The sequence below is a fragment of the Flavobacterium sp. genome (assembly GCF_032153895.1).
GTDB lineage: Bacteria > Bacteroidota > Bacteroidia > Flavobacteriales > Flavobacteriaceae > Flavobacterium.
Genome location: NZ_JALDYN010000010.1, coordinates 1 through 57,671 on the forward strand (window position 1 = coordinate 1; position 57,671 = coordinate 57,671).

General features: G+C 39.3%; 48 protein-coding genes (1 of these 48 running past the window's edge). 12 read left to right on the forward strand and 36 right to left on the reverse strand.

The window, feature by feature from the left end:
* From RUH60_RS05530 to RUH60_RS05610, 17 genes are all read right to left on the reverse strand, one after another.
* Nucleotides 1-635, reverse strand: a 635-nt coding sequence (locus RUH60_RS05530) for a hypothetical protein (RefSeq protein WP_313806251.1), incomplete at its 3' end; no start/stop codon positions are given.
* A 73-nt stretch (nt 636-708) separates the two neighbouring features.
* Nucleotides 709-1,059 (reverse strand): cytochrome C oxidase subunit IV family protein, encoded by a 351-nt coding sequence (locus RUH60_RS05535; RefSeq protein ID WP_313806252.1) that lies wholly within the window; start codon nt 1,057-1,059, stop codon nt 709-711.
* A 19-nt stretch (nt 1,060-1,078) separates the two neighbouring features.
* Nucleotides 1,079-2,056 (reverse strand): cytochrome c oxidase subunit 3, encoded by a 978-nt coding sequence (locus tag RUH60_RS05540; protein ID WP_313806254.1) that lies wholly within the window; start codon nt 2,054-2,056, stop codon nt 1,079-1,081.
* 44 nt (nt 2,057-2,100) lie between these two features.
* Nucleotides 2,101-2,685: a heme-copper oxidase subunit III gene (locus RUH60_RS05545; RefSeq protein ID WP_313806256.1), complete on the reverse strand. Its 585-nt coding sequence runs from the start codon at nt 2,683-2,685 to the stop codon at nt 2,101-2,103.
* A 2-nt stretch (nt 2,686-2,687) separates the two neighbouring features.
* Nucleotides 2,688-3,590 (reverse strand): heme o synthase, encoded by a 903-nt coding sequence (gene cyoE, locus RUH60_RS05550; RefSeq protein WP_313806258.1) that lies wholly within the window; start codon nt 3,588-3,590, stop codon nt 2,688-2,690.
* 135 nt (nt 3,591-3,725) lie between these two features.
* Nucleotides 3,726-4,265 (reverse strand): SRPBCC family protein, encoded by a 540-nt coding sequence (locus tag RUH60_RS05555; protein ID WP_313806260.1) that lies wholly within the window; start codon nt 4,263-4,265, stop codon nt 3,726-3,728.
* Nucleotides 4,266-4,315: 50 nt separating this feature from the next.
* Nucleotides 4,316-6,436 (reverse strand): gliding motility protein RemB, encoded by a 2,121-nt coding sequence (locus RUH60_RS05560; protein ID WP_313806262.1) that lies wholly within the window; start codon nt 6,434-6,436, stop codon nt 4,316-4,318.
* Nucleotides 6,437-6,449: 13 nt separating this feature from the next.
* Nucleotides 6,450-7,193 carry a deoxyribose-phosphate aldolase gene (gene deoC, locus RUH60_RS05565; RefSeq protein WP_313806264.1) on the reverse strand — a complete coding sequence of 248 codons (744 nt, stop codon included), beginning with the start codon at nt 7,191-7,193 and terminating at the stop codon, nt 6,450-6,452.
* Between the two features lie 65 nt (nt 7,194-7,258).
* Nucleotides 7,259-7,630: a VanZ family protein gene (locus RUH60_RS05570; protein WP_313806266.1), complete on the reverse strand. Its 372-nt coding sequence runs from the start codon at nt 7,628-7,630 to the stop codon at nt 7,259-7,261.
* Nucleotides 7,620-8,000, reverse strand: a complete 381-nt coding sequence (gene gcvH, locus RUH60_RS05575; RefSeq protein ID WP_313806268.1) for a glycine cleavage system protein GcvH — start codon at nt 7,998-8,000, stop codon at nt 7,620-7,622. The genes RUH60_RS05570 and gcvH overlap by 11 nt, the downstream gene beginning before the upstream one ends.
* A 60-nt stretch (nt 8,001-8,060) precedes the next feature.
* Nucleotides 8,061-15,299, reverse strand: coding sequence for a cell surface protein SprA (sprA, locus tag RUH60_RS05580; protein ID WP_313806270.1), 7,239 nt, complete (start codon nt 15,297-15,299; stop codon nt 8,061-8,063).
* 3 nt (nt 15,300-15,302) lie between these two features.
* Complete coding sequence (gene ruvA, locus RUH60_RS05585) at nt 15,303-15,884, reverse strand: Holliday junction branch migration protein RuvA (RefSeq protein WP_313806272.1); 582 nt, start codon at nt 15,882-15,884, stop codon at nt 15,303-15,305.
* 97 nt (nt 15,885-15,981) lie between these two features.
* Nucleotides 15,982-18,279, reverse strand: coding sequence for an NADP-dependent malic enzyme (locus RUH60_RS05590; protein WP_313806274.1), 2,298 nt, complete (start codon nt 18,277-18,279; stop codon nt 15,982-15,984).
* 63 nt (nt 18,280-18,342) lie between these two features.
* Nucleotides 18,343-19,269, reverse strand: coding sequence for a tRNA epoxyqueuosine(34) reductase QueG (queG, locus tag RUH60_RS05595; protein ID WP_313806276.1), 927 nt, complete (start codon nt 19,267-19,269; stop codon nt 18,343-18,345).
* Between the two features lie 2 nt (nt 19,270-19,271).
* Nucleotides 19,272-20,294 carry a Holliday junction branch migration DNA helicase RuvB gene (gene ruvB, locus RUH60_RS05600; protein ID WP_313806278.1) on the reverse strand — a complete coding sequence of 341 codons (1,023 nt, stop codon included), beginning with the start codon at nt 20,292-20,294 and terminating at the stop codon, nt 19,272-19,274.
* A 62-nt stretch (nt 20,295-20,356) separates the two neighbouring features.
* Entirely contained in the window at nt 20,357-20,662 is a 306-nt protein-coding gene (locus RUH60_RS05605) for a GNAT family N-acetyltransferase (RefSeq protein WP_313806280.1), read from the reverse strand.
* Nucleotides 20,655-20,933 carry a (4Fe-4S)-binding protein gene (locus RUH60_RS05610; protein ID WP_313806282.1) on the reverse strand — a complete coding sequence of 93 codons (279 nt, stop codon included), beginning with the start codon at nt 20,931-20,933 and terminating at the stop codon, nt 20,655-20,657. The genes RUH60_RS05605 and RUH60_RS05610 overlap by 8 nt, the downstream gene beginning before the upstream one ends.
* Before the next feature lie 42 nt (nt 20,934-20,975).
* Here RUH60_RS05610 and RUH60_RS05615 point away from each other — a divergent pair, with 42 nt between their 5' ends.
* The 3 genes from RUH60_RS05615 to RUH60_RS05625 all read left to right on the forward strand — a co-directional run bounded on the left by RUH60_RS05615 (nt 20,976) and on the right by RUH60_RS05625 (nt 24,917).
* Nucleotides 20,976-22,385 (forward strand): APC family permease, encoded by a 1,410-nt coding sequence (locus tag RUH60_RS05615; RefSeq protein WP_313806284.1) that lies wholly within the window; start codon nt 20,976-20,978, stop codon nt 22,383-22,385.
* Between the two features lie 444 nt (nt 22,386-22,829).
* Nucleotides 22,830-24,008 (forward strand): acyl-CoA dehydrogenase family protein, encoded by a 1,179-nt coding sequence (locus RUH60_RS05620; protein WP_313806286.1) that lies wholly within the window; start codon nt 22,830-22,832, stop codon nt 24,006-24,008.
* A gap of 123 nt (nt 24,009-24,131) precedes the next feature.
* Nucleotides 24,132-24,917: a DUF3050 domain-containing protein gene (locus RUH60_RS05625; protein WP_313806287.1), complete on the forward strand. Its 786-nt coding sequence runs from the start codon at nt 24,132-24,134 to the stop codon at nt 24,915-24,917.
* Between the two features lie 92 nt (nt 24,918-25,009).
* On the opposite strand, the gene RUH60_RS05630 is transcribed toward RUH60_RS05625, so the two are convergent.
* The 12 genes from RUH60_RS05630 to trmB all read right to left on the reverse strand — a co-directional run bounded on the left by RUH60_RS05630 (nt 25,010) and on the right by trmB (nt 39,539).
* Nucleotides 25,010-26,407 carry a T9SS type A sorting domain-containing protein gene (locus RUH60_RS05630; protein ID WP_313806289.1) on the reverse strand — a complete coding sequence of 466 codons (1,398 nt, stop codon included), beginning with the start codon at nt 26,405-26,407 and terminating at the stop codon, nt 25,010-25,012.
* Nucleotides 26,408-26,455: 48 nt separating this feature from the next.
* On the reverse strand, nt 26,456-27,856 hold the full coding sequence (locus RUH60_RS05635) for a T9SS type A sorting domain-containing protein (protein ID WP_313806291.1): 1,401 nt from the start codon (nt 27,854-27,856) through the stop codon (nt 26,456-26,458).
* 48 nt (nt 27,857-27,904) lie between these two features.
* Nucleotides 27,905-29,308 (reverse strand): T9SS type A sorting domain-containing protein, encoded by a 1,404-nt coding sequence (locus RUH60_RS05640; protein WP_313806292.1) that lies wholly within the window; start codon nt 29,306-29,308, stop codon nt 27,905-27,907.
* 52 nt (nt 29,309-29,360) lie between these two features.
* Nucleotides 29,361-34,367: a T9SS type A sorting domain-containing protein gene (locus RUH60_RS05645; RefSeq protein ID WP_313806294.1), complete on the reverse strand. Its 5,007-nt coding sequence runs from the start codon at nt 34,365-34,367 to the stop codon at nt 29,361-29,363.
* The gene (locus RUH60_RS05650) at nt 34,364-34,498 is read right to left on the reverse strand and encodes a hypothetical protein (protein WP_313806296.1); all 135 of its coding nucleotides are present in this window, start codon (nt 34,496-34,498) and stop codon (nt 34,364-34,366) included. Before RUH60_RS05650 ends, RUH60_RS05645 begins: the two co-directional genes overlap by 4 nt.
* Before the next feature lie 332 nt (nt 34,499-34,830).
* Entirely contained in the window at nt 34,831-35,163 is a 333-nt protein-coding gene (locus tag RUH60_RS05655) for a 2Fe-2S iron-sulfur cluster-binding protein (protein ID WP_313806298.1), read from the reverse strand.
* 1 nt (nt 35,164) lies between these two features.
* Entirely contained in the window at nt 35,165-36,217 is a 1,053-nt protein-coding gene (locus RUH60_RS05660) for an NAD(P)/FAD-dependent oxidoreductase (protein ID WP_313806300.1), read from the reverse strand.
* 177 nt (nt 36,218-36,394) lie between these two features.
* Complete coding sequence (locus RUH60_RS05665; protein WP_313806302.1) at nt 36,395-36,634, reverse strand: NifU family protein; 240 nt, start codon at nt 36,632-36,634, stop codon at nt 36,395-36,397.
* 9 nt (nt 36,635-36,643) lie between these two features.
* Complete coding sequence (locus tag RUH60_RS05670) at nt 36,644-37,771, reverse strand: Mrp/NBP35 family ATP-binding protein (RefSeq protein WP_313806304.1); 1,128 nt, start codon at nt 37,769-37,771, stop codon at nt 36,644-36,646.
* A gap of 126 nt (nt 37,772-37,897) precedes the next feature.
* The gene (locus RUH60_RS05675) at nt 37,898-38,230 is read right to left on the reverse strand and encodes an MGMT family protein (RefSeq protein WP_313806305.1); all 333 of its coding nucleotides are present in this window, start codon (nt 38,228-38,230) and stop codon (nt 37,898-37,900) included.
* A 1-nt stretch (nt 38,231) separates the two neighbouring features.
* Nucleotides 38,232-38,864: a LysE family transporter gene (locus RUH60_RS05680; RefSeq protein ID WP_313806307.1), complete on the reverse strand. Its 633-nt coding sequence runs from the start codon at nt 38,862-38,864 to the stop codon at nt 38,232-38,234.
* Nucleotides 38,865-39,539, reverse strand: coding sequence for a tRNA (guanosine(46)-N7)-methyltransferase TrmB (gene trmB / locus RUH60_RS05685; protein ID WP_313806309.1), 675 nt, complete (start codon nt 39,537-39,539; stop codon nt 38,865-38,867).
* 156 nt (nt 39,540-39,695) lie between these two features.
* Between trmB and RUH60_RS05690 the strand changes: the two genes are divergently transcribed.
* Nucleotides 39,696-40,751 (forward strand): glycosyltransferase, encoded by a 1,056-nt coding sequence (locus RUH60_RS05690; protein WP_313806311.1) that lies wholly within the window; start codon nt 39,696-39,698, stop codon nt 40,749-40,751.
* Here RUH60_RS05690 and RUH60_RS05695 read toward each other — a convergent pair whose 3' ends face one another.
* Together RUH60_RS05695 and RUH60_RS05700 are read right to left on the reverse strand one after the other, a co-directional pair.
* Nucleotides 40,752-41,795, reverse strand: a complete 1,044-nt coding sequence (locus tag RUH60_RS05695) for a sensor histidine kinase (RefSeq protein WP_313806313.1) — start codon at nt 41,793-41,795, stop codon at nt 40,752-40,754. It lies immediately after the preceding gene.
* Nucleotides 41,796-42,479 (reverse strand): response regulator transcription factor, encoded by a 684-nt coding sequence (locus RUH60_RS05700; RefSeq protein WP_313806315.1) that lies wholly within the window; start codon nt 42,477-42,479, stop codon nt 41,796-41,798.
* A 199-nt stretch (nt 42,480-42,678) separates the two neighbouring features.
* Between RUH60_RS05700 and RUH60_RS05705 the strand changes: the two genes are divergently transcribed.
* From RUH60_RS05705 to RUH60_RS05725, 5 genes are all read left to right on the forward strand, one after another.
* Nucleotides 42,679-45,447 carry a TonB-dependent receptor gene (locus tag RUH60_RS05705; protein WP_313806317.1) on the forward strand — a complete coding sequence of 923 codons (2,769 nt, stop codon included), beginning with the start codon at nt 42,679-42,681 and terminating at the stop codon, nt 45,445-45,447.
* Between the two features lie 140 nt (nt 45,448-45,587).
* The gene (locus RUH60_RS05710) at nt 45,588-46,745 is read left to right on the forward strand and encodes a hypothetical protein (protein WP_313806319.1); all 1,158 of its coding nucleotides are present in this window, start codon (nt 45,588-45,590) and stop codon (nt 46,743-46,745) included.
* 99 nt (nt 46,746-46,844) lie between these two features.
* Nucleotides 46,845-47,186, forward strand: a complete 342-nt coding sequence (locus RUH60_RS05715; protein ID WP_313806321.1) for a T9SS type A sorting domain-containing protein — start codon at nt 46,845-46,847, stop codon at nt 47,184-47,186.
* Between the two features lie 109 nt (nt 47,187-47,295).
* Nucleotides 47,296-49,200, forward strand: a complete 1,905-nt coding sequence (locus RUH60_RS05720; RefSeq protein WP_313806322.1) for a T9SS type A sorting domain-containing protein — start codon at nt 47,296-47,298, stop codon at nt 49,198-49,200.
* A gap of 68 nt (nt 49,201-49,268) precedes the next feature.
* Nucleotides 49,269-50,249 carry an acyl transferase gene (locus tag RUH60_RS05725; protein ID WP_313806324.1) on the forward strand — a complete coding sequence of 327 codons (981 nt, stop codon included), beginning with the start codon at nt 49,269-49,271 and terminating at the stop codon, nt 50,247-50,249.
* Here the strand turns inward: RUH60_RS05725 and tyrS are convergent.
* The gene (tyrS, locus tag RUH60_RS05730) at nt 50,242-51,537 is read right to left on the reverse strand and encodes a tyrosine--tRNA ligase (RefSeq protein ID WP_313806326.1); all 1,296 of its coding nucleotides are present in this window, start codon (nt 51,535-51,537) and stop codon (nt 50,242-50,244) included. The genes RUH60_RS05725 and tyrS overlap by 8 nt on opposite strands.
* A gap of 118 nt (nt 51,538-51,655) precedes the next feature.
* On the opposite strand from tyrS, the gene RUH60_RS05735 reads away from it, so the two are divergent.
* Entirely contained in the window at nt 51,656-52,657 is a 1,002-nt protein-coding gene (locus tag RUH60_RS05735; RefSeq protein WP_313806328.1) for an NAD-dependent epimerase/dehydratase family protein, read from the forward strand.
* On the opposite strand, the gene RUH60_RS05740 is transcribed toward RUH60_RS05735, so the two are convergent.
* Genes RUH60_RS05740 through RUH60_RS05750 form a run of 3 tightly spaced genes read right to left on the reverse strand, consistent with a single transcriptional unit; the run spans nt 52,623 to nt 55,076 of the window.
* Nucleotides 52,623-53,051, reverse strand: coding sequence for a DUF4296 domain-containing protein (locus RUH60_RS05740; protein WP_313806330.1), 429 nt, complete (start codon nt 53,049-53,051; stop codon nt 52,623-52,625). The two genes, RUH60_RS05735 and RUH60_RS05740, sit on opposite strands and share 35 nt — an antisense overlap.
* Complete coding sequence (locus RUH60_RS05745) at nt 53,014-54,351, reverse strand: dihydroorotase (RefSeq protein WP_313806332.1); 1,338 nt, start codon at nt 54,349-54,351, stop codon at nt 53,014-53,016. The genes RUH60_RS05740 and RUH60_RS05745 overlap by 38 nt, the downstream gene beginning before the upstream one ends.
* Before the next feature lie 5 nt (nt 54,352-54,356).
* Nucleotides 54,357-55,076 (reverse strand): polyprenol monophosphomannose synthase, encoded by a 720-nt coding sequence (locus tag RUH60_RS05750; protein WP_313806334.1) that lies wholly within the window; start codon nt 55,074-55,076, stop codon nt 54,357-54,359.
* 103 nt (nt 55,077-55,179) lie between these two features.
* On the opposite strand from RUH60_RS05750, the gene RUH60_RS05755 reads away from it, so the two are divergent.
* On the forward strand, nt 55,180-55,845 hold the full coding sequence (locus RUH60_RS05755; RefSeq protein WP_313806335.1) for a DUF4271 domain-containing protein: 666 nt from the start codon (nt 55,180-55,182) through the stop codon (nt 55,843-55,845).
* 19 nt (nt 55,846-55,864) lie between these two features.
* Nucleotides 55,865-56,623, forward strand: a complete 759-nt coding sequence (locus RUH60_RS05760; protein ID WP_313806336.1) for a uroporphyrinogen-III synthase — start codon at nt 55,865-55,867, stop codon at nt 56,621-56,623.
* A gap of 120 nt (nt 56,624-56,743) precedes the next feature.
* On the opposite strand, the gene pckA is transcribed toward RUH60_RS05760, so the two are convergent.
* On the reverse strand, nt 56,744-57,671 hold the 3' portion of the coding sequence (gene pckA / locus RUH60_RS05765) for a phosphoenolpyruvate carboxykinase (ATP) (protein ID WP_313806337.1). The gene runs 686 nt beyond the window's last position; only the last 928 of its 1,614 coding nucleotides appear in the window; its start codon lies off the right edge, out of view; the stop codon is at nt 56,744-56,746.

A 57,671-nucleotide genomic window follows, 5' to 3' on the forward strand; every position in this document is an offset into this window, starting at 1 on the left:
TTGTTTCGTTTAAGAGCCAAACGGTATTCGGCTAAAATTACTTTCACATCATCTGCCATTTCGTTGTGCAAATCGGCTGCTGATATGGTATTATATCCTTCTTTGTACTCTTGTTCTCCTTTTTTGTTTTTGCCTTTTCGCCCACGAAGATTTCTGTCTTTGTCGATGATAAATACATTGGTTGTCGCCACTTTATCATTTAACTGACCCACCAATTTTAACTGTGAATAGTAGGTTTTAATTTCTTCAGGCTTAGCAAACACAAAATGCCAAGTCGACATATCGGAGATTCTTGCCAATTCTGATTCAATTGTTTTAGCAGTAGCTTCCATTCCTATCGGCAACACCATTACGACCTGAAAATCTTGAAAGCCTTTGTTTTTATCGTAAATCTTTTGTTGTAGGTTAAACTGATTGCTTTTTTCAACCACAAAATCTTCACCCGGAAAACCTAATACTGTGATTTTTTCTTGAAGTTTTACTTCTTTCCCTTCCAGACTTTTCCAGGAAGGCAGCTCAGGAATGTTTGGCGTAACAACCGGTAATTTCACAAAACTGTTAACTCCGGAAGCAAAAAAAAGATACGCACAAATCGGCAATGCGAAAAGAACGGTTAAAACCAAATACTTTTTCATGATACAATCTTTATTCGAGTACAAAAATAAAAAAAGGTACGCAAAGCGTACCTTTTAATTCGTTAATATGCTATTAAAATATCCACTTGTAGTGTGATGTATTGAAAACTTCATATACATAATCAGCCTCCACTAACAAAATGAATACTAAATAAAGAATTAGAAATACCAGCGGCCCAACAATAGCCCATCTCAAACTGCTTTTTTCACCTTCTAAGTGCATAAAAGCCCACATAATGTAGTACGCCTTAACAACCGTTAAAATGATGAAAATCCAGTTCAATAAATTCATTGACAAAAGATTTGTCATGTATAAAGAATGAGGTTTAACAATACCTAAAGCTACCTCTACAATTGTAACCAAAGATAAGAAAGCAAATACGCCCCAGATTCTTTTTGTATTAGATTCGTGTGAATGTCCCATGATAAAAATCTTTTGTAAATTATACTAAATAGAAGAATGTAAATACAAACACCCATACTAAATCTACGAAGTGCCAGTACAATCCAACTTTTTCAACCATTTCATAACTTCTTCTTTTCTCGTACGTCCCAACAATTACATTCAAGAAAATGATAATGTTGATGATAATACCAGAGAATACGTGGAATCCGTGGAAACCTGTAATAAAGAAGAAGAAATTAGCAAACAATTTATGTCCGTATTCGTTGTGAATCAAGTTTGCTCCTTCAACCACCAAAGTCGCTTCTTTCAAACGCTCTAATGACTGCTCTCTATTCAAAACAGTTTTCTTTTTATCTTTAGTAATGTACTCTGTTCTTACTAAAATATCAGGATTGGCTTTGAAACCTTCCACTACTTCTTCTACAGAATATGTAGACAAAGTAGACTCGCTCATAAACCAAGTTCCGTCGTTACGCTCTAACTGCTCTCTTTCTTTTGGCAAGTGTTTTGCAAAATCAGCCAAGGCAACACGTTTTCCTTCACGATCCACAAACTGAAGAATAGAACCTCCTTTTGTTTCAACCGCTCCGTGAGAACCCTGGATGAAGTTTTTCCACTCCCAAGCCTGAGATCCAACGAAAATGATACCACCTAAAATGGTTAGCGCCATATAAACGGCCACTTTTTGTTTTTGTAATTTATGCCCCGCATCTACCGCCAATACCATAGTTACAGACGAGAAGATAAGGATGAACGTCATCAAAGCAACGTAATACATTGGCGCATCAACACCGTGTAAGAACGGGAAGTGGGTAAACACTTCGTCGGCGATTGGCCAAGTTTCGATGAATTTAAATCTTGAAAAACCATACGCAGCAATGAATCCGGAAAAAGTCAAGGCATCTGATACGATGAAAAACCACATCATCATTTTACCGTAACTTGCTCCCATTGGCTCATTTCCGCCATCCCAAGTTTTTCCATTAGTAGCTGTTGTATTAACTGTCGCTCCCATTGTTTAGTTATTTGTTAAAAAGTTCCCAAATTTACATTTTTTTTCTATTTGTAGAAATAGAAAAATAAAAACAAATATACCCACAAAAAATCAAGAAAGTGCCAAAACATCGCACCTAGCTCTATACCAAGGGTTTGAGTGGAATTGTATTTTTGTTTAAAATGATTATAAATTATGATTAAAAGCGCAATTGTCCCTCCAACCAAATGCGCAATATGCATGATTACGAAAGCATACAAGAAAGAAACGGTGATAGTTCCCGTGCTTCCTGTCGGCACAAATCCGTTGGCAAAAAGTTCATTGAACCCTTTGAATTGACATACAATAAAAACGATTGCAAGCGCCAATGTTATTAAAAGAAACAAAGTTGTTTTGCTTCTATCGTCTTTTCTAATTGACAATTTGGCCAAATGGAATGTAACACTGCTCACCAAAAGAACAACAGTACTGACAACAAAGGCATTTGGTACAATTAAATCACTAACCCAATCCGGACGCGATTTACTGATTACAAAAGCACTAGTTAATCCGGCAAAAACCATCACAATACTAATCATGGCGAACCATAACAGCATTTTATACGATTTCGCTTTTCTCTCTTTCTCTTCCTGAACCGATAACATTTCCATAATTATTGTAAAAATTTATCAACGACATATACTAATTGCAACAACGAAATGTAGGCAACACTCACCAACATCAATTTCTTAGCTGCTTTTTCATCCATTTCTTTATAGAGCTTAACTGCGAAAAACAACATCCAAAGCCCAAGTCCTAACACAAAAATAGCGGCAATCCAACTCAAGCGCAAAGCTCCTGTAAAACCGGTCAAAGGCAATAACGATGCAATAATCAACCAAACGGTATACAATATGGTCTGCAAAGCGGTTTTCTTATCTTGTTTCCCTGTCGGAAGCATAAAAAAACCAGCCTTCTCATAATCTTTATACAAAAACCAGCCAATCGCCCAAAAATGCGGGAATTGCCAGAAAAACTGAATCAAGAAAAGCGTACCCGCCTCAATTCCGAAATTATTTGTGGCAGCAACCCATCCTAACATAAATGGAATCGCTCCCGGAAATGCACCAACAAAAACCGATAACGGCGTCATGGTTTTCAAAGGTGTATAAACACTGGTATATAAAAAGATGGAAATCGCGCCAAACATCGCTGTTTTCGGATTAATCGCATACAGAATAGCCAATCCGATTACAGTTAAAACCACTCCTAAAACAAAGGCATTTTGTTTGGAAATTCTACCGGAAGGTAACGGACGATTTTTGGTTCGATCCATTAAAGCATCTAAATCTTTTTCGATGATTTGATTGAATACATTGGACGCACCAACCATACAATAACCACCAACGCCAAGCAAGATAAAAACCGACCAGCTAAACGGGTGCGCTTCAGAAAATCCCAGCAAATACCCGACAATGGAAGAAAACACCACACTAACCGCCAATCCGGCTTTTGTGATTTCTTTAAAATCCAAAAAAAGGTTGTGTATTGAAAAGGATTTACCCGAAGTATCCAATTTGGTGTATTTTAATCTTAAATGCCTGCAAATATACTTCAAAAAAAAAGATTTATTCCAAACGAGTTGTTCAAAATAAACCTTTATACCGAAGTTTAACAAAAAAGGCCAACTTTAACAGCTGGCCTTCTTCATTTATTGTTCCAATACTTTTTTCAAATCCTCTAAACCGGTTTGCAAAGCACCACCCAATTCCTTTTCCATATCGTAAGCCAACAACATTAGATTCGAAGGATAATCCATATGTCCTTTGAAACCCCATTTCACTTTAGTATGTGTAGAATCAACAGCTTCCGTAACGAAATAAGCATCATCTTCAGCTTCAAAAGGTTCTTTAAAGCGCAATTTGATATCAATGCGTTCGTTATCAACAATATTTACAATCTCTTGCTCTCCTTTTCCAACTTGTGGATTTTCACTGTCCCAAGCGGCGATAAAACCAACCTGACCATCAGTTCCTTTATAATCTTTTTTGGAATTCGGATCCATTTTATTCCAAACGCTGAAATTGTCTTGGTTTTTCAAATGTTTTACATAACTGAAAACTTCTGCTTCCGGTTTGTTGATTGTCACTTCTTTTTCGACAGCATAATCTTTTGCTACAAATAAACCTGCAATTAGAAATAAGGCGATAACACCCACAACAAATAATAAAATTCCTTTTAAAATTTTCATACTTTATAATTTTATGGTTGATTAAAGTTACAAAAAATCTTATAAATCAATTAAAAATCGTAATACCAGTTAAACAAATCGGAACGCAACCCTATTGAAAACCAAGTTGTATCGGATTTAAAAGTCGTTGCCGTATCAGCCGACGGACTAAAGTTTCGGTAGATAAAATTCCCAAATACTTTCAGGTTCATCGTTGGGTTTACCGTATAGCCTAACTGCAAATCAGCCATCATGATGTTGGTTTTATTTCCTTGTCCGATGGTCACACCCGTATCTGCATAACGCTCATCTTCATAATCACGGTAAATATTGCCTCCGTAGTTGGTTCCGGCGCCAGCATTTTCATAATCAAAACCTTTGATACCATACACCAATTTCGCATCTCCGAACCAACGATTTTTATAATAACGTGCAATCGCCACTACTTCTCTGAAATTTCCGCCCCACAAGTGCCCCATACTTTGGTTGTTGTGACCGTAATTCGTTAAAATATTGCTGTGTGAATACACATACGGACGTACATGGTTGTACTCCATTTGAAGCATCAGATTCTTTACCGAAAAAGCATCATAATATTTTGCTCCCAACTGGTAACCGAATTTGTTTTTCCAACTTTGCTGACCGCCTTTCATATCGCCTAGAGAGAATTCATCCAACAAAAACTGACCGTACAAATTGACTTTGCTGTTCCATTTGTATTTAGACGTTAATCCTAAAGTAGCATTTCCGCTACGGGATGACGATGAAAACTCAACCGAACGATAGAAAATGATTGGGTTTACAAAATTCAAATCGAAACCTCTATCGTTGGTGTTCGTCCAGATTACCGATTCGAAGAAGCCCATATTCCAACGTTTGGTCACATTCCAGCTCAGATAGTGGTTCGCCATGTATTTGGTCGCGTAAGTTCTATCAACGGTTACTTCCGGACGTACATCTTTCAGCCACATATACGTGTTGGTGTATTTAATTTTCCAAAAAGTCGTATTGATTTTGAAGAATGGATATGGACTCGCCGCGTCACTAGTCAATAAAGATCTATAACCATCTCCCAAGAAGTTTCTTCCGTAACCCAACTGCAGGTTAATCATGTCATTCGGAACATAGGTAATATTCGCTTCCGCAGACGGAAAATCAAAAGCATCGGTTTTAAATTCTTTGGCAATTCCAATCCCCGGAATAATTGCCGGATTTCCTCCAGCCGGAGCCATCGAAATCGCATAATTGTTGAAATAATCCGCAAAACGACCTTGGCTTTCAAAAATCGAAGTTGAAAAATACAATTCTTTGCCTAAACCTCCTTGAATCTGAATTCCGCGCGTGTTAACGAAAGTATAATCTGCTTGTTTACTTTCGGTATCTTTCCCCATGCGCAAATCGAAAATCGGGTTCATGGTAAACCAATATTTTTCGCCTTGTATGGCAACTAAATTTTCATTCCAAAGCTTTCTTCCCCACCACGAATCTGTCGTTCTTAAATTCTTTTCGTAATCGCCTTTTAAATCGTAATACTTGGTTACTTCTGCATACGAATACGGTTTGGAAGCCGTGTGATTATTGGTTCCGACCATATTCATTGCCGCATCAAACTTCCCGTAATTGTTGTGAGTAAACGGCAAATTCAAATAGCTCTTAAACTGCGGATTGTCGAATTTTTTATAGGTTATCCCATCAAACTCTTTGTGTTCAGCGTTGGGATCAATTGTATTGTTTTTGGTTTGTTTTTCTGCTTCTAATTGGGCTACTTTTTCAGCTTCCGTTAAATAGGGCGTTGGCTTCACTAAAGGAATCGCTATTTTAATCGTATATTTTGCATACGTCGGTTTTCCTGAAAATTGAGCCGGTTGCACTTTTGGTAATTGGGCAAATACTCTTTCGGTTTCTTCTTTTAACTCTGGATAAGCCGCATCGGTATACAAAACTTTGAACGTTCCTAACGTATCGACTTCGAAAAGCGAAATCACAGTTCCTTTGTAATTCTTATCCGCAACCGATTGTGGCACTTTAAAATTGGAATACACAAAATTTTGCAGCGTATTGTAAAAACACGCTTCCTGTTCTAAACCAGCCGTTTGACATTCCTGAAAAACCGGAAATTGTTCTTTTGAAGTCTGCGCATACATCAGTTGAAATCCCAAAACCACAAAAGCTATTTTAAAAAAAGTATTCATCTAAAAGAAAAAATTAATAAGCATTATTTGAAATTTGCCCCGAAACTATGGCTTTGGCCGATGATGTCCCAATGCGTTTCACACCTAATTGAATCATCTGAACAGCTTCTTCATACGTTCGCACGCCACCAGCTGCTTTTACTGGCAACGGACAAGAATTTTCCAACATCAATTTAACTGCGGGAAATGTAGCACCATTGGGTAAATTATCTTTTGTCTGATAAAAACCGGTTGACGATTTTACGAAAACCGAATCATAGCAGTCTTCTTTAAAATTCGCCACAACCACATTTTTAATCAAAGCCGTCAATTGTACAATTTGATGGTCGTTCAACGCCGCTACTTCAATAATCCATTTTACGATTTTATGATGTAGTAAACCGAGTTTCGTACATTCTAAAACCTGTTGTTTCACCAAATCAAGCTCTCCGCTTTTGAAAGCTTCGTAGTCGATAACAAAATCTAAATCATCGGCTCCATCGCGAATGGCTTTTTTGGCTTCAGAAAGCTTATCTACGACTGAACCATTACCTTCCGGAAAATCAATTACGGTTCCAACAGTAACTTTCGATTGTTGCGCAAGAATCATTTCCTTTGCAAGAGCGACCATATTCTGACGAATCATGATGAGTTTGAATTTCTCATCAATCGCTTCCTGAATAAAACCTTTGACTACTTCCAAATTTTCCGCTTTAGTTAAACCGGCTTGTTTAGGTTTCTTCAAATAGGTTGAATCTAAATACTGTCTGATTTCCATGCGATAAAAATAAAAAAATCCCACAAAGCGTGGGATAATTATTGTTCTTTTTTACGGTTTCTTACTTACTTTGTTCGAATTGTAACGATTCTCAATACAAATATTGCTACAATACTTCCGGAAAGATTTGCCAAAACATCCAGCAAATCGGCTTTTCGGGTTGTGGTGAAAAAATCTTGCATCAGTTCAACCAAACCTCCGTAAACCAAAGTCATCACAAAAACTGAAATTGCTTTTTGACCGAAACTTTTCAAAGGAAAACGTTTGCTTAAAAAAACAAACCACAAAATACTGAATACGAAATAAAATAGTCCGTGTACCATTTTGTCTTTCCCCGGAATCGAAACACTCGGAATGGATGATGTACTTACCAAACAGACAATCGCAATTGCCAAAGTCCAGAAGGAAGCCGCAAAAAAATAGTTTTTAGGCTCCAATCAACGCTTTGTAATCGTCTGCTGACAACAATGATGCTACTTCTGATTCGTCAGAAATTCTCACTTTTACCATCCAGCCTTTTCCGTAAGCATCTGAATTTACGGCTTCCGGAGTTACTTCTAACTCTTCGTTGAATTCAATGATTTCTCCTGACAAAGGCAAGAACAAATCCGAAACTGTTTTCACCGCTTCAACTGTTCCGAAAACCTCATCTTTAGCTAAAGTTTGATCTAAAGTTTCCACTTCAACGTAAACAATATCTCCTAATTCTTTCTGAGCAAAATCAGTAATTCCTACTGTTGCAATATCGCCGTCAAGGCTAACCCATTCATGGTCTTTTGTGTACTTTAAATTCGCTGGTATATTCATTGTGTTATAATTTATTTCGCAAATGTACTTTATTCGGTGTAACTAAAAAAGCATTATGAATTAATTTCCAAAGTTGTATCGCAACGTGAATCCGGAACGAATATTAGTTATCGGATACGACGTAGAAATCACCGCTTTAGTAAAGGTATGATCGTAATAGAAAATCGCGGTCAAATTCTTGCTGAACGAATAATCTGCTGTAAATTTAATCGACCATAAATTCTGTCCGCCACCTAATTGGTTGTTGTTGTAATCCAAATAGCGAACAATAGTTTTGCTATCGCGGAAGGACAAATCGGCTTTCAGATTCAGGTCACTTTTTATAACTCCGGTTGGGTTGTCCGCCAAAGTGGAATTGAATGTCAAGTCTTTCACACGGTATCCTAATCCGACAATATATTCGTTTCCTCTTACTTCGGTTAACAAGTTGTTGTCGAAACTTAAGGATAACGCTCGATCGCGTTTCATTTCCGCTAAAATTTTTAAGGAATTCTTCATTTCAAAATCCACACGAATCAACGGATTGAACTGTTCCACCAAGTTTACATTAGAAATTAAGGTTTTGGCCTGGTAATTTCCACCAGCATCAAAATTATCAATTTCACCCGTGTATTGGAAGTTGGAACGGAACGAATTCAAAGTATACGATGAACGATAGCCGTGTTGTAACGAGAAACGTTTGAATTTATCTTTAAACCACTGAAAACGCATCAGCCCAGTATATTTAATTACCCAGTTTGGAAGTGGAATATCTCGGAAAGCACCCGTTTTAACTGATGAAGCATCTGAACCGGTATAAGCCGCCAAGAACGCTGGCAATAGTACTTGCTGGCTGTTTTTTCCATATCCGATTGGATAACCTTCTGCATCAACGTTGGCTGGGTTGTTCAAGTCGATACCGCGACTTGTAGCTAAACGGTTGGCGATCACCAAACGGTTTTCACGGAAATCATTAAACGCTTCCGACATTTTTTCATCACTTTGCCCGAAAGCGGTTTTAATCATGATAGTCGAAATCGAATAGTTCCCGAAATCGTATGGCGAACGGGAATTGTACATTCCGTCGGTAACATCGTATTGTTCCGAATAATTTTCAGACATTGTTCTGTTGGCGGTCAAATCGATTTTCAAATCCGGAACGATTTCCATCTGAGCGGTTACATCCAAAATCTTATTCTTAACCTGCGTGAAATTCTGATTGAATTGTGGATAATTCGTTAACCAACCATTTTTAGCTGCTTCATAACGCACATCTTCCTGACTACCCACGATAAATCCGAATGTAGGCTTAGTCGTTCCCAAGAAACCAACTCTTGGTAAATAACCCGGTAAAACCGTACCGTTGTTTTCGGTATAATTCACCTGAATGTTTTTAATACTTGTCGCAATTCCAATTAAACGTTGTGACAACAAGCTTCGGTCTGTAGTTTGTGTCGCTGTCGGTTTAGCCGCAATTTTTTGTCCTGGTTTTGGAGCAGGAGTTTTGGCCGCCGGTTTATTTTTAATCGTTTTTTTCGCTGTCAGTCCGATGTATTTGTAGAACGTATCCATCGTTAAATTTGCATTCAACTTGTGCGAATTAGCATTTTGAATCGTATTTCCTAACTGGTAAATAGTACCTGCTTCCTCAATGGTCGCCATCGCATCGGTGGAACGCTGCCAGTTGTAATCACTCGTATAACTATAAGTCGACTTGATAAAACTCAACGCCGGAATTTTATTAATCGGCAAGTCATAATTCACGACAATTTGCTGGTTGTGCTGGTTGGCTTCTCCGATGTTAAAATAATCGTCCCAAATCGTCAATTCGTCAATTGGTTGATTATTTTCATCGAAATAATTGCGGACAATATTGTTGGTCGCCACATTATAGTTGAAACGAAGCGATTTTGTCAAGTTGTAATTGATGCCATATTGATAATTGAAGAAATAATTTCTACGGTACAATGGTGACAACCCAATACCTTCCACATCCACCTGACGGAACTTCTGACGGTTATACTGACGCAAAATCGTTGACGAAAAAGAGATATTCGTTGGCAGATAATTGAAATTGAAATCTTGTAGTAACTTCCAGTAACTGCTCTTGCTTAAAAATTTATTTTTCTTAAGCGGTTCAATAGATTTCGGTTTGAAGGTAAAAGCGTAATCTACGGAGCTTCGCGCCTGTTGATCTACTAAGTCTTCAATTTCAAAATCATGGTGTTGCATTTCGTTAAACGAGTACGAAAGCGTTAAGTTTTCAGGATCGTAAACACGCTGTTTTTGTTCCGGTGCGCGTTCTTTTTTTACTCCAATAAAGTTGATACTGGTGCGTTTAGTATAATCTATTGCACGATTTTCAATATTGTCTTTCTCCGCCTGATCTTGAGTAATATCTAAAATCTGTTGCAATTCAATATCCTGATAATACGGATCGAATTTTGGCGTAATTACTTCTTCCCCAACCGCATAATTGAACGGCACATTGATGCCCCATTTCTTCGGAAGTAATTTTCCTAAATTAATATTGGTTACAATATCATACTGAAACACATCTTCACGACTTCTTTCATTTGGTCCTTGCTCCAGTGAACCAAAACCGATAGTTGATTTTCTGGTTGTCGCGGAAACATTGGCAAAGTCAGCGAAATTAGTATCCATATTGGCTACAGCTGCCCAACCACCTTTGTTGTCCATCTCAGACATACGCAATTCATTGAACCAAACTTCTCCTCGAATCGGCTCCGTCGAATTTTTATTACGAACTCCAACCATAAGTGTTCGTACCAAACCAAAGTTCGGATTCCCTTTAATCCCTAAAGTCAATTTATTAGCCGACGATCCTAAAAACGCCTCATTAGCATATTGAATACCATCGTTAATATCACTGTCTGGCGGCAAAGTATTTTGCAATGCCATAATTTTCAACTTAGTCAAAAGTTCTAGAGGTAACTCAATCTCATTTTCTGATGGCCAAATATCTTCAGAGCTTCGGGCAGAAAAATCAGTAACTTTTAACGGAATTTCGACTTCATAAAAGTTTTCTGTAAAATCGTTACCGAATCGTAAAAACGCAACCATCTCATCATTTTCCAAACGGTCTCCAACTGCATCAGCCTCTAGTGCTTCTGCATGCAAAAACATACGCATTTTTTTAAACTGGCGCATATCTACGCTAACGTTTTTAAAGGCTGCTCGGGAATCTTTAGCTTCTAAACCTCCTAAATCCGGCAGTGTTGCATCCTTTTTATACACACGAAGCGATAATGCCTGTTCGTTTTGGTCAATTATCGAGTTGTTATTGTTTAATTGTTCGCGTTGCACTCCAGGCGGCGTCACATACGGGATAGGTGAACGGCTTGCATTCTCCTGTATACTTAAGGATGTAATATCAAAACCAGTATTGTCATCAGTTACATCAGCATCGGTGTAATCCAGAGAACTTAAATAACGTCTCCATTCGCCACGCACTAAATCTAAAGCTCCAAAACGCAAGGTAACTTCGTCTTGAAATCCGGTCAAGAACATACGCATGAAACGGATGGAACGGAAATCGGAAATCGCACCTTCCACATTAGCAGATGAGGCTTCCAAAATTGGCACTTTGTACAATACCCATTTTACTTTAGTGGAACCGTTTGAAATCGACACGTTATCATTCACTCGGATATCGGCTACATAATTCTGGCCAACTACCGGATTGGGTTCAATCGGAATTTCAAATTTGTAATACGCATCAATCGTGTTCATGGTGTTGTCACGATTGATATCTTCTACATCCGGAAAAGTGGTTGATCCTCTATTAGTATCTGAAAGCCCTACTGGTGAGTTTCCTTCTGTTCCATTGTAGTTTCTATATCGTTGCAATACATCACCTGTAGCAGTGAGATAATATACATAATTATCAGCAGCTGGGTCATTAAAACCAGCGTAGGCAGGGTGTTTAACTGCTTCTTCAGTATCATTCAACCCGTTAAATCCTAAATCTTGAACTGCTCGATTCCCTTCGTTGGCATCAAATGCGTAAATTAACGATTGTGAAGCCGGAATTTTACCCCAGTTGGAGGTATAAGTCGGAACCGTTGAACCTGCCTCAGGCATACCATTTTCGTAGAACTTACGTCCGTCTTTCAAAACATCTTCAGACATTTCTCCTAAGTTCAGGACTAATTTACCGGTATTATTAATTGGAGTAGAGTCTCCAGGATTTTGTCCGTAAAATGGATCCATCAACCAAAACTGCACATACTCCACATTGGATTGCTCAAAGTTAGTTGAAGTAATGGAACGCATAATTCCTCCCCAGTTGGTTTGCGGACTGGCAAAACTCCCAGATGCGGCAAAATTCGGGTCAAAATTGTAAGGTCCTCGCTCTTGTGGATAATACGTTAAATCCAACGTACTTACCACTGTTGATTGTCCTTGAACAATATCGGTGTTGGGATATAATTCTTCGCTATAAATTCTTCGCACTCGGTTGGTTCGCAAATCAGCTTCTGAAATACCGTCAGGCCGTTGAGAATCTACGTAAAAAATTGGATCAATAGTATACCAGGATAGTTTCGAACGTCTGTAGCCATAAGACAAATCGTCTTCGGCAATTTCTCCGCCAAAGCCTCTTGGAGTACTCGCCAAAGCCCAAGCTTGCGGCGTTCGCATATCGATGGTTGTTTGTGAGCCTTCGAAATCATCAATATAAACGGTTGCTTCACCGTTAAACTGATCTGCTTTGGAAGCTCCAGGCATTAAGTAAGCAAACTCACCTCGAACAGATAAATTGGAAGGCACATCAGTATCCAGATTTGGTAGCTTGTTCACTAATCTTGTAAATAAAGGTACCTCGGTTGAAAAGTTCCCGTTAACCCCGAAAATCGTATTATTTACGGATTCTTGTCCGTAATTTGATTTTTGTGTAAACGGACGTTCCGACATTCGCAATAAAGTACCTCCAATTAAGAATTTTTCATTGAATTTATGTTCCACATTCACCCCAAAGAAACGACGGGTTTGCTGTCCGAATACGGCATTGTTTTCCAAAGAAACTTCAATTGGTGTACTAGAGTTTTGTAACGATGGATCTAAAATTTGAACACGGCCTCGTTGGTAATCTACTGTATAATCAACACCTTCAATTAAAACGCGACCTCCGGCAGTTACGACAACCGAACCTTGCGGTACATTAAACGCTCCGATAGAAATTCCATCTCCACCGGTAGATTTAAAACGTCCCTTGAACTGGAACTTATTTTTATCGCTTTCCTGTAAAGCCAAAGCCTGTGTTTTCGCATACAAGCTGCGGTATACATATTTTTTCTGATTCTGGTTATAATCGGCCAAACTGTTTGGATCACCGTCATAGTTTTCGGCTGGATTGGCTGGATTACGTAATTTGTTAAATAAATGATTTCCGAAGGGCTCAACAGTAGTAAAAATGATTCTCCCGTTTTGCGTATCAACGGTCATACCCGGAACGAAATCAAAAAATCCGTCACCGCCATCTTGTGGATCGTTGGTATAATTCAATCGGTCTAAATTCAAGACTTTTAGCAATGGGGTTTCAGCAACATCAGCTGGTAATTGCAACGGAATGCTCCCTGAAGCATCCTGATATGGACGAATATAGTTTAACGGCGAAGGATCCGTGTACATGATGTTCATGCGGAAATCTTCCTGAGAAAGCTGAAACGCACCTGGAATCTGATAAATGTTCTTCATCATCAAATTCCAAACCGGTTCCTGAATATTGTTCAGGCTGCTTTTTAACATCTTCAGCACCAAACTTTGCGTGTTAGGCAATCCTCCGTTAACCTGAGTAGCTTCCACACCGTCTGTTCCGAATTCTCCCACCTGATAAATCTCATCTCCGATGGTATACTGATACGCTACAGCTAATACTTCGTCATTCGCTAAACGTTGCGTTAAGGACACATATCCCAATTGCGGATGGTAAGTAAACTCGTTTGGAGATAGTTTTCGGGCATTCTCCAATTTAGCATAATCTCTACCTTCTGTTACTGTTAGTGGGGCATTAAATCCGTTTCCGGCTGTTGCCACATCGCGAATTCCTGAATTCAACAATCCACCAGTTCCAATCATAGAAGGGTCTAACAAGTTGTTTGCATTGTTTGACGGCGTATTAAAAGCTGTCCCGTTAAAGAAACCAGCAATACCTTGGTCGTGAACTCCTACTGTTTGCAGTGTAATATCAGCTCCTGCACTGTTTGTTAATTGACCTTCCCCTAAATCTTGAAGCGCAATAATGTTGCGCAGGTTATTTTCAGTGGTATTGATACGATTTTGCTTATTGGTTACCCAAACTTCGATGCGTGTAATCTGTACACGACTGTTGATTAACGGGTAATTGCGCAACGATTCGTCGTACTTGTTTCGGAAATATTGCGAAAGGAAAAAGTGTCGGTCAGCATCATAATCCAAAGCAAAGAAATCAAACTCCTGAATAGTTCCTCCACCTTGTGCTGTAACGGTTTTGGTTTGTGATTTCTGTTCCGAAAAAACTCCGGTAATCGTTGTTTTTCCAAACTGAAACTGTGCCTTAACCCCAAACAAACTCTGAGCTCCGCGAATTAACGAACTGTTTAAAGGTAAACTTACGTTACCTACTTCAATTTTACGGATGATGTCGTCTTCGGTTGGAGTGTATTCTAACTTGATAAGATTCTGGAAAGCAAAAGTGGATTGGGTGTCGTAATTCGCATTAACTGTTAAACGAGTTCCCACTTTTCCTTGCAAACTCATACTGATACGCTGATCGAAATCGAACGTCAAAGTTCTTCGGTTTCTGGGTGAAAAAGACGGATTGTCCTGTTTGGTGTAACGGATTCCCAAATCCATTTCTACAGATCCTTGTGGCTTGACATCAATCGTATTACTTCCGAAAATGCTCTCAAAGAAACCAGAGTTCACATAATATCTTGGTAATAAGTCTTTTTTGGCTTCTTCCGCACCTTCTTTTTTACCGTCCATCGCGCTCAATTTCTGTTGAAAATAGTCGCGCATCGATTCTCTTAACACCAATTCTTCGTATTCTTCAGGTGTTAAAATAATTGGATAATTGATATTGAATCCGTCGAAGGTTTTGGTATAAATGTAGCGATTCGAAGCCGGATCATACGTATATGCTTCCACTATACTTTTAGGATTGGCTAATTCAATTTGCCCTAAATCGACTCCGGTTTTTACCGAATCCTGGACTTCTTCATCTACCTGAGCCTGAGCTGATATCGTAAAAAACAACAACACCAAAGCAAAACCCAGTTTTGTTGCAGAAAATAGTTCTTTAAAGTATTGCGTTCCCAAGGACTATAAATTTTTTAAAGCTTGTTTAATAATGGTTTCCACAGTGGCATCCGGATTGTCTTTCACAATTTTATCAACCACTTTTTCGGCTGATTTACGAACAAATCCTAAAACTTCCAATGCAGATAACGCTTCATCTTTGTTTGTATTGCTTTGGGGCATGGAAACATCTTCCAAATTGTAAATTTTCAGCACTTTATCTTTCAAATCTAAAATAATGCGCTGAGCGGTTTTAGCTCCGATTCCTTTGATGGATTGTACGGTACCAACATCTCCGGAAGCTATCGCCTGAATAATTTGCTGAGGCGCTATTGATGACAACATTGTTCGCGCCGTACTGGCTCCAACTCCGGAAACCGACAACAGCAATTTGAACAATTCGCGCTCTGCTTTTTCAACAAAACCAAATAGTGTATGCGCATCTTCCTTTATTTGAAGAAACGTAAACAATTTTAAATTTTCACCTTCCGGCAACAAAGAAAATGTATGTAAAGAAATATTGATTTGATACCCAATGCCGTTGCAGTCGATGACTACTTCGGTTGGTGTTTTTTCTACCAATCTTCCTTGAATGTGTGCTATCATACGTACAATTTGGTCAATCAAAAATAAGAAAAATCTTTTACGCTGATTATCAGAACCGATATAGTTCTAAAATATCTGGTAAAAGATTCCTTATTTACTATTTTTTATCGGCTTGTTGTTTCAGCCTTTTCTCTTTTTCTTGCGCATCCACAACCGCTACGGCGGCCATGTTTACCATTTCTTCCACACTGGCACCTAACTGAAAAATATGCACCGGTTTGTCCATTCCCAACATGATTGGTCCGATAGACATAACTTTATTCAATTCTTTCAGCATTTTATAGGTAATGTTTGCCGCATCCAAATTCGGAAACACTAAGGTATTTACTTTACGGTTGGCTAATTTTGAAAACGGAAACTTGCTCGCCAACAATTCCTGATTTAAAGCAAAATCGGTTTGAATTTCTCCATCTACAATTAAATCCGGATAATTTTCATGTAAAAACGATACTGCTTTTCTGATTTTAGTTGCGCTTTCATCTGAAGACGAACCAAAATTGGAAAACGAAACCATAGCTATAACCGGTTCCATACCGAACATGCGTACTGTTTTAGCAGTCATCAAAGCGATTTTTGCCAAATCATCCGCTGTAGGATTTGGGTTGATAGCCGTATCAGCCAAGAAAATCGGTCCGCGCTTGGTCATCATCATATTGGTGGTTGCAATACGATCAACACCTTGCTGTTTTGGAATCAACTCTAACATCGGTTTCACAACAGCAGGATAACTTCTGGAATAACCGGTTACCAAAGCATCGGCTTCTCCTTCGTTGACCATCATAGCCGCAAAATAATTTCTTTCACGCATCCATTTTTGAGCGTCTAAAAGTGAGGTTCCTCTTCTTCTGCGAGATTCCCAATAGGCGTTTGCGAAACGGTTTCTGCGTTCTTCTTCAATTTTTGTTTTAGGGTCGATAATGGCTACGTCGTCTTCAAAACCGATTTCTTCTTTCAGTTCCAAAATGGTTTCCATATCGCCTAATAAAATAGGTTCCCCAATTCCTTCTTCTTTGACAATCTGAGCAGCTTTCAACACATCTAAGTGATCAGCTTCTGCGAAAATGATACGCTTCGGATCCGTTTTAGCACGATTGTGAAGCAAACGCACCATTTTATTGTCCGAGCCCATTCGCTCCATTAATTCTTCACGGTATTTGTCCCAATCGGTAATTGGCGCTGTAGCCACACCAGATTCCATCGCAGCTTTTGCAACGGCTGGCGGCACTTCTGCAATCAATCTCGGGTCAAACGGTTTTGGAATGATATAATCGCGGCCAAACGCTAATTTGGTCTCTCCATATGCAATATTTACTTGTTCCGGCACGGATTCTTTAGCCAAATTTGCTAAAGCTACAACCGCGGCCTTCTTCATTTCTTCGTTGATTTTTGTTGCACGAACATCTAACGCACCGCGAAAAATGAACGGAAACCCTAATACATTGTTCACTTGATTAGGATGATCCGAACGACCGGTCGCCATAATGATATCTTTTCGGGTAGCAATCGCTAAATCGTAATTGATTTCCGGACGCGGATTCGCCATCGCAAACACAATTGGATTAGCGGCCATTCCTATTAGCATATCCGGCGTAACGATATCTCCTGAGGAAAGTCCGATGAAAACATCGGCACCTAACATGGCATCGGCTAACGAATCGTACTGTTTGTCTGTTGCGAACTGACGTTGCATTTCGGAAATATTCGGATCATCTTTACGTAAAGCTCCTTTACTGTTGAACATTACGATATTTTCTGCTTTTACCCCAAACGAAACGTACAATTTTGCACAGGCGATAGCAGCTGAACCAGCTCCGGATACTACAACCTTTACTTCGCTCATCTTCTTCTCCGCCAATTCAACGGCATTCAATAAAGCTGCAGCTGAAATGATGGCTGTTCCGTGTTGGTCGTCGTGCATTACCGGGATGTTCAATTCTTCGATTAAACGTCTTTCGATTTCGAAAGATTCCGGTGCTTTGATATCTTCTAAGTTGATACCTCCAAAAGTTGGCGCAATATTTTTTACGGTTTCGATGAATTTATCGACGTCTTTGGTATCTACCTCGATGTCAAAAACATCGATGTCAGCGAAAATATTGAACAAAAGTCCTTTTCCTTCCATTACCGGTTTGGAAGCTTCTGGACCGATATCGCCTAATCCTAAAACGGCTGTACCGTTAGAGATTACGGCAACTAAATTTCCTTTGGCAGTATATTTATAAACGTTTTCTACGTCTTTTTCAATTTCTAAACAAGGCTCGGCAACTCCCGGAGAATAGGCTAAGGCTAAATCTCTTTGGGTAGCATATTTTTTAGTGGGAACTACCTGAATTTTACCCGGCGTGGGCTTGGCATGGTATAATAAGGCTTCTCTTCTTTTACTGTCTTTATGCATGGTTTGTTTGTTTACTAACTCACAAAGATAAAAGAGTGAACAGAATAATTGAAATTTTTAGCCTTAATCTTTCAGAAAGTTGATATTTCGTGATAATCCTGTCAATTTGGTTCGTTTGACCGCAGAATTTTTGAAGATTTTACGAAAAGTTTCCTCTGTGATTTCTTTCCAGTCTTTTTTGGTAAAGGAAAGCAATTCCGGATTCGGATTGAAAAGCGGCTCATTATGTGGTTTGGAAAAACGATTCCACGGACAAACATCCTGACAGACGTCGCATCCGAACATCCAATCATCGAATTTACCTTTCATTTCCTGCGGAAGATTGTCTTTGAGTTCAATGGTGAAATAGGAAATGCATTTGCTGCCGTCTACGACATAAGGTGCTACGATAGCTTCTGTTGGGCAAGCGTCCAGACAGGCGGTACAACTTCCGCAATGGTCAGTTGTTACACCGTCATATTCTAAATCCAAATCGACAATCAATTCGGCAATAAAAAAGAAAGAACCAACTTGTTTGGACAACAGATTCGCATTTTTACCAATCCAGCCCAAACCACTTTTGGCCGCCCAGGCTTTGTCTAAAACCGGTGCCGAATCTACAAAAGCACGACCCGAAACTTCACCGATTTCAGCTTGAATGAAATGCAATAAATCTTTGAGTTTATCTTTGATAACAAAGTGATAATCCTCTCCGTAAGCGTATTTGGAGATTTTATAGCTTTCGGGATTTTGAATTTCGGAAGGATAATAATTGAGCAGTAGAGAAATCACGCTTTTGGCATCATCAACTAGCAACGTTGGATTCAAGCGTTTGTCGAAATGATTTTCCATGTAGTGCATTTCGCCCTGCATGTTGTTGTTGAGCCAACGCTCCAGACGCGGCGCTTCTTCTTCCAAAAAACCGGCTTTGGAAATTCCACAAGACAAAAAACCGAGGCGTTGGGCTTCGGCTTTTATCATTTGGGTGTATTTTTCCTTATTCTGAATCATTCTTAAAACAATTCTCCTTGGTTCAATCCGCGAATTTTACCGAGATGTTTGTATGCTTTTTCGGTTACTTCTCTTCCTCTTGGTGTTCGAATGATGAAACCTTCTTGAATTAAAAACGGTTCGTATACTTCTTCGATGGTTTCGCCACTTTCAGAAACAGCAGTCGCCAAAGTAGTCAAACCTACCGGTCCGCCTTTGAATTTATCGATAATGGTCGTTAGGATTTTGTTGTCCATTTCATCCAAACCGTTAGCATCAACATGCAAGGCTTTTAAGGCGAATTTGGAGATTTCAATATCAATTTTCCCGTTCCCTTTGATTTGGGCAAAATCGCGAACACGACGCAATAACGCATTAGCAATACGTGGTGTTCCTCGGCTTCTTCCTGCAATTTCGATAGCAGCTTCCATGGAAATCGGAACGTTTAATATTGAGGCGCTGCGCTGTACAATTGTAGTTAACAATTCCGTATTATAATATTGTAAGCGAGATTGGATGCCGAAGCGGGCGCGCATTGGCGCGGTTAAAAGTCCGGAACGAGTTGTAGCGCCGACTAATGTGAACGGATTCAGATTGATTTGAACGGTTCTGGCATTCGGACCGCTTTCAATCATGATGTCAATCTTGAAATCTTCCATGGCGGAATACAGATATTCTTCCACGATTGGGCTCAAGCGGTGAATTTCATCTATAAATAAGACATCGCGCTCGTCCAAATTCGTAAGTAAGCCTGCCAAATCGCCAGGTTTATCCAAAACCGGTCCGGAAGTGATTTTGATTCCCACACCCAACTCATTCGCTAAAATATTAGCCAAAGTCGTTTTTCCTAATCCCGGCGGTCCGTGAAATAGCGTATGGTCTAAAGCATCGCCGCGCATATTCGCCGCTTCAACAAACACTTTCAGGTTTTCTAACACCTGATCCTGCCCGGTAAAATCGTCAAAACTTAACGGTCGTAAGGCTTTTTCGATATCGACTTCCTGCGGTGTGAAACGCTCTTTATTGGGATTCAGATTTTCATTCATAGGACAAAGATAACAAGAAGTGTTCAGTTCGCAGTATACAGTTTACAGTTTATCTTATCCAATTAAACGTGATAACCCGGCGCCAAAATTTCAGTCCATTCCGGATGGCGTTTCAGGTAAGCAGCTACAAAAGGGCATAGTGGCGCCAGCTTGTATTCCTTTTCTTTTATCCAATTTAAAACTCTTGACACCAATTCGGAACCGACACCTTTACCACCCAATTCGGGAGGTACTTCGGTGTGCGTTAGAAATACGATATTATCATTGTTTTTAATAAACTCGATAAAGGCAATATGGTTTTCGACTTCGAGTTCAAAACGTCGCTTGTCTTCATTTAAGATTAGAACCGTATTTTGTAAACTATGCATCTTGGTCTTTGTTATAATAAAATGATAAGGCGCCCGAAGGACATTCTTTGATTTGCGACATGATTTCTTCGGAACTGCCACCACGGGCTTCTATCCAGGGTTTTACTTTCGGACGAAATACTTCTGGTAATCCGCGTACGCAATTTCCGGAATGTTCGCACAAATGTTGCTTCCAAACTATGGTAATTTCTCCGTTGGTGTATTCTTTCTGATTTTCCATAAGCGTAAGAAATTTGTTGTTTCTGAAAGTTACGAATTTTTTAAAAATCATAAGGCGGTTTTTATATCTTTAGCAAGATTTAACATAAATTTTATGCAAAACGACGATCAGCATTTAAAACGCGAATTAGGATTATTAGACGGCACCATGCTTGTTGTAGGCTCAATGATTGGCTCCGGAATTTTTATTGTGAGTGCCGATATTGCCCGACAAGTGGGCTCTACCGCCTGGTTATTAATCATTTGGCTGCTTTCTGGGATTATTACCATTATTGCCGCAGTAAGTTACGGGGAACTGAGTGCTATGTTTCCGAAAGCCGGCGGACAATATGTGTATTTAAAAGAAGCTTACAATAAACTCATTGCATTTTTGTACGGCTGGAGCTTTTTCGGAGTCATTCAAACCGGAACTATTGCAGCTGTTGGGGTTGCATTTTCCAAATTTACCGCCTACCTGATTCCGGCTGTTAGTGATGAAAATATCTTATATGAAATAGGAAGTTTCAAACTGAATGCGGCTCAACTGCTTTCAATTGTCACTATCATTTTGCTTACTTATATTAACAGTCGCGGGGTAAAAAACGGTAAAGTCCTGCAAACCATACTGACGATTATCAAAATCGCTTCTTTAGTCGGATTAATTGTTTTCGGATTAACATTAGGTGCTAAAGCCGAAATCTGGAATGCGAACTGGTCTGCAGTTTGGGAAACTAAAAAGTTTATAACCGATTCGAACTCCTGGCTCCCGATTTCAGGAACCGCCTTAATTACCGGAATTTCTGCCGCCATGGTAGGTTCTTTGTTTTCGAGTGATGCCTGGAACGGTGTAACATTTATCGCCGGAGAAATCAAAAACCCGGAACGCAACGTAGGGCTAAGTCTGTTTCTAGGGACTTTTATTGTAACCCTGATTTATGTATTGGCTAATGTGATGTATGTGGCTGTGATTCCGTTAGAAGAGATTGCCACGGCGAAATCAGACAGGGTGGCGGTTGTTGCGGCTAATTATATCTTCGGAAACATCGGCACGTTAATAATTGCCATTATGATTATGATTTCAACTTTTGCCTGTAACAATGGTTTAATTATGGCGGGAGCTCGTGTCTATTACACCATGGCAAAAGACGGTTTGTTCTTTAAAAAAGCAGCTCATCTGAATGAATTCAGTGTACCTGCATGGGCACTATGGGCGCAATGCGTTTGGGCTTCGGCTTTATGTTTAACCGGTAAATACGGCGATTTACTGGATTTTGTAGTAATCATTGTGTTGATTTTCTATATTCTGACGATTTACGGTATTTTCATCCTTCGTAAAAAGCAACCGGACGCGAACAGGCCTTATAAAGCTTTTGGGTATCCGTTTTTACCGTTGTTTTATATTGTTGTTGCTTCTGCCATCAGTATTTCTTTATTAGTAACAAAATTTTCTACTTGCGGATGGGGTGTTTTGATTATGCTGGCGGGGATTCCGGTGTATTATTTGACTAAGTCTAAAGAACAATAAACTATTTTATCAGTAAGCCCAACTATACTTCGTTGGGCTTTTTTATGGCTATGGCCGAACTTCAAACTCAGCTCATTTAGTTAGCAATATATACTTGATGATTTTTAATACAGCCTATCCATAACTTTTATAGGACTTATATACGGCTTTGGTACGGCTTTGATACGGCTTTGATACGCTATATATACCTTTTTAATAGCAGTTTGATTTTGTTTATAGAAAAATGAATAACAATTTTAAGCTGTAAACACTCTAATAACTAATATTCCCAACAAAATTTCATTCCAGGTGTAAACGTCTTGTGCATCTGAACTATTCAAACACGATAATTTCTCCTTATCCATTTTAAACTCCAAACGTGTTAAAATCAGTAAAAATATAACTCTGCGTAATTGATTAGTTAAATATCTTTACCTACCTTTGTGAACCAAAAAAACAACTATAATGAAACCAGATTTATTCCAATCGCCTGATTACTACCTGTTAGACGATTTACTGACAGACGAACATAAATTAGTCCGTGACGCTGCGCGTGCATGGGTAAAAAAAGAAGTTTCCCCAATTATTGAAGAGTACGCTCAAAAAGCAGAATTTCCGAAACAAATCGTAAAAGGTTTGGGTGAAATTGGTGGTTTTGGACCTTATATTCCAGTGGAATACGGTGGTGCCGGTTTAGATCAAATCTCTTACGGATTAATCATGCAGGAAATCGAGCGTGGTGATTCTGGTGTACGTTCTACCTCATCGGTACAATCTTCTTTGGTAATGTACCCGATCTGGAAATACGGAAACGAAGAACAACGCATGAAATACTTACCCAAATTAGCTACCGGAGAATGGATTGGCTGTTTTGGATTAACAGAGCCGGATTATGGTTCTAACCCAGGTGGTATGGTAACCAACTTCAAAGACATGGGCGACCATTATTTGTTGAACGGTGCCAAAATGTGGATTTCGAATGCGCCATTTGCAGACATCGCTGTTGTTTGGGCTAAAGATGAAACCGGAAGAATTCACGGATTAATCGTGGAAAGAGGCATGGAAGGGTTCTCAACTCCTGAAACGCACAACAAATGGTCGTTAAGAGCATCGGCTACCGGAGAATTAATTTTTGACAACGTAAAAGTTCCGAAAGAAAACCTATTGCCGAACAAATCTGGATTGGGAGCACCACTAGGATGCTTGGATTCGGCACGTTACGGAATTGCTTGGGGTGCTATCGGAGCAGCAATGGATTGTTACGATACGGCTTTGAGATATTCTAAAGAAAGAATCCAGTTCGACAAACCGATTGGAGCAACGCAGTTACAACAAAAGAAATTAGCCGAAATGATTACCGAAATCACCAAAGCGCAGTTATTGACTTGGAGATTGGGTGTTTTAAGAAACGAAGGAAGAGCAACATCAGCTCAAATTTCTATGGCAAAACGTAACAACGTGAACATGGCGGTTGAAATCGCTCGTGAAGCAAGACAAATGTTAGGCGGAATGGGAATTACCGGAGAATATTCAATCATGCGTCATATGATGAACTTAGAATCGGTTATTACTTATGAAGGAACACACGATATCCACTTGTTAATCACAGGTATGGATGTTACCGGATTTGCCGCTTTCAAATAAGAAGAAATCTTAAATTTCGATAAAATCAATGTTAAAAGCTTCTCTAAAACGGGAAGCTTTTTTATTTTTGTCTGACGAAAACCATACACCGTATCTTTTTCGTATATACACTAAATTGTCCCCATGAATACTGAAACCATCAACAAATCGATTCAGGCGCATAAAACGCAATTACTGAATCACCCTTTATACACTCAAATCCAGAACATAGACGATTTACGCCACTTTTTGGAAGGCCACGTTTATGCGGTTTGGGATTTCATGTCGCTTTTGAAAGCGTTGCAGATGAAACTAACGTGTACCACTACCCCGTGGTTTGCTTCGGCGAATCCGGAAATGCGGTATTTGATTAACGAAATTGTACTGGCTGAAGAATCTGACATCACTTTAGACGGCAGAAGACAAAGCCATTTTGAAATGTATTTGGAAGCGATGGAAGCCTGCGGTGCCAATACGGAAAATGTAATCGTATTTTTGGACAGCGTAATTGCGATGCAAAACATCTTCGTTTCAATCCGAATCAGTGATTTACACCCGAAGATTAAAGACTTTTTAGATTTTACCTTCCGAGTGATTGAACAAGGTAAACCGCACGAAATTGCCGCTACTTTTACGTTTGGTCGTGAAGATTTGATTCCGGACATGTTTACCGAAATCCTTAAAAATTTCAAAGCCAATTTCCCGGAAGTGGATTTGTCAAAACTGATTTACTATTTTGAACGTCATATCGAGTTAGATGCTGACGATCACGGTCCGATGGCCATGCAGATGATTACCGAATTATGCGGTGATGATGCTCAGAAATGGAAAGAAGTGGAAACCGTTTCTATTCAAGCGCTGGAAAAACGCATCGGTTTGTGGGATGCGATTGAAGAACATATTAACGAGAAGCATTTGGCTACAACGTAAAAGAAAATTTTAAAAATAAAACACTACGTAATTTTTCCGTAAGCATTATGGTTTTAAAAAAGGCAGATTTTACCTGCCTTTTTTAATATTATTTATTTGACAAGTAACTTTTGTTGCCATAGCAAATTGCCTTCTTTTCTTACTACGACCGTATAGATTCCAATCGGATATTCTTTTACTGAAAGCGAACTGCTTCCTGAAAAAGCATCTAAAACACTGCGGTGTACCAGCCTGCCTGTTACATCGTATAGTTCGACTGTTGCGTTGGCGGCTTCTGAAGTATATTGAAATGTAACCACATCGTTTGCTGGATTGGGATACATCGTGAAAAGCTTTTCTTTGTTGAAATCGTTAGTTGCCAAAGGCGTTACACAAATGCCTAAAGTTTGTTGTGGAGAAGTATAGTAAGTCGTATCGTAACTTGTCCCGTTACCAAATTCTCCATAATAGTTAGTTCCCCAATACCAAATAGTACCATCGGTTTTGGTAGCCATGTTCGTGCCAAAGTTTCTGTCATGTACCGTCGCCCAATTGGTATCTGTACCAATTTGTGTGGGGGTTGGACGATTAACAGAAGTACCATCCCCCAATTGCCCGTTGGTATTAACACCCCAAACCCACAAGGTACCGTCTGCTTTTACACCAGCGGCAGTTCCATCTCCGGCAGAAAAACTCTTCCAGATATCGGTGGAGATTTGTATTGGAATATTGCTCACCGATGGCGAGCTCGCAACACCCAAATAACCTCCCCCCCAAGACCATAGCGTACCGTCCTGCTTTTGAGCCAGTATCTTTTGTCCTCCTACACTCATTTTTGCCCAATCGGTATCGGTTCCTACTTGTGTAGGCGTGGAAACTGACGTTGTACTGGATCCCGAAACTATAATCGATGATGGGTTAGCCCCCCATCCCCAAATCGTCCCATTGGCTTTTATAGCGAAAGCTGTTCTGTTTGTTCCTGTTGCGATATCCACCCAATCGGTAGCCGTACCCACCTGAATAGGCGACAGCTGTTGTGGTGTGGCGGGCGCATTACCTGTTTGATACGTATCATTTTCCCCCCAAGCCCAAATGGTACCATCTGCTTTTAATGCAATGGTAAAAAAATAAGAGGGTGCCACTTTAACCCAATTGGTAGCTGTGGTAATCTGTTGAAAACTACTAAACTGCTGTGTAGTGGAGTTAACTCCCAGAGAGCCTAATTGATTATTCCCACAACCCCACAAAGTCCCGTTATTTTTAATAGCAAAGGTATTTACAACGCCATTGAAAACTTTATTCCAGTCGTTTGCCGCACCCAATTGAACCGGATTAGGCTCGGTTTCATTTGCAGTCATTAACTGACCTCCTTGACCATATCCCCAGCCCCACAAGGTTCCGTCTGCTTTTTTGGCAGTGGTATGACCACCTCCAAAGGTTACGCTCTCATAACACTGGGCGGTGACTGCTATTGAAAAGGTTAATAAAAAAATGCTAAGTATTTTTTTCATAAGACTGTAGCTTGGGGCAAAAAGTCGTATCATTTAATTCTTATCTAATTAATCCACTATAAGTTTTCCGCTCCAAAGCGTGCCCGTTTGCTGCTTTACCAAAACCATATAAATACCTGACGGATACTCCTTTACCGAAAGCGAGCTGCTTCCTGAAAAAGCATCTAAAACACTACTGTGTACCAGCCTGCCTGTTACATCGTATAGTTCGACTGCTGCGCTTGCGGCTTCTGAAGTATATTGAAATGTAACCACATCGTTTGCAGGATTGGGATACATGGTAAAAAGCTTTTCTTTGTTGAAATCGCTATTTGACAGTGGCGTTACACAAATACCTAAGGTTTGTGTTGGTGTCATGTATACATTCATATCGTAACTTATACCGTTACCAAACTCGCCGTAATAATTCAGTCCCCAGTACCAGATACTGCCATCGGTTTTGGTAGCCATGTTGGTTCCAAAATCTCTGTCATGTACGGTAGCCCAATTGGTATCCGTACCGATTTGTGTGGGAATTAAACGATTAGTCGACGTACCATCTCCCAATTGTCCGTTGGTATTAACACCCCAAACCCATAGCGTACCGTCTGCTTTTACTCCGGCAGAAGTTCCTGATCCGGCAGAAAAACTTTTCCAAACATCGGTGGAGATTTGTTGTGGAATGTTGGTTACCGATGGGCTCCCTCCAACTCCTAAGGCATCTCCACCACCCCAAGACCATAAGGTACCATCTTGTTTTTGAGCCAAGATATGCCCCACACCTACACTCATTTTTACCCAATCGGTAGCCGTTCCTACTTGGGTAGGCGTGGATACCGACACTGTACTGGATCCAGAGACTATAATCGATGAATCGTTTATTCCCCAGCCCCAAATCGTACCATTGGTTTTTATAGCAAAAGCTGTTCTGTCTGTTCCTGTGGCAATATCCACCCAATCGGTAGCTGTACCCACCTGAATAGGCGACAACTGTTGCGCAGTTGCGGGAGTATTCCCTAATTGATAATAATCATTTTGTCCCCAAGCCCAAATGGTGCCATCTGCCTTTAGAGCAATCGCAAAATGATAAGAGGGTGCCACTTTTACCCAATTGGTAGCCGTGGTAATCTGTTGGAAACTGGTAAAATACTGAGTAGTAGAATTAACACCTAAAGCTCCGTGCGTATTATTACCACACCCCCATAAAGTTCCGTTGTTTTTTATGGCGAAGGTGTTGATAGCACCATTGTAAACTTTATTCCAGTCGTTTGCCATACCCAATTGAATAGGATTGGGCTCGGTTTCATTTGGTGAAGACAACTCTCCATAGGAACCAAACCCCCAGCCCCACAAAGTCCCGTCTGCTTTTTTAGCGGTGGTATGCGCTCCTCCAAAGGTTACACTCTCATAACATTGGGCGGTGACTGCTATTGAAAAGGTTAATAAAAAAATGCTAAGTATTTTTTTCATAAGACTGTAGCTTGGGGCAAAAAGTCGTATCATTTAATTCTTATCTAATTACTCCACTATAAGTTTACCGCTCCAAAGCGTACCCGTTTGCTGTTTTACCAAAACCATATAAATACCTGACGGATACTCTTTTACCGAAAGCGAGCTGCCTCCTGAAAAAGCATCTAAAACACTGCGGTGTACCAGCCTGCCTGTTACATCGTATAGTTCGACTGTTGCGTTGGCGGCTTCTGAAGTATATTGAAATGTAACCACATCGTTTGCTGGATTGGGATACATCGTGAAAAGCTTTTCTTTGTTGAAATCGTTAGTTGATAGTGGCGTTACACAAATGCCTAGGGTTTGTGTTGGTGAGTAGTAAAAGTTTAAATCGTAACTTGTACCATTACCAAATTCTCCATAATAATTTCTTCCCCAATACCAAATACTCCCATCGGTTTTGGTAGCCATGTTGGTCCCAAAACTTCTGTCGTGCACAGTAGCCCAATTGGTATCCGTACCAATTTGTGTGGGAACTAAACGATTGGTAGAAGTACCCTCTCCCAATTGCCCGTTAGTATTAACTCCCCAAACCCACAGGGTGCCGTCTGCTTTTACACCGGAAGAAGTTCCTGATCCGGCAGAAAAACTCCTCCAGATATCGGTAGAGATTTGCTGCGGGATATTGGTAACTGAAGGCGTTCCTCCAACGCCTAAACAATCCCCTCCTCCCCAAGACCATAAAGTACCATCTTGTTTTTGAGCCAAGATATGTCCTCCTCCAACGCTCATTTTTACCCAATCGGTAGCCGTTCCTACTTGGGTAGGTGTAGATACTGAAGTTGGGCTCGAACCGGAAACTATAATCGATGTTGAGTTTGCTCCCCAGCCCCAAATCGTTCCATCTGCTTTTATGGCGAATGCGGTTCTGTTAGTTCCTGCTGCGATATCTACCCAATCCGTAGCTGTACCTACTTGTATCGGAGAAAGTTGTTGCGCTGTTGCCGGTGCATTTCCTGTTTGGTAAAAATCGTTTTGTCCCCAAGCCCAAATAGTCCCATCTGTCTTTAGAGCAATAGTAAAAAAATGAGAGGGCGCCACTTTAACCCAATTGGTAGCCGCGGTAATCTGCTGAAAACTGGTGAAATACTGTGTTGTAGAATTAACGCCCAAAGAACCTAATTCATTACTGCCACATCCCCATAGAGTCCCGTTGTTTTTGATAGCAAACGTGTTGATAGCCCCATTGTAAACTTTGTTCCAGTCGTTTGCCGCTCCCAATTGAACCGGATTAGGCTCGGTTTCATTTATTGAAGACAACTCTCCCCAGGCACCAAAGCCCCAGCCCCATAGCGTTCCGTCAGCTTTTTTGGCGGTGGTATGTCCCCCTCCAAAGGTTACACTCTCATAACACTGGGCAGTAATCGTAATGGAAAAAGCCAAGGATAAAATGCTGAGTATATTTTTTTTCATAAGCTAATAATTTAAAAAACAGGCAGGTTTTCCCTGCCTGTTTAAAGTTATTTTATTTGATAATTAACTTTTGCTGCCATAACACATTTCCTTCTTTTCGTACTACGACCATATACATACCGGCCGGATAGGAATCGATAGTTAACGTAACCGCTGTAGCTGATGAAGATACTGCTTTTTTAGCGATGCTTCTTCCCGTTAAATCAAAAATTTCAACGGTGGCTCCTGTTAATTGTGAGGCGTGTGCGACCGTAACCTGCGTAGCTGCAGGGTTTGGATACATGCTGAAATCACTCATTCCTCCCAAAAGAGCACCTCCATTTTTTTCCCCTTCATTACTATACGATTCTGGACATGCCGGTACTGTAACCGGGAAATCATAAATACAGTTTATATAGCCCTCTTCTGTAAGAATTGTACCTTGCAAGAACCATGTTAAAATACCTCCGTTAAACGGACTTTGCGGTATCACCGTAACTGGTACTATATTCTGTCCGGGCTGCAAGGTAAATGATGACGGTAATAACAATACCTGATTGGTATCCTCACTCAGAGTAACCTGATACGGCATGGCTAAGTCACTATAAATTACAAGCGTAAACGTAAAGGAACAATACAACGTATGATTAGGTTGTATGTCTTTTACATCAATGTATTTTATTTTACATTTCTCACAGTCTTTTCTGGTATACTCCAAAGTTCCGGACTCTAAAGAACATTTTCCGGTATTAATGGTTAAGGTATACGAAGCGCTTTGCGTTAAAGTATAATCGTCTGTAAAAGACTGTGAACCAGCAGCGTCTGATTGCCCATCGACATTCCAACTCCACTCCTCTAAAGGCAAGCTTGGCCCTATTAAATAATTAGATGTTGTTGAACAGTCTGAATAACAGCCTGTTGGAAAAATCCAGATGTAATTTTCAGGGTTTTTAGGCACATCGATTTGAGCCGATACACTACAACCGCCTACACTAGCCGTTACTTCATAAGGCCCTCCGTCATAAACCGTGATTGATGAACCTGTTTGTCCGTTGCTCCAATTGTAGCTTACATTAATACCATTGGAAGCTGTTGCGGTAAGATTTACATGATAATAGGGTTCGCATCCAATTTCTGCCTGGATATCTACCTGCTGAATTGCTTCATTGACCGTAATGTTTTGGGAAGCACTATTTTGACAGCCTTGCGCAGAAGTGACCACTACTGTTACCATGTAGGTATTTGGAGACAAGCCGCTAAACACCGCTTCCGTAAGATTATTAAACTGCGGATACGAACTACCATTTATATACCATTGAATGGCTGTAGCATTGGTATTTACTTTCATTACTACCGCTTCATTTTCACAAAAAATGGTATTCCCTATCAATTTAACCGTAGGCAAAACCTTAAACACCGGTTTTATTTGGGTAGGGGAATTGTACACACATCCATTACTGCTTTCAACTTTTACCCAGTAAAAATCGGAAGTGGTAACTGTTAATTGAGGGCTATTTGGTGCCCCAACTACAGGTTGGTTCCCTTTCATCCAAGTATAAGTCGCTACTGAACAATTATCATTGTTCGGAACATAGGTTAAAGTAACCGACTGTCCTTGACATACCGTCGCATTGCTTGGTGTTGCTACGATATCACCAAAGAAACACTCTTCAGGAATAGTAACGGGAACATCCAGAATACGACTACATCCGTACGGATTCGTCACTGTAACCGTTACATTGTAAGGGATAACTGATGGGCTAAATACCCTCGCAGGAGATAATAAAGTATTTGTAGCCCCATCACCAAAATTCCATTCTACTGTTGACCCAGGAGGAGGGGAAGGATTCAAAGCAAACGAAACAGGGGTATCGTGACATTGAACCTGTGTACCTTCATTAACAATTATATCCATAAAAGGGTCAATACCCTGTAATGGAACCGTATACTGCTTACTACAAACTATAGTAGGGGTTCCAGGATAAGTACCCTCAATTTCCAGCTTAAAAATGTAGTTACCCACCGGCAAGTTTTGCATTTCAAACACACTTAAACTTGGGTCGTAGGTTACCGGCCCTGTAAACGCTGGTGCATTCGAAAGTTTGTAATAAAAACGAATTTGTTGATTCCCTACCAGTGCAAAGAAATTACTGTTATCTATAAAATTAACATTAAACGTATTATTGTTGTCGTCACATTCTACCACATAAGAGAAGTCTGGCTCATACGGTATGACGACGTCTGTTATATTGGTTATGTACCCTGTACCACCTTGCGCGCAAGGATAGGTTACTTTGTGTATGATTTTATAATTACCCGGTTCTCCTGTTAACACCATACCGTTAATAGAATAATTAGCTGCTCCAGGGCCCACAACCAACCACTCTTGATTTAATGGGCTACCGGATGCTGTACCCTGAAACGTAATCTGACCGCAAGCACTTAAGTACGAGGTATTGGAAATTGTTGCTGCAATAGCACATTCTTCTGTACTAGGACATATTTGTGCAATAACAATAGGGTTGGACTCTCTTACACAGCCATTAGGATTTGTAGCCCTAAACGTATAGGTACCAAATCCCATACTTGGTGTAACGTATAAAATAGCCCCTATTTGTGCAGGATATAAGGCTACTCCATTTTTATACCACTCGAAACTTACCCCCGTAGTGTTAGACGACACGGTAATGGACGCATTAATTTCGGCGGCGTTACAAAATGCATTTGCCGAACTCGTTAAGGTGGCTATAGCCGGCGGATTCGGCAATACCGTTACGGTAACCGAAGCGGTATTGGTTTGACCACAACCATTGGCATTGGCGATAAATGCCGTTACTACCTGTCCTATATTAGTGGTTGAATTGTTATTGAATGTAGTGGAATGTGTAAAAACACCCGGTGCTGTCGTGAAAGTTCCAGATCCGAGATTCCAGGTTACTACATCTGTAGGTCCTAATGGAACCCCATTGGCTGATGAAACCGTAAACGTTACAGGATACAAACTTCCTGCACACACCGGATTGTTTGAAGCGGCAATGGCAATCTCAGCTTTTGGATATAAGGTGATTTGCTTCACGAACTGTGGCGCCGGAGCTAATGTACATTTACCAATAGTTACCACTAAATCTACTGTAGTTATCGTTGTAACATTATTCCAAGTAACGTCTACAGAATTGGTTCCTTGCCCGTTTGAAATACTTCCCAAGGTTGGGTTTGAAATACTCCAGGTGTAAGTGTCTCCATCTGTATGCAAAGTGGAAGTTCCTGTTTGCACTGCCTGATAACTTGCTAACGAATTGGCACAAACAGCCGAAAAATTCGATGAAATTGCCGCATTGACAGAAAGTTGGTTTACCGTAATGGTTTTAGGCTTGGAATAACACGAAATTGGATTTATTGTTTTCTGATACACCTTTATTGTAGCCGGGAATGTACCGTTAAATGTAATGTTAACCTGATTTCCTGTATCTGGCCCTGAAATCGTTCCGTTGGTTACTTCCCAATAATAATCGCTGGAAGGATTAGGGCTTAGTACTTCGTAGGTATAGGGAGAGTTCGGACAAACCTCCAAATCACCAAGCACTCCTGCAGGGGAGAATGGTCTTGGTATAACCGTGATAATCTTTTGCTTTGGCACACAGTAACCATTTCTTTGCGCCGTTAATATATAAATTCCCGCCTGAGTAAAATGATAGGTGAAATCTGTAAGCATATCTGCAGAATGAACATACGCACCTGTTGTAGTGGTTAAAGTCCAATTTACAGGAATCGCCGCACTATTGGTATATGTTGCTTGCTCAAATTGACAAACATGATCCGGTCCTTCAATTTCGATTGGTTCTGAAACATAAATTTGTAATTCTGCTTCTCCACCACAATGCAAGAGCGTGTTCATATAAGTCGCTCTTAAAACCAACAATCCTGTTGTAAGAGGATTAATAACCACTTCATTTCGTTGGTCGGTTAGGATAACCTCCGCCAAAGAATTCCCTACATTCCCGACAATTTCCCACTGAATGTCTGTTGTTGGCCATTGTGGCAGCTTATATCTTCCCTGCTCTTTTAAACACAACTCTTGAGGTCCTTGAATGGTTCCGTGGGTTTGTATAACTGGCACCTTAATGGTAGTAGGCGAGCCACAATCTAAATCACATCCTGTTGGGTCAAAAGTAACGTATCCGAATCCGGACTGATCTACAGCATCCCATAAAACTTCAACATTACCATGGCTTTGTGACAAAACCTGACCTCCCTGTACCGACCAATTGAATTCATGACACATCTCTGCAGCCTCAGCGGGCAAAGAATAAATAGCCGATTGTCCTTCGCAGATAACAGTTGGACATGAAATTTCAAATCCTGTATGCTTGACAAAAAAATCCAACTGATAAACACTTGAACAATTACATTCGTTGGTTACTGTTAAAATAGCACTATACTCCCCATCTTCTGTAAAAACCTGAGAAGGCTGAAAGGCGGCTGAATAGGTTACATTATTTGTCGAGATATTTTTAAATTCCCAATGGTAACTTACAATGCTTGTACCATTATTAGTTGTCGATAAATTAATGAAATTAACCGCTTGGTCTTTACAGAGTACAATTTCTTGGTATGGCAAATACTGTCCTAACGGAGCAATTTCAAACAAGGCCGTTGGTGTAAGAATTTTTTCTATGCACAACGTTTTTGTAATTATTGTAGAACCCGTTGTTATTGTAAATGTAAGCGAGCCAGTTCCTACAGCTCCCCAATTTACATTACATGAAGAACCAGTAGCATTTGCAACAACACCTCCACCAGCGCTCCAGGTAGTGGTAGCGCCTGCAGGCAAATTTGTTAACGTGTAATTTACCGAACTTAATTCGCAAAAACGAATACATTCTGACTCTTCTATATCCTCAATAAAAAGTCTTTTTTTGTCATCATACCCGTAGGTTTGACAACCGACTTCTTGATCCCAGTTAATAGCAAGCCCATTACTTACTTGTGAATATCCTTTTATACCACTCAAGAGTAAAAAGGAAAACAGAATTAAAACGAAAAGATTCTTTTGTTTAATTCTTTGTAGCTTTTCTATCATAAAAAATGTTCTTCTTTAAAATTAAACGTATCTGTTTCTTTTTCAACATTTTCTCCAGAAATTGGAATTTTCTCCTGCGACCATAGTAACGACGCGTGACCGAGAAAAAATAGCAACTGTAGTTTTTTCATAAATCAATATTTTTTTGTTAATAGATTTGAAACATAGCTATGTTTTGTAAAAATATTCTACTTTTTTATTTGTTTTGTAATAAAAACCTTGTTTTTTTGCAACAATTATTCAATATTTTGTTGTTTTTTCCTACATTGTCTTTTTTGGGTATTTTATAAAAAACTAGTTATAGATGAACTAATAATCTTACTCCTCTTTTTAAAAAACAAAAAATCCGAATGAGCATTAAAATTCTCATTCGGATTTATAGCATACAATTTTCCAGCTTCACATAACCAATAAGTGTAATATCGTCAAACAAAAAGTCCCGATGATTATCGGGACTTTTCTTTTATTGTTCTGGTGCAATTTCAATTTCCAAACCTTCCAACGCTTCCGTGATGTGAATTTGGCAACCTAATCGGGAATTCTCTTTTACGTGATAGGCCTCCCAAAGCATCGCTTCTTCTTCCGGATTGGGTTCTATCGGAACCACATCGTTTAAAACATAACACTGACAAGAAGCACACATGGCCATCCCACCGCAAATCCCAATAGTACCTTCTTCCGCTAATTCATAGGAACGGATAACTTCCATGACGTTCATGTTCATGTCGGTAGGTGCCTGAACTTCGTGGCGTACGCCGTTACGGTCGGTGATGTATATGGTAACGTCTTGTGACATATTAATCAATTGCTTTTACAACTGCTTTCTCCGCTTCTTTTCTTGTACCGTCGAAACCGTCAACGCCGGAAACTGTTGTATATTTCAATACGTATTTTTTCCCGGGATTCAATTTGTTGTATACCGATTGACACATTAAAGTTGCCTCGTGGAAACCACACAAAATCAGTTTTAATTTACCCGGATAAGTATTTACATCACCAATCGCATAAATCCCTTCGATATTCGTTTGATAATCCAGTGCATTGTTTACTACGATGGCATTTTTCTCAATTTCCAAGCCCCAGTGTGCAATTGGACCTAATTTTGGGGTTAATCCGAAAAGCGGAATCAGATAGTCGGTTTTGATGTTGCGGTGTGCGCCGTTTTCGTCGATATCGATGGATTCTAAATGTTCAGCTCCGTTTAAACCTACTACTTCGGCTGGCGTAATCAAATGAATTTTTCCAGCGTGTTTCAATTCCTGTACTTTTTCAACGGAATCCAAAGCACCACGGAACTCGTTTCTTCTGTGAATCAAAGTAACTTCCGAAGCAACATCTGCTAAGAAAATACTCCAATCTAAGGCTGAATCGCCTCCACCCGCAATAACAATTTTCTTGTCGCGGAACAATTCCGGATCTTTTACGAAATATTCCACACCTTTGTCTTCGTAGAATTCCAAATCTTCGATGATGGGTTTGCGCGGTTCAAAACTTCCTAAGCCTCCTGCGATTGCTACTGCTTTAGCTTTATGCTCTGTTCCTTTATTGGTCGTTACAATGAACGTACCGTCTTCTAATTTTTCGATTTTTTCGGCTACTTCGCCTAAAGTAAAACCGGGTTGGAATTGTTTGATTTGCTCCATTAAGTTGGTTACCAAATCACCCGCCAATACCGATGGGAATCCCGGAATATCGAAAATGGGTTTTTTAGGATACAATTCCGTTAACTGTCCTCCGGGTTGTGGCAGACCGTCTATAATGTGGCATTTTAATTTTAAAAGTCCGGCTTCAAAAACGGCAAAAAGCCCCGTAGGACCAGCACCGATGATGAGTATATCTGTTTCAATCATTTTTTTAAAGTTGCTGAGTAACTAAGTAACTGAGCTACAAAGTTAGTTCGTTATACATGCACCAAACATGATAATTGGTCAGGTTTGCGTGAGTGATGGGAGCGGCATCCTTTTATGGCGCGAAGCAGAATAAAAGATATAGCGTACAGCCCGACCCTTGTGGTCACGCCCAACTACTTAGGCTACGTTTACCACCGTTTCGATTTGTGGCGCATACTTTTTAATCGTAGTCTCCACACCTGCCTTCAAAGTCATTTGGTTGATTTTACAAGAAGTGCAAGCACCTTCCAAACGTACTTTTACATGTTTGCCTTCTTCGATATCCACCAAAGTGATGTCGCCGCCGTCGGAATTTAAGAACGGACGGATTTCTTCTAAGGCTTTTTCGATGTTGTTTTTCAATTCTTCCGTATTCATAACGCTGAATTATTTTTTCACGGCAGAACAACCTGCCATAGTGGTTATTTTAATTGCTTCGGTTGGTGGAAGGTTGTCGTTGCGACGAACGGTTTCTTCCACTACGCTTCTTGCTAATTCTTCAAATGCTACCTGAACCGGTGTAGCGGTTTGTAACGCTGCCGGACGACCGTAATCGCCAGCTTCACGAATGCTTTGTACAATTGGAACTTCACCCAAGAATGGTACATCTAAATCTTCTGCAAGGTTTTTGGCACCTTCTTTTCCGAAGATGTAATATTTGTTGTTTGGCAATTCTTCCGGTGTGAAATACGCCATGTTTTCGATGATTCCCAAAACCGGCACGTTGATGCTTTCGTTTTGGAACATCGCTACTCCTTTTTTAGCATCGGCAAGCGCAACGGCTTGTGGCGTACTTACGACAACAGCTCCCGTGATGGGTAACGATTGCATGATCGACAAGTGAATATCTCCGGTTCCCGGTGGCAAGTCTAATAACATAAAGTCTAGTTCACCCCAATCGGCATCGAAAATCATTTGGTTTAAGGCTTTGGCTGCCATAGGGCCTCTCCAAATTACCGCTTGATCCGGGCTGGTGAAGAATCCGATCGATAAGATTTCTACTCCGTAGCCAGTAATCGGTTTCATTTTGGATTTTCCGTCTACCTCAACAGAGATTGGCTTTGAACCTTCTACATCGAACATGATTGGCATGGACGGCCCGTAAATATCGGCATCCAAAACACCTACTTTAAAGCCCATATTGGCTAACGTTACTGCTAAATTGGCTGTAATGGTAGATTTTCCAACTCCGCCTTTTCCAGAAGAAACGGCGATGATATTGCTGATGCCCGGAATGGATTTTCCTTTGATTTGTGGTTTTTCGGGAGCCTCAACTTTGATGTTTACTTTTACTTTAGCTTTGTCGTATACCTTATCGTGAATCACTTTGATAATATCAACTTCTGCTCTTTTTTTGATGTGTAGTGCCGGTGTGGTTAACAACAAATCGACTACTACCTCGTCGCCGAAAGTGATTACGTTTTGAACCGCTCCGCTTTCGACCATATTTTTTCCTTCACCTGCAATGGAAATGGTTTCCAACGCGCTAAGGATTTCTTTTCTATCTAATTTCATGGTATTGTAAAATGCTTAAATCTTTCGGAATCAATTCTTTATTAAGACTGATTCTCGATTGCAAAGATAACTTGAAAAGTTGAATTGTAAGGCGGAAAAAAGGTAAAGTTTTGTGAAAAATAATCTTTAAAACTGGACTTCCGGTTGCCAAAAATGCTTTTCAAAATCGACAATTTGATTGTTCTTGACTTTCACACCTTCACTTTCGAGCAACTGCTGCATTAAATTGGTTCCGTCGAAATGGTGTTTTCCGGTTAAAACGCCGCTACGATTGACTACCCGATGCGCCGGAATATCCTCTTTTAAATGAGAGGCATTCATCGCCCAACCAACCATTCTAGCCGAACGTGCTGCACCTAAAGCTTTAGCGATTGCGCCATACGAAGTGACTTTTCCATACGGAATTTGTCGGGCAACATCGTAAACCCTTTCGAAGAAATTGTCGTTGGACTGACTCATATTAGCCTTTCAGAATTCGGATGAAAGTGATTACCGAAATAACCGCTGTTACCGTTCCGATGATGTAGTTACCGTTGGTCATTAAAAAAGAAGGTTTGTCTGTTTCTTTTTTCTTGAAGAAAAGGATGTACAGGTAAAACATCAGAAAAGAACCAACCATCGTTCCGATTACAAACAGTAAAATATACGACTGATTAAAGAAAAACCATCCTTTTCGCGAAAACCAAACGCTCAGAAAAACGTAATACGGTATCGGAAGTAAATTTAAAAACGACAACAGCATTCCTAAAAAGAAACGACTGGTTTTACTTTTCATTTTCAGTTCTTCGTCTTTGGCTTTTTTCTTCTTTTTTCCTGCCCAGAAAAAATATCCGGTTAGTCCGATAAAAATGAACAAGCCTACTTCCTGCAATAAAATTACCACATCCGGATTTCGGTCGATGAATTTGGCAAACAGCACCGAAATATAGGTCTGAAATAAAACGGTAACACTAGCACCTAAGGCAAAGACTAACGCTCGGTTTCGTCCGTCTACCGCACTTACTTTAGCTGCCGTCATATTGAGCAAACCCGGAGGCGCCACTCCTAAAGAAGCAGCTGTAAATCCTAATATGAGCGGCAAAAAGTAATTCATTTATTTAATTTTAAACTGAATGTAAGTTATGGCTTTATTTTGTTCCAAATACTGACTTTCGTAAAAAGTTTGAATGGCCGTAACCACTTCTGGTGAACCTTCGTTTTTATACACGTTATGATTGGCATAAATCACTTCATGTCCTTGCCCGTGCAATAAGCCTAACGTATAACCGTGCATGAATTCGCTGTCGGTTTTCAGGTTCATGATGCCGTTATGCTTCAATATTTTTTTATAGCGCTGTAAAAATTCCGAATTGGTCAAACGGTGTTTCGTACGCTTGTATTTGATTTGCGGATCGGGAAATGTAATCCAAATTTCATCGACTTCGCCTTCAGCAAAGCAATTTTCAATCAGTTCGATTTGGGTACGCAAAAACGCCACATTGTTCATTCCGTCTTCGACTGCTGTTTTAGCACCGCGCCAAAATCGGGCTCCTTTGATATCGACACCGATAAAATTTTTCTCGGGATAGCGTTCGGCCAAACCAACGGAATATTCTCCTTTACCGCAGCCTAACTCCAAAACCAACGGATGATTGTTCTTAAAAACTTCTTTATTCCACTTGCCTTTCAACGGAAATTCATCACCAATTACTTCTTCTCGCGTTGGCTGAAATACGTTTTGAAAGGTCGCGTTTTCGTTAAATCTTTTTAATTTATTTTTACTTCCCACAACTTAATTTAAATTTTTGGTAAAATTAAGGAAATATATACCAATAAAAATAACGTTACTTTGCACTTATTATTAATGCGCCAAATATATAAATTTAACCGAAACAAATTGGTTATGAAATAGTTAAGAAGATTTACAGACGATTATCTGCAAAAAATGCCAAAAAAAAGAATTCTAGTTGCACCGTTAAATTGGGGTTTGGGTCACGCCACCCGCTGTATTCCTATCATTGAAGCGCTCGAAAATCATAGTTTTGAACCCGTAATCGCTTCGGACGGTGTTGCTCTTGCGTTGTTAAAAAAAGAATTTCCACACTTGGAAGCCTTAGAACTGCCTTCTTATAAAATTGAATACGCGCAAAATGGTGAAAATTTTAAATGGAAACTGTTCAAACAAATCCCGAACATGTTCAGTGCAGTTCAAAACGAGCGCAAAAGAACCTTGCAATGGGTAAATGAACTGAAGTTGGACGGTATCATTTCCGATAATCGATTGGGGATTCATTCTTCGAAAATTCCATCGGTTTTTATCACGCATCAACTGAATGTACTGACCGGAAACACTTCTTGGCTGACGACAAAAATCCACCATTATTTCATTAAAAAATACAACATTTGCTGGATTCCTGACACTTCCGAAAAACCAAATCTTTCCGGAAAATTAGGACATCTGAAAAACAGCAGTCTGAATTTAAAATACATTGGTCCGTTAAGCCGAATCAAAAAAAAGAAAACCGCAACTCTTTATGATTTAATGGTTTTGCTCTCCGGTCCGGAACCGCAGCGTACTTTATTGGAAACCAAATTAAAAGAAGAATTAAAAAATTACGACGGCAACATTTTGTTTGTTCGCGGTGTGGTAGAATCGGAACAAAAAATCACACAACGTTTCAATATGACGTGTTGTAATTTCATGAATACCGAAGAATTGGAGCTGGCTTTCAACCAAAGCAAAGTAGTTTTGTCGCGCTCTGGTTACACCACCATCATGGATTTGGCCAAACTGGAGAAAAAAGCGTTCTTCATCCCAACACCAGGACAATACGAACAGGAATATCTCGCCAAAAAACTAAAGAAAAAAGGATTGGTTCCGAGTTGTAAACAAGACGATTTTAAAATCGAACGCCTTTTGGAAATTGATTTGTACCGAGGCTTGCAAGATGTTGGTAAAAACGATGTGAGCTGGAAAGAACTGTTTACCGTTTTCCAATAATTATTTGGATTTTTCGAGTGTAAAGGAAAATTCAGAACCGTATCCGTATTTACTTTCGATGTAAATTTTCTGATGATGGGCTTCTATGATGTGTTTTACGATTGACAAGCCTAAACCAGAACCACCTTCCGAACGTGCACCACTTTTATCTACGCGGAAAAAACGTTCAAACAAACGCGGAATGTATTGCTGCTGAATTCCTTCGCCGTTGTCGGTTACGCGAATGATGACTTTATTATTCACCAAATCTTCGATACTGACTTCGGTTGTTCCGTTTTCTTTTCCGTATTTAATGGAATTCATTACCAAATTGGTCAAAACCTGCTGGATTTTTTCTTCATCGCCCAAAACCATAACCGGCTTGGTGTATTTCATGTCGAACATGAGCATGATGTTTTTCTGATCGGCTTTCATTTCGAGTAAATCGAAGACATTCTGCACAACATCAACGATATTAAATTCGGAAAATTCGAGGTTCAAATCACCCACTTCCAATTTGGTAATCATGTCCAAATCTTTTACGATGTGGATTAGTCTTTCGACACCTTTTTCGGCTCGTTCCAGATATTTTTTGCGGATGGTTTTGTCGTTCATCGCGCCATCCAACAAAGTGGAAAGATAACCCTGAACAGTAAATAACGGGGTTTTTAACTCGTGGGAAACGTTTCCAAGAAATTCTCTTCGGTATTCTTCACGTACTTTTAAAGTTTCGATTTCGATTTTCTTTTCGCGGGCAAACTTCTGAACATCTTGTGTTAAGGTTGCCATATCGGTGGTAATCGGTTGATTTCGCAAAGTGGTCGAATCGAGAAGGGATACGTCGTCGTAGATTTTTTTTACTCGTTTGTAAATGAATTTCTCCACGCGAAACTGAAGCATAAAAAAAGAAAAGGAAAGGGTTGCCAACGCGAACAACCCTATGAATTGGTAATTGATTTCGAAAAATAAATACAATAAAATCGCCAATAAGCCGGTGACAAAAAGTGTTATATAAAACGACGATTTGATAGCAAATTTATACGACTTCTTAAAATTGATACTCATTTACAGTTCCAGCTTATAGCCTACTCCTTTTATGGTTTTAAATAAATCGTCTCCGATTTTTTCTCTTAATTTACGGATGTGAACATCGATGGTTCTTCCGCCCACAACTACTTCGTTACCCCAAACTTTATCTAAAATTTCTTCACGTTTGAATACTTTTCCAGGTTTTGAAGCTAATAAGTAGAACAATTCAAACTCTTTACGCGGTAAAACGATTTCGGTACCCGCATTGATGATTTTGTATTCTTCGCGGTTAATTTCAATATCCCCGATTTTAAGAACGTCACTTTTCTGTTCGTCTTCTTTTAAGCGGCGTAACAATGCCTTAACCTTACTTACCAGTACTTTTGGCTTGATAGGCTTAGCAATGTAATCGTCTGCACCGGCATCAAAACCTGCAACTTGTGAATAATCTTCGCTTCGTGCCGTTAAAAAAGTAATGATTACGTTAGCCAGTTCGGGCATTTTTCGGATGTTTTCGCAGGCTTCCATTCCGTCCATTTCCGGCATCATCACATCCATAATAATCAAATGGGGAAGTTCCTTCTTTGCTTTGGTAATCGCTTCTTTACCATTACTTGCGGTTACGATTTGGTAACCTTCCTGAGACAGATTGTATCCTACAATTTCCAGAATATCCGCCTCGTCATCAACCAATAAAATCTTAATGTCTTTCTTTTTCATAAATGTGACACTATTGTGTGTTTTCGGGATGTAAAGGTAAAGATAATATAAAACGCTATACGTTGTACATAGCGTGTTAACGATTATTTAATGTCTTAACGATTTGGTAATACATTCTGAACAAAACCATAACAGGCGAATAACATCCGATTAACTTGGCGAGAGTTCCTTTGCACCAAAATTAAAATAACACACACTAATGAAATTTAAATTTTTATTTGTCGCACTTTTTACCACTTTATTAGGTTTTGCCCAAAAAGGTACCGTTACCGGCGTAATTACCGATAAAGACATGAACAACGAAGTTCTTCCTTTTGCTACAGTAATGATTAAAGGAACCACAAATGGAATGAATACGGATGACAACGGAAGCTACTCCTTATCTGTATCTGAAGGAAGTCATGTATTGGTAATTTCTTTCTTAGGCTACGAAAGCGTTGAAGTTCCTTTTACCATCGCAGCTAACGAAACCAAAACCATCAACCAGGCTCTAGGTTCTAAGGGCGTTGAAATTGAAGATGTTATCATTAAAATAGAACAAAACCGAGAAAAAGAAACCGCTTTATTGGCTGAACAAAAGAAAGCGGTGGAAATCAAGCAAGCCATCGGAGCCCAGGAACTTTCCAGAAAAGGCATCAGTGATGTGGAAGAAGGTTTAACCAAAATCACCGGAATCACCAAAGCCGAATCTAAAGGTTTATTTGTACGTGGATTAGAAGATAGATACAACAACTTATTGATTAACGATTTACAGGCTCCATCGAACAGTCCATTTAAAAAAATCATTCCGTTGGATTTATTTCCTACTGATATTGTTGGTGTTTTAGAAGTTTATAAAACATTTAATCCTAATATTCCTGGAGATTTTGCCGGAGCAACCATTAATGTAGAAACCAGCGAACCAAAAGCGTCTCAAACAAAATTTAGCGTTGGTTTTGGTTATGTGACCAATAACAATGGTGGTGATTTCTTAATTTCCGAAACAGCTAACAGCACGCAAGGTTTTTTTGGTATTCAGAAAAAATACAGAGAATTACCTTCAGCTTACGGTTCTGTTGGAGCGTACAAATTAACTTCTGCAGAATACAAAGAAAGCTACAAAGACAATTCCTGGAATGTTGACAATGTTAGCGCGCCTATCAACAACAGCCTTAGTTTTAGTCATACAGACAAATTCAATCTTAAAAAAGGTTCATTCTCTTATTTATTATCTTTAAACGGAGAAAACAAATACCAAGTTAGAAAAGGTATTGAGCGTAACTTCACGGAAGGTCTCGGAGAATACAACAACGATTTATACTCACAAAGTTTCAGCTATCAAACAAGTACTTCTGCTTTAGTTGCCTTAAAATACAAATCAGACCGTTTTCAGGTAGCTACCAATTCAATCTACATCAGAACAACTGACAACTTAATTAAAGATCAGTTTGGTGTTTTTTCGAATCAGAAAATTAATCCGAATCGTTTGGTTAGAACCAATCAATTTGAACAAACCGATTATTTCAACAATCAGTTGTTGCTTAATTACAAACTGACTTCCGACGACAAGCACAGTTTAAAAGGCGGAATCTCTTATGTGAAAACTTTATACGAACTACCGGATAGAAAATTCTTAGACGGAAACGTGAACCCTGACGGAACTTTTCAAAATTCTTACGGAGGAAACACGTTAAACCGCCAGCATTTTAATATCAAAGGAAATTATTATATCAGTGGTTTATTAGAGTACAAACTTAACTTTGGAAAAGAAGTAAACAACAAAACGAATAATTTAACTTTAGGATTCAACTCATACAGAAACAGTATCACTTCTAACTATAGATTCTTCTCAACCAGAGCTTTAAACGGAAGTTACACCGTAACTACTTCTCTGAACGACATTAACGAGCAAATTTTATCCGATATTGAAAGCGGACTGGTATTCGAAAGAGAAGAATCAACCGGAGATTACAAAGTAAAATTGAATCAGTTTGTAAATGCGGGTTATGGAAATGTTTTCTTTAACTTATCAGAGAAAATGGAAATTAACGGTGGAGTTCGTTTTGAAACTTCAGACAGAACCATAAAATACCGCGACATTTCTGACTCATTCACCAATCCGTACCGAAAAATTACGGAAACCAAGAATTACATCCTGCCATCGGTTAATACAAAATACACCTTAACAGATAAAGCTAACTTACGATTCGCAGCATCACAAACCATTACCAGACCTGTCTTGATGGAAGTTTTACCGGTTCAGTTTGTAAACCCTGACGGAACGGTTGAAAGAGGAAACAGCAGTCTTGAAGACACGAAAAACATCAATGTCGATTTGAAGTATGAATTTTTTACAGACAAAAAAGACATGATTGCCATAGGTCTTTACGGAAAAAACATTCAGGATCCTATCGAAAGAATCTTTGTACCGAGTGCAACACAAATTACCACTTTCCAAAATTCAAAATCTGCTAATTTATATGGTGCCGAAGCGGAATTCATCTTCAACATGGCCCATTTATCGGAAAGTCTTGAAAATTTCTCTGTAGGTGTAAACGGTTCGTTCATGAAAACAGAAGTTGATCTTACTGAGACAAACAAACAATTCGAAAAAAGAGACAGCCGTGAGTTGCAAGGAGCTTCAAACTGGGTTTTAAACGCAGATGCCAAATACGAATTCGACTTAGGGAAAAATGTTAAAAACACTGTTTCGTTAGTATACGGAGTAAAAGGAAAAAACATCTATGCGGTTGGAACAGCCGGATTAGACAACATCTACGAATTGCCATTCCATAAACTAGATTTTGTTTACACCAGTAAATTAACCGAAAACATTAGCGCAAAATTCTCAGCTGACAACATTTTAAACCCATACCAGCGTTTTGAATTGGGCGATGAAAGCAAAGTACAAATCTCGGAATCCTCTTTAATTTTAAAAGAATACAAAAAAGGAGTTGGTCTAAGTTTGAGTTTAAGTTATACCTTCTAATACAAATCCTGCTTCGGCAGGATTTTTTGTTTACAGAAATTTTACATTACTAAAAATTCTTAAAAATTTGGTAATAGTACGCTAACCCTAACCTTATTAAGCACTTATACATTTGTCATAACAAAATAAAAAACTACACAATGAAAAAATTAGTATTAAGCTTAGCTGTTTTAAGTTTATTATTTACAGGATGTTCAGAAGACGATGAAACAATTACTCCTGTAACACCTGCAACCGGAGAAATCTCAGGAGATGTTACTGCCAGCAAAAACTACGCTTTCGGTAATTATACTTTATCAGGAATTGTACGCATTAAATCGGGTGCTACTGTTACTTTTGATGCGGGATCAACAATCACGGCTAACAATGCAAACGGTGTAGATGCTTTAGTAGTAGAAAATGGTGGTAAATTAATCATCAACGGAACTGCTGCTGAACCTGTAGTATTTACAGAAGCTTCTATGACACCAGGTTCTTGGGGTGGAATCATTATGTATGGTGATGCACCTATTGTAGGAGCAAGTGGCGTTACAACTGCAACTTCAGAAGATGGTTTATTTTTACCTTACGGAGGTACAAATTCTGCACACAACGGAGGTTCTTTAAAATATGTACGAGTGGAGTACGCTGGTAAAAAAATCACTGACGGAACAAGCGAAATGAACGGTTTCTCTTTCTACTCAGTGGGTTCTGGAACAGTTTTACAAAACTTAGTTTCTTATAAAGGTGCTGATGATGGTTTCGAATTTTACGGAGGTACTGTAAATGCAACCAACCTAATCGCTTACGGAAACTATGACGATTCTTTCGACTGGCAAGACGGATGGAGAGGTGAAATGAACTCCAACTGGTATGCTTACCAAACCGGAACTGGTAACTTTGGTATGGAAATCGAAGCAAAATCAGTTAACAACGCTTTCGGACCAAAAGTAAGCAACATTACTTTAAAAAGAGCTGTTGGAACATTAACTGAAAACGGTGCTGCTGAGTATGATGCCATCCAATTCAAAAAACAAGGTAATGGAGAATATATCAATGTTTTAATTGAAGGATACGATAACGCTAGCGCTGTAGCAGTAAGAATTCAGGATGCTGCTACTAATACCGATCAGGTAACAGGTAACAAAATCAAATTAACTGGTGTTAAAATTATGGGTACAACTCCTCAATATGGCGCAGGTGCTGATTTCACAATTGCCTTCCCTACAGGACAGTACACAACTAACACTACAGCAACAGGAGCCTCATTATCAGCAGGAGCTTGGACTACTGTAAACGGTGTAAACTTATTACAATAATTCCTAAAATTGTCACAAAAAAGGCGCTCCGACAAGAGCGTCTTTTTTTTGGCACATATTTTGAAAATTATTTACTATATTTACACAATAATTAACCGTATGAAGAAAAATTACGTTTATAGTATCCTTATCGCACTTTTCTTATTCACACTTGACGCTAGCGCTCAAGAGGGTAAGAGTTCTTCTTATGGGAAAATCCAGGAAAACACCATTGAAGGGTTAAGCATTTATCCGAACCCGGTTTCCGGAGAACGTATTTTCATTACTACCAAAGCAAACACCGAAAAAGAAGTAGAGATTTTCGACGTTTTAGGCAAGCGTGTTTTACAGGCAACCTTAAGCGCCAAAGAATTATTTATCGGAAACATTTCTCCTGGTGTTTACATCATTAAAATCAAAGAAGGCGAAGCTGCTGCTACCAGAAAATTAATTATCAGATAGTTATACGTTCTTCGTAATTCCTCTCTTAACCATAATTTTACATTAAAAGTTTTACAAATTCGTAAATACTCTATATCTTTGTTGTCCAATTTTTTAAAATCATTTCAATATGAAGAAAATTTACTTATTATTGTTTACCCTAGCTTTTTCTTCCTTAAGTTTCGGTCAGACAGAAATATTCAATGATGGCTTAAATTATGATTTTGCCACCGCACCACTTCTAACCAGCAACGGATGGAATCAAGTAGGAGGCGTTGCTACCAATCCTATCTCTGTTGGAAACAACAATGGGCTTGTTTATGCCGGATACAACGATGGCGCTTCAAGTTACACAGGACAGACGTCAGGAAATGCTGCAGAAGTAGTAAACAATGGTCAAGATGTTATCAAAAATTTTACTGCTGTAACAACTGGTAGTTTGTATTACACTTTATTAGTAAACGTTACTGACGCTGCTACACCAGAAGGTTATTTTACTCACCTAAACAACGGTAGTACCTTCACAGCAAGAGTTTTCGTAAGAGCATCTGCAACAACCGGAAAAATCAACTTTGGAGTTTCAAATAGCTCAACTGGGGTTTACAGTCCGGTTGATTACAACCCAAACACAACATACTTATTGGTTATAAAAGAAGAGATTGGCGCTTCAGCCCCTGTAAAATTATGGGTTTTTGAAGGAGGTAATATGCCGGCTACGGAAGCAACAGTTCCAGCTGTAGTTACCACTTCAGGTTCAGGTGTAACTCAAGTTAACGGAATAAGTCTTAGACAATACAACGACAGCCAAGTAACCATTGTAGATGGTCTATACATTAGCGATACTTGGTTTGGAACAACACCTTGTGATCTAGTATTAGGCACTGAAGTTGCCACTTGTGATGCTGTAACTTTAGCAATTGACACATACAGTGTAACCATTCCATATACAGGCGGTGCAACAGGAACCTACAATTTATCAGCTAATGCAGGTACTGTCGGTGGAGATAACCCAACAACAACTGCAGCCGGAAACATCACAATTACAAATATTCCTGAAGGCACAAGTGTTACATTAACCATTACAGGAGCATGCGGATTGTCTAAATCGATTGCTGCATCTGAATGTAAACCAGAAAACACATTACCATATAACGAACCATTCAACTATACGCCTGCAACGGCTTTAGGCACAACGCAAATGTGGAGTACTCTTAACACAGGAGATGATATTGTAGCCGCATCTGGAAACTTGACATATCCTGGCATTACTTCTACAGGAAACTCAATTACTTTTGCTGGTCAAGGAGCTGATGCTAGAACTCCTTTAGCACCAGTGAATTCTGGAACAATTTACGCTTCCTTCATAGCAAACGTAACAGATGTTTCTACAGTTGTAAACGATTTGACTGATGTGACTTATTTCGCATTATTTGATGCAAGTTCATCATCATTCACAAATGCTCGTGTATGGCACAGAAGAAACGGAACACAGTCGCAATTCGGTATCGGAACTACAGCCTTATCTTCAAGCGTTGTATGGTCTTCAAACCTACACACTCCTGGAACTCCAATATACTTAGTTTTAGGATATGATTTTGCAACAGGACTTGTTACTTTAACCGAAAATCCAACGATTGGAGGAACAGCTTCACCTTCTGTATCTGTAACAATCGGTTCATTAATTGGCACTATCGGAGGTTTCGCACTTCGTCAGGACTCAGCAAACACAACTCCTAACATCATCATCGACGAGTTAAGAATTGACACAACACCTAACTTTACTTTAGGAACTTCAACTTTCAACAACATTTCAGGATTGAACGTTTACCCTAACCCGGCTAACGATTTCTTACACATCACTACAGCGGCTAACGGGGTTAAAAACGTAGCAATTTATGATGTAGTTGGAAAAGAAGTGTTAAATACAACAACTGCAAACGAAACTATCAACGTTTCTTCTTTAAACGCAGGTATTTACATGGTTAAAATTACTGAAGAAGGAAAAACGGCTACTAGAAAACTAGTAATCAAGTAATCCATTCTTACTTTATAAAGAAAGCACCGGCGAAAGTTGGTGCTTTTTTATTTGTACCTTTGTCGCCTATGTTTGCTACTTCAGATTTATTTCACATCGGCTCCAAAAAAGAATTTGAGAAACTCACGCTCAAAGTGTTTCGCTATCAATACGACAACAATTTGGTGTACCGCAACTTTTGTGAATTGCTGAAGAAAGACAAAACCAATGTAAAATCCTTAACGGAGATTCCGTTTTTACCGATACAGTTTTTCAAATCGCACGATGTAATCAGTTCAACCGAACCAATTCAAATTGCTTTCACCAGTAGTGGCACAACCGGCATGACCACAAGTCGCCATTTAGTAACCGATTTAGAATATTACGAAGACAGTTTTCGTTTGGCTTTTTCGCAGTTTTACGGCAATATTGAAGATTATGTGGTTTTGGCCTTACTCCCATCGTATTTGGAACGCGAAGGCTCTTCTTTGATTTATATGGTGAAAGATTTAATCGAAGGCTCCAACCAACCGGAAAGCGGCTTTTACTTGCACAATTACGACGAATTAATTCAAAAACTAACCAATTTAGACAATTCCGGACAAAATGTTTTACTGATTGGTGTTACTTATGCTTTATTGGATTTGATCGAAAAGCAAAATTTCCAACTGAAAAACACCATCATCATGGAAACCGGCGGTATGAAAGGCAAGCGTAAAGAAATGATTCGCGAAGAATTACATGACGTGCTTTGCAAAGGTTTCGGGGTTTCTAAAATCCATTCAGAATATGGCATGACCGAACTTTTATCGCAAGCGTATTCCTTAGGTGACGGCATTTTCGAATGTCCGCCCTGGATGGAAATTCTAATCCGCGATACAGAAGACGCGCTAAGCTATGTTTCCGAAGGCAAAACCGGCGGCATCAACGTAATTGATTTAGCGAATTTGAATTCCTGTTCGTTCATCGCTACGCAGGATTTGGGCAAAAAATATCCCAACCATTCTTTCGAAGTGCTGGGACGTTTTGATAATTCTGATATTCGCGGTTGTAACCTGATGGTTATTTAACCTTGATTACGTAGTAATTTTTCTTTCCTTTCTGCAACAATAAAAACTGATTGTTAATCAAATCAGATTTGGTGATTTTATACTCTTCTCCAACTTTCTCTTTGTTTAAAGAAACGGCATTTTGTTTCAATTCACGACGCGCATCACTGTTAGAAGCCAAGAAATTTGTTTTAGCCGACAATGCTGCAATCATATCCAAACCTTCCTCTAAATCACTCATTGCAAGTTCAGCTTGCGGAACGCCTTCAAACACTTCCAAAAAAGTTTTGTCGTCCAGTTTTTTTAATTCGTCCATCGATGGGCTGAAAAACGCTGCCGAAGCTTCAATCGCTTTTTCCAACTCTTCTTTCCCGTGAACAAACGTAGTAACTTCTTCAGCCAAACGCTTCTGCAACACTCTTAAATGCGGTGCTTCATTGTGTTCTGCAATTGTTTTTTCAATTTCTTCCGAAGGTAAAAACGTAAAGATTTTGATGTATTTCTCAGCATCAACATCCGAAGTGTTCAACCAAAACTGATAGAATTTATAAACCGAAGTTTTATCCGAAGTCAACCAAACGTTTCCTCCTTCCGATTTTCCGAATTTAGAACCGTCCGCTTTGGTAATCAACGGACAAGTCATCGCATAGGCTTTAGCGCCTTCGCCACCAATTCTGCGGATTAATTCGGTACCAGTCGTAATATTCCCCCATTGATCCGAACCACCCATCTGCAATAAACAGTTGTGCGTTTTGTACAAATGGTAAAAATCGTAACCTTGAATAAGTTGATAAGTAAACTCAGTAAAAGACATTCCTTCGCCAATTTCACCGTTTAAACGCTTCTTCACCGAATCTTTGGCCATCATGTAATTCACCGTGATTCTTTTCCCAACATCACGTGCGAAATTGATAAAAGAGAAATCTTTCATCCAATCGTAGTTGTTCACCAAAACCGGTGCATTGGTATCGTTTGCATTAAAATCTAAAAAGCGCGATAAAACACCTTTGATGCCTTCTACATTCTTATTCAAAGTAAACTCATCCAACAAATTACGTTCATCTGACTTTCCGGAAGGATCACCAATCATACCTGTTGCACCGCCAACCAAAGCTACTGGTTTGTGCCCGAAATTTTTCAGATGCACCAATAAAATAATCGGCACCAAACTACCAATATGTAATGAATCAGAAGTGGGATCAAATCCTATATAAGTCGCTGTAGATTCTTTAGTAAGTTGCTCTTCCGTTCCCGGCATCATGTCGTGAACCAATCCCCTCCAGCGTAATTCTTCAACAATATTCTTCATTTCTTGTAAAATTTACGCAAAGATAAAATTTATTGTCGATTCGCGGATTTGGTTATTCGGTTATTTGAGTACTTCTTTCACAATTTGTCAATCCTAATTAAATCAGTAAATTCGCTACATGATATTAGTCACTGGCGGAACCGGCATGGTAGGAGCCCATTTACTCCTGCACTTACTTCAGCAAAATGAAGCGGTTCGGGCTATTTATCGGTCTGAAAAATCGCTTTTAAAAACGAAGAATCTTTTTCAGTTGGAAAATTGTTTGGATTTATTCGATAAGATTGATTGGATTCAAGCCGACATCAACGACATTCCGGCTCTAGAAAAAGCTTTTACCAATGTTACCGAAGTGTACCACTGCGCCGCTTTAATTTCTTTTGATCCGAAAGACGAAGACCAACTCCGCAAAGTAAATATCGAAGGAACTGCCAACATGGTAAATTGTGCTTTAGATTTTGGCGTGGAGAAATTCTGTTACGTCAGTTCGATTGCCGCATTAGGCGATACCAAAAACGGAGAAAAAATCATCACCGAAGCAACTGAATGGAATCCGGAGAAAAACCACGGCGATTATGCCCTAACCAAATTTGGCGCCGAAATGGAAGTGTGGCGCGCTTCCCAGGAAGGCTTGAATGTGGTGGTGGTGAATCCGGGCGTAATTTTCGGAAAAGGATTTAAATCCGGAAGTGGTGAATTGCTTCAGAAAATTGAAAAGGGTTTTCCTTATTACACCAAAGGTTCCACCGGAATTACATCGGCTCAAGATATCGTGGCAATTATGACTGAATTGATGAATAAAAACATCTTCGGCGAGCGATTTACTATAGTTTCGGACAATGTTATTCTTCAGGATTTACTGAATACACTTGCAGATAATCTGCATAAAAAAAGGCCTTACTTTTATGTAAAACCTTATATAACATCAATGGCTTGGCGACTGGATTGGCTGGTTTCAAAACTGCTATTCCAAAAAAGAACTTTTACCAGAGCCACCGCTAAATCGTCGCATTCTGTTGATATTTATGATAATTCAAAAATCATCCAGCAACTAAATTACACTTTCACACCAATGAAAGATTATTTGGCTACTGTATCGCTGGCGCATCAGAAGGCGCTATAGTTTTTCCAGTAGTTTCAACTGAAGCCTTGTTTAGTTTTTCCTTTTCCAACTCAAAACGATGGAATACTTCTCCATACATTTTTTTATATTCCCTTGGATCGGAAGCATAATAGCGGTTATTTTGTGCAAAAGTAACGCTGTCGATACCGTACTTTTTATAAATAAACTCGTTTGCTTTTAACCCTTCTTGGTCCATTTGGAACGAGTAATTACTTTCTGCCGCTTGCAAAAGTGCAATATCGAATAAAATGTCAATCATTATATTCTTATCCAACAAATTATCTGGCTTATCCACCACTTTTTTGTTGCAGGCAAAGAGTGCCAAAACCGTAAATAATACTAAAATTTTTTTCATCTTATCGTTCAAATAATAAGCGTTGTCCGTAATGCTCATCTTTTACTTTTCCGTGAGTGTACACCAAGTGGCCATTCACAAAGGTATGTGAAATTCTGGATTTAAAATTCGTTCCTTCCAACGGCGACCAACCGCATTTATACAAAACATTGTCTTTGTTTACCGTCCAAGGTGCGGTGGTATTCACAATTGCAATATCGGCATAATAACCTTCGCGAATGAACCCTCTTTTTTCAATTTTAAAGATTTTCGCCGGATTGTGTGCCATTTTTTCCACGATTCTTTCCACCGGAATTTTTCCTTGCAAATGCGCTTCAAACATCGCTACTACAGCATGTTGCACCAAAGGCGCTCCGGAAGGTGCCGACGTGTACGGATTTTGCTTTTCTTCCCAAGTGTGTGGTGCGTGGTCTGTGGCGATAACATCAATTCGGTCATCCAACAAAGCTTTCCATAATCCGTCTTTGTCGTCTTGCGTTTTTACGGCAGGATTCCATTTGATTAAAGTGCCTTTAGTTTTGTAATCCGCATCGGTAAACCATAAGTGATGCACACAAACTTCAGCGGTAATTTTCTTCTCTTCTAACGGAATTTTATTGGTAAACAACTCGGTTTCCTTTGCAGTGGAAACGTGAAAAATATGCAATCGTGCACCCGTTTTTTTAGCCAATTCAATTGCTTTGGAAGACGACAAATAACAAGCTTCTTCACTTCGGATTAAGTGATGAAATTCCATTGGAATATTGTCTCCGTATTGTTCTTTGTATTTCTCCAGATTGGCTTTAATGGTCGCTTCGTCTTCACAATGTACCGCAATCAGCATTGGTGTACTGGAAAAAATCTTTTCAAGCACTTCTTCGTTATCCACCAACATATTTCCAGTTGAAGAACCTAAAAACAATTTTATTCCGGCCACATTGCGCGGATTGGTTTTCAAAACTTCTTCTAAATTATCATTGGTTCCGCCCATCATAAACGAATAATTGGCAAACGAATTTTGCGCTGCAATCTCGTATTTCTGCTCCAGCAATTCTTGGGTAATTGCATTGGGAACTGTGTTGGGTTGCTCAATAAACGAAGTAATTCCTCCGGCTACTGCTGCTCTCGATTCGGAAGCGATATCGCCTTTATGGGTTAAACCCGGTTCGCGAAAATGAACCTGATCGTCAATAACACCGGGAATCAGGTAACTTCCTTCGGCATCTACCACTGTAAAATTGGGTTTTACACTGATGTTTTCCCCTATTTCTTTAATGAATTCGCCTTCGATAAGCACATCGCCTTCGAAAATCGTTCCTTCATTTACAATTTTGGCATTCTTTATTAGTGTGTTGTTCATGTCGTTTACAAACGGTTTAGCATTTTTCGGATTCGCAGTGAAATAACCCCAAAAATCGCTTCTTTAATAATAGCATTACTCATTTTAGATTGTCCTTTGGTGCGGTCTGTGAAAATAATCGGCACTTCGACTATCTTGAATTTCTTTAGAAAAGTTCGGTATTTCATCTCAATCTGGAACGCGTAACCAATAAATTTGATTCGGTCAAGATTGATGGTTTCCAAAACATTTCTTCGATAACAAACAAAACCTGCTGTGGTATCGTGGATTTTCATTCCGGTGATCATATTCACATACACCGAGGCAAAATAGGACAGCAAAACACGACTCAACGGCCAGTTTACCACATTTACTCCGGTTACGTAACGGGAGCCAATCGACATATCGGCACCTTCCAAACAAGCTTGGTGTAATTTTTCCAAATCGTTTGGATTGTGGGAGAAATCGGCGTCCATTTCGAATATATATTCAAAATCACTTGACAAAGCCCATTTGAAACCATGAACATACGCGGTTCCTAAACCTGCCTTTTTTTCTCTTTTCTCCAGATGCAATCGCGGATAATCGTTCTGCAATTCTACAACCTTTTCAGCGGTTCCGTCCGGCGAATTGTCATCCACGATTAAAACGTGAAACGGTGTTGCCAATGAAAATACTGCTTTCACAATACTTTCAATGTTTTCGATTTCGTTATACGTTGGAATAATTACAACGCTTTTACCCATTTTTATGTTTTTACCTGCAAAAATAACGCTTTTCTAACGCTTGTTTCACAATAAAATTATAATAAAATAAATCCCGGTAAATTTTAGTACTTTTACCAACAAGATGATGGATTTAAATTTAACCGAAAGAATACTGGAAAGCAAAGACTGGGCAACCGTATTGTTCCTCTTGTGCTTTGGTTTGATTGCCGTAAATAAGGCCGTTTTTGAAGTACGCTTTAACGAATTCATACGCATTGCTATTTCCGACAAATACCTTAAAATCTACAAAGACAGCGGCAACATGCAGAGTTGGTTTACCATTTCGATGTTTTTTGTGCAGTTGATTTCGTTTGCTTTTCTGATTCAGATGACTTTGAGTGTTTTCGGATTCACTACTAAAACCAATTGGGTGACTTTTATCCAGATTATCACGTTATTAGGGGTTTTCATACTATCCAAATATCTTATTGAAAAGATTATTGCCACCACTTTTTCTATTGAAGACTTTAACGAACAGTTCAATTTGCAAAAAGTAAATTACCGAACGTACATCGGCATGTTGATTTTACCTATCAACCTACTGTTATTCTACAACGATTTCTTATCAAAAACCATAATTCTCTCTCTAATTGCTATCATTTTGATAATAAACATAATAACTTATTTCTTTTCATTAAGAAATTATCAAAATTTAATCCTTAGCAAGTTCTTTTATTTTATTTTGTATCTTTGCGCACTTGAAATAGCGCCCTATTATTTCATGTATTATTGGTTTACAAAAAGATAAAATAAAGAATATCTCAAATATGAAAGTGAAAACTATACTGGTTTCACAACCAGAGCCTAAAGTGGAAAATTCACCTTATTTTGAACTTCAGCAAAAACTGAAAGTTAAGGTTGATTTTAGACCATTTATTCACGTTGAGGGCGTTCCTGCAAAAGAAGTTAGAGCTCAGAAAATCGATTTAAATAATTATACTGCTATTATCTTAACCAGTAAAAATTCGATTGATCACTTTTTCAGAGTGGCTGAAGAAATGCGTTACAAAGTTCCTGAAGATTTGAAGTATTTTTGTCAATCAGAAGCTATTGCTTTTTACTTACAGAAATACGTAGTTTACAGAAAACGTAAAATCTATGTAGGTCAAAAGGATTTTGTTGATTTATCACCACTAATTAAAAAATACAAAGACGAAAAATTCTTATTGCCTTCGTCAGACCAATTAAACGCAGATGTTCCACAAACTTTAAACAACCTTAAAGTAAATTGGACACCAGGCACTTTTTACAGAACCGTAATGAGTGATTTATCTGATTTAGCCGATGTTTATTACGACGTTTTGGCTTTTTTCAGCCCAACAGGAATTAAATCGTTGTTTAAAAACTTCCCTGATTTCGTTCAGAACAATACTCGTATAGCCGTTTTCGGAAGCACCACACAAAAAGAAGCTTTAGACCACGGTTTGCGTGTTGATATTATGGCTCCGACCCCGGAAACTCCATCTATGACAATGGCCCTGGAGAAATATATTGTCAAAGCCAATAAGGAATCGAAAGACAAATAATCCTTGATTATCATAATTGAAAAGCAGCTGTTCCCAGCTGCTTTTTTTGTTTCTAAAAAAAAGTTATAAAAAAATCCCAACCTTGCGATTGGGATTTTTAGATTGTATATTATTTAATTCTTATAACTGCGGACCAGCATTCACAAGATTCTTACCTTCTTCATTGTCAGTATACTGAACGAAGTTTTTCACAAATCTTGCGGCTAAGTCTTCTGCTTTTCCATTCCACTCAGAAGCATCTGCGTAGGTATTTCTTGGATCTAAAATATCTGTATTTACACCTTCTAAAGCAGTTGGTACTTCTAAATTGAATACCGGAATTACTTTAGTTTCCGCTTTTTCAATAGAACCATCTAAAATTCTGTCGATAATGGCACGGGTATCTTTAATCGAAATACGTTTTCCAGTTCCGTTCCAACCTGTATTTACCATATAAGCTGTTGCGTTGTGCTGCTCCATTTTCTTCACCAATTCTTCTCCGTACTTGGTTGGATGCAAACACAAAAAGGCTTTACCGAAACAAGCCGAGAAAGTTGGTTCTGGTTGTGTAACCCCTCTTTCTGTACCAGCTAATTTTGCCGTAAAACCAGATAAGAAATAATACTTCGTTTGCTCTGGCGTCAATTTTGAAACTGGCGGCATAACTCCGAAAGCATCAGCTGTTAAGAAAATTACTTTTGAAGCGTGACCAGCTTTAGAAACTGGCTTAACAATATTTTCAATATGATCGATTGGATACGATACACGTGTATTTTGGGTAACGGAACCGTCTTTGAAATCAATTACTCCGTTAGCATCTAATGTAACATTTTCTAACAAAGCATCCTTTTTGATAGCTCCAAAGATATCCGGTTCGTTTTCTTTGCTTAAGTCAATGGTTTTAGCATAACATCCGCCTTCGAAGTTGAAAACACCGTCGTTGTCCCATCCGTGCTCGTCGTCTCCGATTAACTCACGTTTTGGATCTGTAGACAGAGTTGTTTTTCCTGTCCCAGACAATCCGAAGAAAACAGCAACATCACCATCTTTTCCTTTATTCGCAGAACAA

Excerpts from the sequence above, each read along its gene's own strand:
- RUH60_RS05535 (WP_313806252.1), bottom strand. The coding sequence starts at position 1,059 with ATGGGACATTCACACGAATCTAATACAAAAAGAATCTGGGGCGTATTT.
- RUH60_RS05540 (WP_313806254.1), bottom strand. The coding sequence starts at position 2,056 with ATGGGAGCGACAGTTAATACAACAGCTACTAATGGAAAAACTTGGGAT.
- RUH60_RS05545 (WP_313806256.1), bottom strand. The coding sequence starts at position 2,685 with ATGGAAATGTTATCGGTTCAGGAAGAGAAAGAGAGAAAAGCGAAATCG.
- RUH60_RS05555 (WP_313806260.1), bottom strand. The coding sequence starts at position 4,265 with ATGAAAATTTTAAAAGGAATTTTATTATTTGTTGTGGGTGTTATCGCC.
- RUH60_RS05560 (WP_313806262.1), bottom strand. The coding sequence starts at position 6,436 with ATGAATACTTTTTTTAAAATAGCTTTTGTGGTTTTGGGATTTCAACTG.
- deoC (WP_313806264.1), bottom strand. The coding sequence starts at position 7,193 with ATGGAAATCAGACAGTATTTAGATTCAACCTATTTGAAGAAACCTAAA.
- gcvH (WP_313806268.1), bottom strand. The coding sequence starts at position 8,000 with ATGAATATACCAGCGAATTTAAAGTACACAAAAGACCATGAATGGGTT.
- ruvA (WP_313806272.1), bottom strand. The coding sequence starts at position 15,884 with ATGATAGCACACATTCAAGGAAGATTGGTAGAAAAAACACCAACCGAA.
- RUH60_RS05590 (WP_313806274.1), bottom strand. The coding sequence starts at position 18,279 with ATGCATAAAGACAGTAAAAGAAGAGAAGCCTTATTATACCATGCCAAG.
- queG (WP_313806276.1), bottom strand. The coding sequence starts at position 19,269 with ATGATTCAGAATAAGGAAAAATACACCCAAATGATAAAAGCCGAAGCC.
- ruvB (WP_313806278.1), bottom strand. The coding sequence starts at position 20,294 with ATGAATGAAAATCTGAATCCCAATAAAGAGCGTTTCACACCGCAGGAA.
- RUH60_RS05605 (WP_313806280.1), bottom strand. The coding sequence starts at position 20,662 with ATGCATAGTTTACAAAATACGGTTCTAATCTTAAATGAAGACAAGCGA.
- RUH60_RS05610 (WP_313806282.1), bottom strand. The coding sequence starts at position 20,933 with ATGATTTTTAAAAAATTCGTAACTTTCAGAAACAACAAATTTCTTACG.
- RUH60_RS05615 (WP_313806284.1), top strand. The coding sequence starts at position 20,976 with ATGCAAAACGACGATCAGCATTTAAAACGCGAATTAGGATTATTAGAC.
- RUH60_RS05620 (WP_313806286.1), top strand. The coding sequence starts at position 22,830 with ATGAAACCAGATTTATTCCAATCGCCTGATTACTACCTGTTAGACGAT.
- RUH60_RS05625 (WP_313806287.1), top strand. The coding sequence starts at position 24,132 with ATGAATACTGAAACCATCAACAAATCGATTCAGGCGCATAAAACGCAA.
- RUH60_RS05630 (WP_313806289.1), bottom strand. The coding sequence starts at position 26,407 with ATGAAAAAAATACTTAGCATTTTTTTATTAACCTTTTCAATAGCAGTC.
- RUH60_RS05635 (WP_313806291.1), bottom strand. The coding sequence starts at position 27,856 with ATGAAAAAAATACTTAGCATTTTTTTATTAACCTTTTCAATAGCAGTC.
- RUH60_RS05640 (WP_313806292.1), bottom strand. The coding sequence starts at position 29,308 with ATGAAAAAAAATATACTCAGCATTTTATCCTTGGCTTTTTCCATTACG.
- RUH60_RS05645 (WP_313806294.1), bottom strand. The coding sequence starts at position 34,367 with ATGATAGAAAAGCTACAAAGAATTAAACAAAAGAATCTTTTCGTTTTA.
- RUH60_RS05650 (WP_313806296.1), bottom strand. The coding sequence starts at position 34,498 with ATGAAAAAACTACAGTTGCTATTTTTTCTCGGTCACGCGTCGTTACTA.
- RUH60_RS05655 (WP_313806298.1), bottom strand. The coding sequence starts at position 35,163 with ATGTCACAAGACGTTACCATATACATCACCGACCGTAACGGCGTACGC.
- RUH60_RS05660 (WP_313806300.1), bottom strand. The coding sequence starts at position 36,217 with ATGATTGAAACAGATATACTCATCATCGGTGCTGGTCCTACGGGGCTT.
- RUH60_RS05665 (WP_313806302.1), bottom strand. The coding sequence starts at position 36,634 with ATGAATACGGAAGAATTGAAAAACAACATCGAAAAAGCCTTAGAAGAA.
- RUH60_RS05670 (WP_313806304.1), bottom strand. The coding sequence starts at position 37,771 with ATGAAATTAGATAGAAAAGAAATCCTTAGCGCGTTGGAAACCATTTCC.
- RUH60_RS05675 (WP_313806305.1), bottom strand. The coding sequence starts at position 38,230 with ATGAGTCAGTCCAACGACAATTTCTTCGAAAGGGTTTACGATGTTGCC.
- RUH60_RS05680 (WP_313806307.1), bottom strand. The coding sequence starts at position 38,864 with ATGAATTACTTTTTGCCGCTCATATTAGGATTTACAGCTGCTTCTTTA.
- RUH60_RS05690 (WP_313806311.1), top strand. The coding sequence starts at position 39,696 with ATGCCAAAAAAAAGAATTCTAGTTGCACCGTTAAATTGGGGTTTGGGT.
- RUH60_RS05695 (WP_313806313.1), bottom strand. The coding sequence starts at position 41,795 with ATGAGTATCAATTTTAAGAAGTCGTATAAATTTGCTATCAAATCGTCG.
- RUH60_RS05700 (WP_313806315.1), bottom strand. The coding sequence starts at position 42,479 with ATGAAAAAGAAAGACATTAAGATTTTATTGGTTGATGACGAGGCGGAT.
- RUH60_RS05705 (WP_313806317.1), top strand. The coding sequence starts at position 42,679 with ATGAAATTTAAATTTTTATTTGTCGCACTTTTTACCACTTTATTAGGT.
- RUH60_RS05710 (WP_313806319.1), top strand. The coding sequence starts at position 45,588 with ATGAAAAAATTAGTATTAAGCTTAGCTGTTTTAAGTTTATTATTTACA.
- RUH60_RS05715 (WP_313806321.1), top strand. The coding sequence starts at position 46,845 with ATGAAGAAAAATTACGTTTATAGTATCCTTATCGCACTTTTCTTATTC.
- RUH60_RS05720 (WP_313806322.1), top strand. The coding sequence starts at position 47,296 with ATGAAGAAAATTTACTTATTATTGTTTACCCTAGCTTTTTCTTCCTTA.
- RUH60_RS05725 (WP_313806324.1), top strand. The coding sequence starts at position 49,269 with ATGTTTGCTACTTCAGATTTATTTCACATCGGCTCCAAAAAAGAATTT.
- tyrS (WP_313806326.1), bottom strand. The coding sequence starts at position 51,537 with ATGAAGAATATTGTTGAAGAATTACGCTGGAGGGGATTGGTTCACGAC.
- RUH60_RS05735 (WP_313806328.1), top strand. The coding sequence starts at position 51,656 with ATGATATTAGTCACTGGCGGAACCGGCATGGTAGGAGCCCATTTACTC.
- RUH60_RS05740 (WP_313806330.1), bottom strand. The coding sequence starts at position 53,051 with ATGAGCATTACGGACAACGCTTATTATTTGAACGATAAGATGAAAAAA.
- RUH60_RS05745 (WP_313806332.1), bottom strand. The coding sequence starts at position 54,351 with ATGAACAACACACTAATAAAGAATGCCAAAATTGTAAATGAAGGAACG.
- RUH60_RS05750 (WP_313806334.1), bottom strand. The coding sequence starts at position 55,076 with ATGGGTAAAAGCGTTGTAATTATTCCAACGTATAACGAAATCGAAAAC.
- RUH60_RS05755 (WP_313806335.1), top strand. The coding sequence starts at position 55,180 with ATGATGGATTTAAATTTAACCGAAAGAATACTGGAAAGCAAAGACTGG.
- RUH60_RS05760 (WP_313806336.1), top strand. The coding sequence starts at position 55,865 with ATGAAAGTGAAAACTATACTGGTTTCACAACCAGAGCCTAAAGTGGAA.